The following is a 57,671-nucleotide window of genomic DNA, read 5'->3' on the forward strand; positions in this document are numbered from 1 at the left end:
CTGCAGGGGGGACCCTGTGGGAGAGTAGGACGCCGCCGAACAAATATTGCGAAAACCCCCGTACCGTTAATTCGGTACGGGGGTTTTCTGCGTTTAGGTGCCCTGCTTTGCAAGCAGGGCACCTTTCCTACAGGCGTCCCGCACTCTTGAGCGCCAGATAGGCATCCGCCAATGCCGGAGCGAGATCGTCCGGTGTCGCGTCGACGATGGTGACGCCATGCCGGCGGAGCTTTTCCGCGGTGCGGTCGCGCTCGGTCTGGGCGCGCGCCGCGGCTGCCGCCTCGTAGACCGCCTCCGTGTTTCCGCGTGCCGTGGCCATGCGGGCGATGTGTGGATCTGCCACGGAAGCCACCAGAACCGTATGGCGCTGAGTGAGTTGGGAGAGCACGGGAAGCAGGCCTTCTTCGACCGGGGCCGCGTCGAGGCTTGTCAGTAGGACGATCAGGGAGCGGCGCGGGGCTGTCCGGATCGCGGTGGCTGCAAGGCCTCGGGCGTCTGTTTCGACGAGTTCCGGTTCGAGTGTCGCCATCGCGTTGACCAGGGACGGGAGTACGTCACGTGCCGTGCGTCCTTGGACGAGGGCGCGGACCCGGCGGTCGTAGGCGAGAAGGTCCACGCGGTCGCCGGCGCGGGAGGCGAGGGCTGCCAGGAGCAGGGCGGCGTCCATGGAGGCGTCGAGGCGTGGGGCGTCGCCGACACGGCCTGCCGCGGTGCGGCCGGTGTCGAGGACCAGGAGGATGTGGCGATCGCGTTCGGGGCGCCAGGTGCGTACCGCGACCGTCGTTTGGCGGGCTGTGGCGCGCCAGTCGATGGAGCGGGTGTCGTCGCCGGGGACGTATTCGCGCAGGCTGTCGAATTCTGTGCCCTCGCCGCGGGTGAGCACGCTGGTGCGGCCGTCGAGTTCGCGCAGGCGGGCGAGCTTCGACGGGAGGTGCTTGCGGCTGGTGAAGGGCGGCAGGACGCGTACTGCCCAGGGGGCCACGTGGGTGCCCTGGCGGGTGAGGAGGCCGAGGGGGCCGTAGGAACGGATGGTCACCCGGTCTGTGTGGCGGTCGCCGCGGCGGGTGGGGCGTAGGCGGGTGGTGAGGCGGCGGCGTTCGCCGGGTGGGACTGTCAGGCGGTGGCGGGATGCGGCGAACTCCGTGCCGGGCAGCCAGCTACTGGGGGGCCAGGCGTCGCGGATGTGGGCTCGAAGCAGGCGGCGGGACGGGTTGGTGACGGTCAGCGTGACGTCGGCGGATTCGCCGAGGCGTACGGACGTGTCGCCGGAGCGGGACAGGCTCAGGCGGCGTACGGGAGCGGCCAGGGCGAAGTCGCAGGCGCAGGCCACCGCCAAAGGTGCGGTGACGGCCAGGATGCCTGTCCAACTCGGTTCCCAGATGCCTACGGGGAGGGAGCCCAGGGCTGCGAGGAGGGCGGCGCGGCCGGTGAGGGCCATCAGCGGGGGACCGGGACGTGGGCGAGGATCGCGTTGATGACGGAGTCCGCCGTCACGCCCTCCATCTCGGCCTCGGGGCGCAGTTGTACGCGGTGGCGGAGGGTGGGGAGCGCCAGGGCCTTCACGTCGTCGGGGATGACGTAGTCGCGGCCCGTGAGCCAGGCCCACGCGCGCGAGGTCGCGAGGAGGGCGGTGGCGCCGCGCGGGGACACGCCGAGGGTGAGGGACGGTGATTCGCGGGTGGCGCGGCAGATGTCGACCACGTAGGCGGTGATCTCGGGGGAGATCGTCGTCTTGGCGACCGCGGCGCGGGCTGCTTCGAGGTCGGCCGGGCCCGCTACGGGGCGTAGGCCGGCGGCGTGCAGGTCGCGTGGGTTGAAGCCCTCGGAGTGGCGGGTGAGGACGTCGATCTCGTCCTGGCGGGAGGGGAGGGGGATCGTCAGTTTGAGGAGAAAGCGGTCGAGCTGGGCCTCGGGGAGGGGGTACGTGCCTTCGTACTCGACGGGGTTCTGCGTCGCGGCGACCAGGAAGGGGTCGGGGAGCGGGCGTGCGGTGCCGTCGACCGTGACCTGGCGTTCCTCCATCGCTTCGAGGAGGGAGGACTGGGTCTTCGGAGGGGTGCGGTTGATCTCGTCCGCGAGGAGGAGGTTGGTGAAGACCGGGCCGGGCTGGAAGCGGAACTCGGCGGAGCGGGTGTCGTAGACCAGGGAGCCGGTGACGTCGCTCGGCATCAGGTCGGGGGTGAACTGGATGCGCTTGGTGTCGAGTTCGAGGGCGGATGCGAGGGCGCGGACGAGCAACGTTTTGGCGACTCCAGGGACTCCTTCTAGGAGAACGTGTCCGCGGCAGAGGAGGGCGACGACGAGGCCGGTCACGGCGGGGTCCTGGCCGACCACGGCTTTGGCGATCTCGGCTCGCAGGGATTCGAGGGAGGCTCGGGCGGTGCCCGGATTCCCCGTGTACCCGGCGTTGTCAGTGGTCGGGTCCATCATGAACGGCGTACCTCTCTTTCGAGGGCGTCGAGTTGGTCGGCAAGTGCGATGAGGGCCGCGTCGTCGCTGGGCGGCGGGCCGAAGAGGAGGGGGCGCAGGGTCTGTCCGTCGCCGTGGAGGTGGGCGGAGAGCGCGGGGAGCAGGGCTTCGGGCGCGTGCGCCTGGGAGACGGGGACGCCTACGAGGGGGGCGAGGCGAGTGCGGGTGGTGGAGCGCAGGGCGTTGGCCGCGCGGTCGCGGGCGTTGGCCTTGCGGTAGAGGCGGGCGCGGCCTTCGACGGTTTCGGAGGCACGGATCGCCACGGGGAGGTTTTCGGGCACCAGGGGGCCGAGTCGGCGTGCCCGCCACAGGGCGGCCAGGGCTGCTGCGATGAACAGTTGCAGGGTGCCCCAGAGCCAGCCCGAGGGGAGCAGGTCGAAGAAGCTCTGGCCGCCGGAGTCGGTGGCCGAGATGTCGGACAGCGAGGGGAGGTACCAGACCAGATGGGGGCGCGAGCCGAGGAGTTGGAGGGCGAGCGAGGCGTTGCCCTGCTTGTCGAGACGCTTGTTGAAGAAGATGTCGGGCGAGCCGATGACGACGGTGTCGCCGCCCCCGGACGTGTCCGGGAGCCGGAGCAGGGTCGGCCTGCCGTCGCTGAGGTAGCACTTGTCGGCGTCGGGGGCTGTGGTCCTGTACCGGTAGTCGCCGGTCTCCGCGTCGCCCGCGCGCTGGGCCGCGGGCAGGGAGCAGTCGGGGGAGAGCAGCGAGTCGACGCTGCCTCCGGCGTCCGCGGTGACCTCGGGGGCGAGCCGGTCCAGGGACGGGGTGCCGGGGGCGACGAGGACCGTACGGCCACCGGAGTCCGCGAACGCCGAGTGCAGGCTGGACTGTTGACGCTTGGTCAGCAGGTCGGGGACGGCGACCAGGAGGGTGGTGTCCGGGCCGGTCGCCGCGCGGGCCTGGGCCAGGGTCGAGACCACGCGCGTGGACACGCCCCGGTCGCCGAGGAGTTCGGCTACGGCGCGGCTGCCGTAGGGGTCGGCGGAGCGCGGGTCAAGGTCGCCGTGCCGGGCGTCGGAGCGGATCGCGGCGATCGCCACGGCGGCCGCCAGGAGGATCACGAGCGCGAGAACGATGCCACGCGCGCGGGTCCACACCTGGCGGGCGGTCGGCGAGGCCGAGGTGGCGGGAAGCGTCGCCTCCGCGGTCATTCGGCGGCCCCCTGGCTGGTGTGGTGGGCCGTGCTGTGGGCGCTTCTCGTAAGGACGGGCCTGGTTCGCTCCAGGTCGCGGTCGAGTTCTGCGATGCGGTGGTACGACTGCTCGCTCGCGTCGCGTCCGCCGTACGTCACGTCGTCGAAGTGCCCGGCGGCGGCGCGCAGTTCGTCCGTGTGGGACGGGAGTGCGCGGCCGGCTTCGGCGACCGCCTCGTCGGCTGTGCGGCCGGGGCGGGCGTCGAGCAGGGCACGTTCCTCCAGGGCGCGGACGATGGCGCGCATGCGTTCCTGCACGGCGGGGTTCCAGTGTCCCTGGGCGGCGTGTGCCTCGGCGGCCGAGCGGTGTTCGGCGGCGCTTCGGGGGCCGTCCTCGAACAGGGGGGCGGCGGAGGCGGGTTGGCGGCGCGGGGTGCCGAGGCGCCACCACAGGGCGGCCCCGACCGCGAGGACGGCCAGGACGACGACGAGCAGGCCGACGGCGCCGCCGGGCGTCGCCCCCGACGCGGAGTCGAACAACTTCCCGATCCAGCGCCAGACGGCGTCCAGGGCCCGCTGCACCAGGCTGGGGTCGTTCTCGTGGTACATCTGCTTGGACAGTTCACGCCGGGCCGCCTCCCGCGCGGGGTCGCGCGGGATCGTCACCGGCGGTTCGTCCCCCGAGAGGGCCGACGACCGTACGGCTGTGAGCACTCCCCCCGCCAGGTTCACCGCATCAGCTCCCCGGGGTGGGGCCGTGCGCGGCGGTGCCGTAGTCCTGGACGCCGGCGGCGCGGGCCAGGTCGAGGTCGAGGGCCTCGCGGCGGATGCGCTGGTCGATGTACAGGAGCACGGTGACGCCCGCCGTGATCGGGAACGCGATCATGCGGCCGATCACCGAGCCGAGGCCGCTGATGATGAGGAACGTCCAGCCGACCTCGCCGGTGCCGTCGACGAGGCCACCGAGGCCGTCGCCGCTCAACAGCCCGGCGATGAAGGCGAACGGGATCACGAGGATGGACGACAGGATGCTCGCGATGATCTGGGCGAGCAGTTGGATGCCGAAGATTCGCCACCAGGAGCCGCGTACCAGCTTCGCGGAGCGGCTCATCGACTTCACGATGCCCTGCTTCTCCAGCATCAGCGCGGGCGAGGCGAGCGAGAAGCGAATCGCCAGCCAGAGGGTGACGACGCAGCCGGCGAGGCCGCCGAGGACGGCGAGCGCGATGCCCGCGTCCTGGGATCCCGTGGCGGCCACGATGATGCCGGGCACGGTGGGGACGCCGATCAGGACGAGAGCCATGAGGATCAACAGGCAGATCAGGCCGAACAGCTTGATGACCTGGGGCCGGGCGTCGCGCCAGGCTTCTCCGGCGGTCACCGGCTTGCCGAGCACGGCGCGGCTGGTGACCGTCGTGAGCAGGGCGGTGGCGACGACGGTGCCGATGAGGACGACCAGGTAGACGACGCCGGTGCTGAGGAAGGCCTCGCTCATCGCGCGGGTCACTTCGGAAGTGCTGGCGTTGGGGTCGTCCAGGGCCTGGGTGCTGGCGAGGTCGTTGAAGGCGAAGCCCTGGACGAGGACGACGATGGTCTGCATGACGACCGCGACGGTGAGGGAGACGCCCAGGACCGTGCGCCAGTACGTGCGCATGGTGGAGACGGCGCCGTCGAGGATCTCGCCCACTCCGAGCGGGCGGAGCGGGATGACTCCGGGCTTGGCCGCGGGCGGGGGGCCGCCCCAGCCGGCTCCCCAGCCGGGGGTGCCGTAACCGCCGGGTCCGCCGTAGCCTCCGTAGCCCCCAGGGCCGCCTGGGCCCGGCGGGCCGCCGGGGTGGCCGCCGCCCCAGCCCGGGCCTGGCGGCGGGGGAGGCGGTGCCTGGCCCTGGGTGCCGGTTGGCGCGGACCACTGGCCGGGTGGCGGCTGCTCCTTGGACCATTGCGGGCCGGGGCCCGACGGGTCTGCGCCCGGCTGGTCCGCGGGCTCGGCGGGACCGGACGCGCCGGGCTCGGGCCCGTCGGGCGGGGCGGATCCGGGCGAGGCCCAGCCCGGAGTGTCGTTCATCGTCGCTCCTTCACGGTGCCCGTCCGCGGGCGCGGCGGCAGGTTGGCAGCCATCGTGCCATGGGGTGGTCGAGCGGTGACCGGCCGCGGTATCCGCTGCGCACCTTCAATTGTCCGCCGGATACGGGGCAGACTGACCGCATGGCTGATCAGTACGCGCAATCCGGCGAGGACGGCCGGCCGCCCGAGATACCCGCGATCCGTTGGGACGAGCCCCCCGAGGGCCCTGTGCTCGTCCTTCTCGACCAGACCAGGCTGCCGACCGAGGAGGTCGAGCTGGTGTGCACGGACGCCTCCGCGTTGGTGGAAGCGATCCGTTCGTTGGCGGTGCGCGGGGCGCCGCTGCTTGGCATCGCCGGGGCGTACGGCGTCGCGCTCGCCGCCGCGCGGGGCTTCGACGTGGACGAGGCCGCGCTCGCGCTGGCGGGTGCCCGCCCCACGGCGGTGAACCTGTCCGTCGGCGTGCGCCGGGCCCAGGCCGCGCACCGTGACGCGGTGGCCAAGGGAGGCGGCCCCGAGCAGGCGGCCGCGGCCGCGCTGGCCGCCGCGCGACGGCTTCACCAGGAGGACGCCGAGGCCAGCACGCGGATGGCCGCGCATGGACTGGCCCTGCTGGACGAGCTGTTGCCCGGTGGCGGGCACCGGATTCTGACGCACTGCAACACCGGGGCGCTGGTGTCCGGCGGCGAGGGTACGGCGTTCGCAGTGGCGCTCGCGGCGCATCGGGAGGGGCGGCTGAGGCGGCTGTGGGTGGACGAAACGCGTCCATTGCTGCAAGGTGCTCGCCTGACGGCGTATGAGGCGGCGCGCAACGGTATGGCGTACACCTTGCTCACGGACAACGCGGCGGGCTCATTGTTCGCGGCCGGGGAGGTGGACGCGGTACTGATCGGGGCGGACCGGATCGCCGCCGACGGTTCGGTGGCGAACAAGGTGGGGAGCTATCCGCTCGCCGTGCTCGCGCGGTACCACCACGTGCCGTTCATCGTGGTGGCGCCGGTGACGACGGTGGATCCGGACACGGCGGACGGGGCCTCCATCGAGGTGGAGCAGCGTCCCGGATTCGAAGTGACGGAGGTCACATCACCCCAGGTGACGATGTCGGGAGTGGGAGGCGGGATTCCGGTGGCACCCCTGGGGACCCAGGCGTACAACCCGGCGTTCGACGTGACGCCTCCCGAGCTGGTGACGGCGATCGTCACCGAAGAAGGCGTTGTTTCGCCCGTGACGGCGGAGGCGCTGGCAGAGCTGTGTGACAGGTCACGACAGGTAACGATTTAGTTAATGGGATGATGTCGTTTATGAAGGGACGAGTCCTTGTCGTCGATGACGACACCGCACTGGCCGAGATGCTCGGCATTGTGTTGCGTGGTGAAGGTTTTGAGCCGTCTTTCGTAGCCGACGGCGACAAGGCGCTGGCCGCTTTCCGTGAGAGCAAGCCCGACCTGGTGCTCCTGGACCTGATGCTGCCCGGACGGGACGGTATCGAGGTGTGCCGCCTGATCAGGGCGGAGTCCGGGGTACCGATCGTGATGCTCACCGCGAAGAGCGACACCGTCGATGTCGTGGTGGGCCTGGAGTCGGGCGCTGACGACTACATCGTGAAGCCGTTCAAGCCGAAGGAGCTGGTCGCCCGGATCCGGGCGCGGCTGCGGCGGTCCGAGGAGCCGGCGCCCGAGCAGCTCGCCATAGGCGATCTGGTCATCGATGTGGCCGGTCACTCCGTGAAGCGGGACGGGCAGTCGATCGCCCTGACACCGCTGGAGTTCGACCTGCTGGTCGCGCTGGCCCGCAAGCCGTGGCAGGTGTTCACGCGTGAGGTGCTTCTGGAGCAGGTCTGGGGATACCGGCACGCCGCGGACACCCGGCTGGTCAACGTGCATGTCCAGCGGCTGCGTTCCAAGGTCGAGAAGGACCCGGAGCGGCCGGAGATCGTGGTGACCGTCCGCGGGGTCGGTTACAAGGCGGGACCGAGCTGACATGTCCAGGGACAGTGCCGCTTCGGCGCCCGGGGGGTCCGGGGCCCGCGCGGGGCGGCCTGTCGGCCGGAAGGCGGCGGGCTCCCGCTGGGGGCGCCTGCTGGAGGGCGGGCTGCTGCAGGGCGGGGTCCAGGGCAGCCCGGTCCTGCGTCTGTTCATGCGCTGGGTGCGCCGGCCGCTGCTGCCGGTCATGCGGCTGTGGCGGCGCAACATCCAGCTCAAGGTCGTCGCCACCACCCTGCTGATGTCGCTGGGCGTCGTCCTGCTGCTGGGCTTCGTCGTCATCGGCCAGGTGCGCAACGGCCTGCTGGACGCCAAGGTGAAGGCCTCCCAGAGCCAGGCCACGGGCGGGTTCGCCGTGGCCAAGCAGAAGGCCGATGAGGCGGGCAGCGGGACCGCCGCCGACGGTTCCGCGACCGACGGCGGCCCCTCGCAGAACGTCATCTCATGGATGAGCGACCTCGTGTCGTCGCTGTCCAGCGGCGGTCAGGGCGCCTTCGACGTGGTGACGCTGCCGGCGGGCTCGGACAGCGGCGGCGGACGCAGTCCGCGCGGTTCCGGGTACGTCGATCCCTCCGCGAGCGTGCCGGAAGACCTGCGCGCGCGGGTCAACGACCGTACGACGGCGGCCCAGAGCTACACCCGCATCATCTACAGCAACGGCAAGGAGTCCCAGCCGGCGCTGGTCGTGGGCAAGCAGGTCAACGACCCGAACGGCGATCCGTACCAGTTGTACTACCTCTTCCCGCTCACCCAGGAGGAGAAGTCCCTCAGCCTGGTCAAGGGCACCCTCGCCACGGCCGGGCTCTTCGTCGTCGTACTCCTCGGGGCCATCGCCTGGCTCGTGGTGCGGCAGGTCGTCACGCCGGTGCGGATGGCCGCAGGGATCGCCGAGCGGCTCTCCGCCGGGCGCCTCCAGGAGCGGATGAAGGTCACCGGCGAGGACGACATCGCGCGGCTCGGCGAGGCCTTCAACAAGATGGCGCAGAACCTCCAGTTGAAGATCCAGCAGTTGGAGGACCTGTCGCGGATGCAGCGGCGGTTCGTGTCGGACGTGTCGCACGAGCTGCGGACGCCGCTGACGACCGTACGGATGGCGGCCGATGTCATCCATGACGCGCGCGTGGACTTCGATCCGATGACCGCGCGGTCGGCCGAATTGCTGGCCGACCAGTTGGACCGGTTCGAGACGCTGCTCGCGGACCTGCTGGAGATCAGCCGGTTCGACGCGGGCGCGGCGGCCCTGGAGGCCGAGCCGATAGACCTCAGGGAGGTCGTACGGCGGGTTCTCAGCGGCGCCGAGCCGCTGGCCGAGCGCAAGGGCACACGGATACGGGTGGTCGGCGACCAGCAGCCCGTGGTCGCCGAGGCCGATGCCCGGCGGGTGGAGCGGGTGCTGCGCAATCTCGTCGTCAACGCCGTGGAGCATGGCGACGGCAAGGACGTCATAGTCAAGCTCGCCACCGCGGGCGGGGCTGTCGCCATCGCGGTGCGCGACTACGGAGTGGGGCTCAAGCCCGGTGAGGCGACCAGGGTGTTCAGCCGCTTCTGGCGGGCGGACCCGGCACGCGCGCGTACCACCGGTGGTACGGGGCTGGGGCTGTCCATCGCCCTGGAGGACGCGCGGCTGCACGGCGGCTGGTTGCAGGCGTGGGGTGAGCCGGGCGGCGGTTCGCAGTTCCGGCTGACGCTGCCGAGGACCGCGGACGAACCGCTGCGGGGCTCGCCGATACCCCTGGAGCCCAAGGACTCACGCCGTAATCGTGGACTTAATGACGCGGGGTTGCCGAGCGGGGGCGGGGACAAGCGCGCGACGGTACCGGTGCAGTCGATGGGTGACCAGGTGCCGCCGATACCGAGGCTGACCGGCGCTACGCCCACCGCGGACCCGACGGCGCTGCCCGGCAACGGCTCACGCGTGGTGCCCCGGCCGACCGGCGGCACACGGCGGCAGGAGGACCGGCCTCCGGAGGACACACCTCGTGGTGACAGCGCGAGCGGTGCCGACCCGGCCGCCGCCCCGGAGGAATCGACCAGGCAAGGGGAGGCATCTCGTGGGCGCTGACCGCGTGGGGGGCGCCCGGCGGAAGTCGGCACGCGCGGTGGCGTACATCGCGTGTGGCGTCGTAGTGCTGGCGGGATGTGCCTCGATGCCCGACAGCGGGGACCTCCGCGGTGTCGAGTCGACGCCGCGACAGGACACCCAGGTGCGGGTCTTCGCGATGCCGCCCCAGGAGGACGCGTCCCAGGCGGAGATCGTGCAGGGCTTCCTGGAGGCGCTGACCAGCGACGATCCGAACTTCAAGACGGCACGCATGTATCTGACCGCCAAGGCGGCGCGGAACTGGCAGCCGGAGCTGTCCACCACGGTGCTCGCCGACGGCCCGAGCACGGAGGCCGTCCGTGCCCCCGGCGGCCAGGAGGACACCGACACCTTCACCTACACCTTGACCGGCGATCAGGTCGCCACGGTGGACGCGCGGCAGGCGTACGCGCCGGCGGACGGGCGGTACAGCCGGCGGGTGCATCTGACGAAGGACGCCAAGAGCGGGCAGTGGCGCATCGACGCGCTGCCGCAGGGCGTCGTCATGGGCAGCTCGGACTTCCAGCGCAACTACATGTCGGTCAACAAGTACTACTTCGCGTCGAACACCTCGGCCGGGTCGACCTCGGAGCCGATCGCCGTGGCGGACCCCGTGTTCGTACGGCGACGGGTGGACCCCATGACCCAGATGGTGCGTTCGCTCCTCAACGGGCCCACGAGCTGGCTCGGGCCCGTGGTCAGGTCGAGCTTCCCCACCGGGACGGCGCTGCGGAAGGGCGTCACCTCGCTGACGCCCGACGACCAGAACAAACTGACGGTCCCGTTGAACCAGAGGGCCTCGCGGGTGGGGCTGGTCCGGTGCAACGAGATGGCCACGCAGATCCTCTACACGCTCCAGACCATGACGCCCACCGTGGACAAGGTCGAGCTGCAGGCGTCCAACGGCGCGCAGTTGTGCGTGCTCCGCGAGAGCGACGCGAAGGACCTTGCGGCACACGGCCCCATAAGGCACCCCGGGTACCTGTACTTCCTCGACGACAAGCACCGGCTGGTGCGGATCTCCAGCGAAGGCAGGGGCACGCACGCCGATCCGGTGCCGGGCGCGCTGGGCACGGGCGACAAGCAGCTACGGTCCGTGGCGGTGTCACGCGACGAGGAGACCGCGGCCGGGGTCGGCCTCGACGGGAAGTCGCTCTACGTCGGGTCGCTGGTGTCGGGCGCGTCGCTCGGGGACCCCGTGCTCACCAGCCAGGGCAAGACCGAGGACGACCGGCTGACGGCTCCGAGCTGGGACGCGCAGGGCGACCTGTGGGTGGCCGACCGGGACCCGAAGAACCCCCGACTGCTCCTGCTGCAGAAGGGCGCGGGCCAGCCGGTCCCGGTGGAGACGCTCGGGCTGGACGGCCGTATCGAGTCGGTGCGGGTGGCCGCCGACGGGGTGCGGATCGCGCTCGTCGTGGAGAAGAACGGCAAGCGGTCCCTGTTCATCGGGCGGATCCAGCGGAGTGGGGCGACCGGTGAGCAGCCGGTGGTGTCGGTCCTCGAACTGCGTTCCGCGACCCCGGATCTGGAGGAGATCACGGCCATGTCGTGGGCCGGGGACAGCCGGCTCGTGGTGGTGGGGCGCGAGCAGGAGGGCGTACTCCAGATGCGGTACGTCCAGGTCGACGGCTCCACACCGGAGGGCCCGGCGCCCGCGGCCCTGACCGGGGTGAAGGAGATCGCCGCGTCCGAGGACGACAAGCTGCCGCTGGTGGCCTACTCGGAGGACGGGATCGTCCGGCTGCCCACGGGGGCGCAGTGGCAGAAGGTCGTCAAGACGGGGTCGGCGCCGGTCTATCCGGGGTGAGGCGCTCAGGTGGCGCGTTGAGGTGAGGGATGCACAAGCGGCCGTCTCCGGCCGGGCCGAGGCCTGGTGGAGGCGGCCGTTCGCGTGTTCCGGGACGGTCGTCCACTCGTGTGGGGGACGCGGGCGGACGGTGGCGTCGCGTTGTCCACAGGCGGTTGTCCACAGGGGTGGCCGGTCGACGAGGGCGTTGGCACAGTGGTGGGCATGCGGGGCTGGTTGCGGGACCTCACGGATCTGGTGTTGCCGGCCGACTGCGGGGGCTGCGGGAGGCCGCGCACGGTGCTCTGCCCACAGTGCCGTGCCGCCCTGGACGGGGCCGTACCTAGCCGGGTGCGGCCGATGCCCGAGCCGTCCGGGCTGCCGGCGACGTATGCGGCGGCTCCCTACGCGGACGAGGTGCGCGCGATGCTCCTCGCCCACAAGGAACGAGGCGCACTGGCCCTCGCAGGGCCACTGGGCGCGGCTCTGGCGGGCGCTGTGCGGGCGGGGCTCCGGGAGTGCCGGGCAGACGGGCTCGGGGCTGTGGCGGGGCCGGGTGGGGGCTTGACGGGTGTGGCTGGGGCTCTGGCTGGGGCGGGCGGGGACTTGGAGTCGGGACTTCGGGAACTGGGAGAGCTGGGTGAGGAGGGTGACGGGGGTATCGGGGGTGACGGGCGTGGTTCGGCCGGGGGTGCTGCAGTGCCTTGGGAGCGGGGTGCGGAAGACGCCTGGGCAGATGGTGAGGGGGTTGGGTGGTCAGGGGGTGCCCTGCCTGATGGCGGGATGGGCGGGTGGTCGGCGGCCGAGGGAGCCGGTGCGGTGCCGGACCGGGCCGCATGGGGTGGGCGGCAGCCGCAGGGTGACTGGCGTCAGCCGGATCCGGCGGCAGCCGAGGGGCTCGCTGCGATGCGGGAGCGGTCGGCGCAGGCCCGGCGACAGCCGCCGGGCGACTGGTGTCGGCCGGAACGAGCGCAGGCCGGACAGGCGCGGCAGCGTCAAGCAGTTCGAGTTCAGGCGGGGCGGCAGGAGTACGTAGGGCAGGGGCGACCCCAGAGTGGCGGTGCGGCGCCGGTGCTGCTCGTTCCCGTGCCCTCCGCTCGTGGTGCCGTGCGGGCCCGGGGGCACGATCCGGCGCGCCGGATCGCTTTGGCGGCGGCGGGGGAGTTGCGGCGGACCGGGACGCCGGCCCGAGTGGTGGCCGTGTTGCGGCAGCGGCGGTGGGTGGCCGATCAGTCGGGGCTCAACTCCCGGGAGCGGCTGGACAATCTCGCGGGTGCGCTGGAGGTGGTGGCGGGCGGTGTCCGGTTGCTCGGCGGTGGCCCGGTGGTGCTCGTCGACGACCTGATGACGACCGGGGCTTCCTTGACGGAGGCGGCACGTGCTGTGCGTGCGGCGATCACAAGCGGTGGCAAGGACAGAACAGTTGGAGCGGCTCCGGCTGTGTACCCGCGCGTGTCCCGGGAAGGCAGAGGGGAACACAGAGAGAGATCAATGGGGAGCGGGAGGAACATGGCACTCAGTGCACCGCGAATCGTGGATGTGAACAGCCCGGGTGACCTGATCTGCGCCGCAGTGATCGGGGCGTCGCCGGATTCCTTCGAAATAAACCGGAACTGACCGCAAACTTGCGTCGTTGCAGGTAGTCAGAGGGGCAATTCACCTGAACGGAGGTACGCCGCAGTAGAGGGTGACGACATCCGTCCGGGCGAGATATGTTCGGTTGTGAGAGAAAGGCGCAGGCCGCACCTCTCCTATCCGAATGCCGTGCCGCGGGTTTTCTGCAATCACCCGCTGCCATGGGGTGGAGATCTTGCCCATGGGGGAGGAGGAGGTGGAAGTCACCGAGTCCGAGGTTCCGGGGTGACCGGAGCCTGGTGCGAAAGGGAGACGCTCCGCGGCGAAGCGGAGCGATCCGGGAACGGAGTTCTGCGTGGACATCGTCGTCAAGGGCCGCAAGACCGAGGTGCCCGAGCGGTTCCGCAAGCACGTGGCCGAGAAGCTGAAGCTGGAGAAGATCCAGAAGCTCGACGGCAAGGTGATCAGCCTGGACGTCGAGGTGTCCAAGGAGCCCAACCCCCGACAGGCCGACCGTTGCGACCGAGTGGAGATCACGCTCCGCTCCCGCGGTCCGGTGATCCGGGCGGAGGCATCGGCCAACGATCCGTACGCGGCGCTCGACCTCGCGGCGGAGAAGCTGGATGCCCGGCTGCGCAAGGAGCACGACAAGCGTCACACGCGCCGCGGCGTCCGCCGGCTCACGGCCGCCGAGGTCCCGGACCACGTCCCGGGCGCGGCGACGCTCAACGGCAACGGCCACGCCGTCCAGGACGAGCAGTCGGACGGTGTGCCCACCAAGAAGATCGGCTCGCTGGAAGTAAAGGGCGAAGGCCCGCTCATCGTCCGCGAGAAGACCCACGTCGCCTCTCCGATGTCCCTCGACCAGGCCCTCTACGAGATGGAACTGGTCGGACACGACTTCTACTTGTTCGTCGACTCCGAGACCAAGGAACCGAGCGTCGTCTACCGACGGCACGCCTACGACTACGGCGTCATCCACCTCAGCACGGACCCCATGGTCACGGGGGCGCAACCGCCCGCGGCAGGCGGCACGTTGGGCGGCTGACCCGCCCGGCCGACAGGTGAGCAGGTGCCCCTGGAGCGCGTGTGCGCCCCCAGGGGCACCGGTGTGCGACCACTTCGCGCCCCGCTCCGTGACCGCACGGCCGTCCGGGCATGGAATCATGGCCGTACAGGGCCCAACCGGTGGGCCGCTGCCTTGGGTTGGCGATGGCGCAGGACCACGGGCCACAGCCTTCAGGGGGAGGAACGATGGCGGACAGCTTCGGACCGATGCATGTCGGGGATGCCGACGGCGGCGTCGTCGGCATGGGCCCGGAAGCGGGCTCGACACGCAAGGAGCCGATCAGAGTCCTTGTCGTGGACGACCACGCCCTCTTCCGCCGAGGCCTGGAGATCGTGCTCGCGGCCGAGGAGGACATCCAGGTCGTCGGGGAGGCGGGGGACGGCGCCGAGGCTGTGGACAAGGCCGCGGATCTGCTGCCGGACATCGTCCTGATGGACGTACGGATGCCGAAGCGGGGCGGTATCGAGGCGTGCACCTCCATCAAGGAGGTGGCGCCCAGCGCGAAGATCATCATGCTGACGATCAGCGATGAGGAGGCCGATCTCTACGACGCCATCAAGGCGGGCGCGACGGGATATCTCCTCAAGGAGATCTCGACCGACGAGGTGGCCACCGCCATTCGCGCCGTGGCCGATGGACAGTCGCAGATCAGCCCTTCGATGGCGTCGAAACTGCTCACCGAGTTCAAGTCGATGATCCAGCGCACCGACGAGCGCCGGCTGGTGCCCGCCCCCCGGCTCACCGACCGTGAGCTGGAGGTGCTCAAACTCGTCGCCACCGGCATGAACAACCGTGATATCGCCAAGCAGTTGTTCATCTCCGAGAACACCGTGAAGAACCACGTCCGCAACATCCTGGAGAAGCTGCAACTGCACTCCAGGATGGAAGCGGTGGTCTACGCGATGCGGGAGAAGATCCTGGAGATCCGCTGACCCTCACGCCAGGAGACGGACGAGTTCCCTGGCGAGAGGCGCGCGCAGCTCGGGGGCGTCCATCCGCTCCACGCGGACGTCCGTGCAGTCCACCCAGCTCGCGGCCTCGACCAGGGCCTGCGCCACGGACGGGACGGCCTTCGCGCCGTCCAGGGTGACCTGCTTGGCGACCAGGGTGCTGCCTTCACGGGCCGGGTCGACGCGGCCGACCAGTCGGCCGCCGGCGAGGACCGGCATCGCGAAGTAGCCGTGGATCCGCTTCGGTTTGGGGACGTAGGCCTCCAGGCGGTGGGTGAAACCGAAGATGCGCTCCGTGCGTGCGCGCTCCCAGATCAGGGAGTCGAACGGGGACAGGAGCGTGGTGCGGTGACGGCCGCGCGGAGGTGTCTCCAGCGCCGCCGGGTCGGCCCAGGCCGGCTTGCCCCAGCCCTCGACCGTGACCGGGACCAGACCCGAGTCGGCGATCACCGCGTCGACCTGCTCGCCCTTGAGCCGGTGGTAGTCGGCGATGTCCGCGCGCGTGCCGACGCCCAGCGAACGGCCCGCCAGGCCGACCAGACGGCGAAGGCACTCCGTGTCATCCAACTCGTCGTGCAGCAGCGTGTCCGGGATCGCGCGCTCGGCGAGGTCGTACACCCGCTTCCAGCCGCGCCGCTCCACGCACACCACCTCGCCGTACATCAGCGCGCGCTCCACGGCGACCTTGGCGCCGGACCAGTCCCACCACTCGCTGGTGCGCTTGGCGCCGCCCAACTCCGTGGAGGTGAGGGGGCCTTCGGCGCGGAGCTGCTTGACGACCTGGTCGTAGGTGCCGTCCGGGAGGTCGTGGTTCCAGTGCGGGCGGGCTCGGTAGGCGCGGCGGCGGAAGGCGAAGTGGGGCCACTCCTCCACGGGGAGGATGCAGGCGGCGTGGGACCAGTACTCGAAGGCGTGGGTCTGGGTCCAGTACGCGTCCTCGACCGTCCTGCGGGGGAGGGCGCCGAGGCGGGCGTACGGGATGAGTTCGTGCGAGCGGGCGAGGACCGAGATGGTGTCGAGCTGGACCGCGCCGAGATGGCGGAGCACCCCGCGCACGCCCCCGCGGCGGTCGGGAACGCCGAGGAAACCCTGTGCGCGCAGGGCGATGCGGCGGGCGTCGTCTGCCGACAGATCGGTCGTGGGGCGCGGGGCACTCGTCATGTCTCCGCACGATAGAGGGTGCCACTGACAACGCGGGCCGAGCTGCGGATTCGCCGATCTAGCGCGGGGCCGGCAGGTACGGCGCCGTCGACGGCAGGCCCAGGTCGGACGGGAGCAGGGAGGCGACCCAGCAGTCCCGTCGTACGCCCTTGTTGTTGATCGCGGAGCGGAGCGTGCCCTCGATGGTGAAACCGGCGTGTTCGGCCACCGCGCGGGAGCCCTCGTTGCCGACCTCCGCGCGCCATTCCACACGGTCGATCGACACATGGGTGAAGGCCCAGCGGGCGACGGCGACGGTGGCCTCGGTGATGTAGCCGTTGCCCCGGTGCTCCTTGGTGGCCCAGAAGCCGACCTCGCCGACGCCCAGGGAGCGCATCGTGACGGCGAGCATGCCCACCAGGTCCCCTTCGGGGAGAAAGACGCCGAAGGTGAACATCGAACCGTTCTCCCAGCCCTCGGGCGCCAGTTGCTCGGTGAAGTTCCGCGCGTGCTCCAGGAGGTAGGGCGAGGGGATCGTCGTCCAGCGCTGGATCTCGGGGTCCTGGGCCGCGGAATACACGACATCGGTGTCCTGCGGGCCGACGCCGCGCAGGAGCAGACGGTCGGTCGTGAGCGTGACGGGTTCCATCGGCCGATTCTGCTCGGGGGCGCACCAGGACGCCATACTTTTGCGCTGCGTGAGCGGGTGATCACATTTCGCGCATTTCCTCGGAGGGACGCGGCACCATCGGCGACTCCCGGCCGTTGTCCCCTTTGAAGCAGTTTTGAAGCAGTTTTGAAGTAGTGGACGGTCGGCGTCCCCGGCAGGCTCCCGGCGTGGCGGGGTCCTCGCATACGATGGCCGTTGCTCAGTCATGTCATTGGAAACCGACCGTCCCAGGCCCGACCGGCAAGGAGACCAACCCCCGTGTCCGTCCTCTCGAAGATCATGCGTGCAGGCGAAGGCAAGATCCTGCGCAAGCTGCACCGCATCGCGGACCAGGTCAACTCCATCGAAGAGGACTTCGTCGACCTCTCCGACGCCGAGCTGAAGGCCCTCACCGAGGAGTACAAGCAGCGCTACGCCGATGGTGAGACCCTGGACGACCTGCTGCCCGAGGCTTTCGCCACCGTACGCGAGGCTGCCAAGCGCGTCCTCGGCCAGCGCCACTACGACGTGCAGTTGATGGGCGGGGCCGCCCTGCACCTCGGTTATGTAGCCGAGATGAAGACCGGCGAGGGCAAGACCCTGGTCGGCACCCTGCCCGCGTATCTGAACGCCCTCTCCGGGGACGGCGTCCACATCATCACGGTCAACGACTACCTGGCCGAGCGCGACTCCGAGATGATGGGTCGCATCCACAAGTTCCTGGGCCTCGAGGTCGGCTGCATCCTCGCCAACATGACCCCGGCCCAGCGGCGCGAGCAGTACGCGTGCGACATCACCTACGGCACGAACAACGAGTTCGGCTTCGACTACCTGCGCGACAACATGGCGTGGTCGCAGGACGAACTGGTGCAGCGCGGCCACAACTTCGCGATCGTCGACGAGGTCGACTCCATCCTCATCGACGAGGCCCGTACGCCGCTGATCATCTCCGGCCCGGCCGACCAGGCCACCAAGTGGTACGGCGACTTCGCCAAGTTGGTCACCCGCCTGAAGAAGGGCGAGGCGGGCAACACACTCAAGGGCCTGGAGGAGACGGGCGACTACGACGTCGACGAGAAGAAGCGCACGGTCGCCATCCACGAGGGCGGTGTCACCAAGGTCGAGGACTGGCTGGGCATCGACAACCTCTATGAGTCGGTGAACACCCCGCTGGTGGGCTACCTGAACAACGCCATCAAGGCCAAGGAGCTCTTCAAGAAGGACAAGGACTACGTCGTCATCGACGGCGAGGTCATGATCGTCGACGAGCACACCGGGCGTATCCTCGCCGGCCGCCGCTACAACGAGGGCATGCACCAGGCGATCGAGGCGAAGGAAGGGGTGGACATCAAGGACGAGAACCAGACGCTCGCGACCATCACCCTGCAGAACTTCTTCCGCCTCTACAGCAACCTCTCGGGCATGACCGGTACGGCGATGACCGAGGCCGCCGAGTTCCACCAGATCTACAAGCTCGGCGTCGTCCCGATCCCGACCAACCGGCCCATGGTCCGCAAGGACCAGTCCGACCTGATCTACCGCACCGAGGTCGCGAAGTTCGAGGCGGTCGTCGACGACATCGCCGAGAAGCACGAGAAGGGCCAGCCGATCCTCGTCGGTACGACGTCGGTCGAGAAGTCCGAGTACCTCTCGCAGCAGCTCGCCAAGCGAGGCATCCAGCACGAGGTGCTGAACGCGAAGCAGCACGACCGTGAGGCGCCGATCATCGCCCAGGCCGGCCGCAAGGGCGCCGTGACGGTCGCCACCAACATGGCCGGCCGCGGTACGGACATCAAGCTCGGCGGCAACCCCGACGACCTCGCCGAGGCGGAGCTGCGCCAGCAGGGCCTCGACCCCGAGGAGCACATCGAGGAGTGGGCGCAGGCCCTGCCCGCCGCCCTGGAGAAGGCCGAGCAGGCGGTCAAGGACGAGTTCGAAGAGGTCAAGGAGCTCGGCGGCCTCTACGTCCTCGGTACCGAGCGCCACGAGTCGCGCCGTATCGACAACCAGTTGCGCGGTCGCTCCGGCCGCCAGGGCGACCCCGGCGAGTCCCGCTTCTACCTCTCCCTCGGTGACGACCTGATGCGGCTGTTCAAGGCCCAGATGGTCGAGCGCGTGATGTCCATGGCGAACGTCCCGGACGACGTGCCGATCGAGAACAAGATGGTCACGCGCGCGATCGCGTCCGCCCAGTCGCAGGTCGAGCAGCAGAACTTCGAGACCCGTAAGAACGTCCTCAAGTACGACGAGGTCCTCAACCGGCAGCGCGAGGTCATCTACGGCGAGCGCCGCCGCGTCCTGGAGGGCGAGGACCTCCAGGAGCAGGTCGTGCACTTCATGGACGACACGATCGACGCGTACATCACCGCGGAGACCGCCGAGGGCTTCCCGGAGGACTGGGACCTCGACCGGCTGTGGGGCGCGTTCAAGCAGCTCTACCCGGTGAAGGTCACTGTGGAGGAGCTGGAGGAGGCGGCCGGGGACCGGGCCGGTCTGACTGCCGAGTTCATCTCCGAGTCCATCAAGGACGACATCCACGAGCAGTACGAGCAGCGCGAGGAGCAGCTCGGCTCCGAGATCATGCGTGAGCTGGAGCGCCGGGTGGTGCTGTCGGTCCTGGACCGCAAGTGGCGCGAGCACCTCTACGAGATGGACTACCTCCAGGAGGGCATCGGCCTGCGCGCGATGGCCCAGAAGGACCCGCTGGTCGAGTACCAGCGCGAGGGCTTCGACATGTTCACCGCCATGATGGACGGCATCAAGGAGGAGTCCGCCGGCTACCTGTTCAACCTGGAGGTCCAGGTCGAGCAGCAGGTCGAGGAGGTCCCGGTCGAGGACGAAAAGCCGTCGCTCGACAAGGAGGACACGGTGCCCGCGCAGGCGAGCGCCCGTCCCGAGATCCGCGCCAAGGGGCTCGACGCACCGCAGCGGCCGGACCGGCTGCACTTCTCGGCGCCGAGCGTGGACGGCGAGGGTGGTGTCATCGAGGGCGACTTCGCCAGCGACGACGAGCCCGTGCGCTCCGAGGCGGACGGCCTCACGCGCGCGGAGCGCCGCAAGCAGGGGCGTGGCGGGCGCCGCCGTAAGAAGTGACGGTCGCTCCGCGTGGGTCGGCGCGAGCTGTGACGGGCTGAGTCTGTCGGTGCCGCTCCCCGCGAAGAGACCTTGAAGGGCCGGGCATCGTGAAGGTGCCCGGCCCTTCGGCATGCGTGCCCGGGGCGCCGTCAGTCGTCGTCCGCGTGCGGCGCGCGGGAGCCGTCCAGCTCCACCGCCGTGCAGCGCCAGCGCAGGTCCGCGCCCCGCTCCAGCCGGAACGCCATGGCCCGTACCTGGTCACCGGCCCCGATCCGGGCGAAGGCCTCCACGGCGCCCGGGCGCGGGACGTAGTAGCCGATGTCGCGGACCACCGGGCGGGTGCCCCGGGTGGCGCGCAGGGGGCCGTGTTCGGCGAGCCGGATCAGTTCGTCGTAGGCGCGGCCTGCGGTGTGCCGGAGCATCCAGTGGACGGGCCGCTGACCGCTCAGCACGGCGAGGAGGCGGTCGGCGAAGAGGTCGGTGGGGCGCGGCTGGGGAACGCGGCCGGGTGCGGCCTGGGCGGGCACGGCGGAGGTTGCGGCGCGGTGTGCGACTCGGGCCGGCACGGGAGTTGAGGTCGCCGGGGCTGTGCTCCCGTGGCCCGGCGTCGGCGCGAGAGCGGCGGAGACCGCACCGCGGCCTGCGGCGGCTGGTGGGCGTCCGCCTCCCGGGACCGTACGGCCGCCGGCGCGCTCCGCCGTGGCCGAGGGGGCGGCTGCGCCCGGCGCCGGGGGCGGGAGGTCGGTCGAGTCGGTTCCGGGGGCGGCCAGGAGCGAGCCCCCGACACCGTGCGGCATGCCCGGCAGGGCCTCGCCGGCCGTCGTACGGGACATACCCCCGCCTTGTCCGCGCGGCGAACCCGTGCCGGGCCGGCGGGGGTCGCGGCGGGTCGGGGGGCGGGTCGGGGTGTGCTGGGCGGTCCTGGTCATGACCTTGTGCATGGGGGTCCCCGTTGGGTCGGCCCGGGATGTACCGGGAAGTAACTTGGTGGTTGGGGATCTTGTACGGGGCCGCGGGCGATGGGGGCAAGGAGGTGGCGGGCCGGGTCGGAGGGGCCGGAACGTTCACCTATCCGAGTGATCCGCGGGCCCTCGAACCCGTCACCGCAAGGGCGTTCCGGGTGAATCTCCGGCGTCGGGTGGACGCCTCCACGGGTCCGGGCGGGGACCCGATAGGGGACCCGCACACGTATCCTGAAGGCCCTCTCCGACTACGAAAGCGACCAGCCATGCGCGTCTACGTCCCCCTGACCCTCTCCGGTCTCGCCGAGGCGTACAAGACGGGCGAGCTGGGGACGGGACCCTTCGTCGCGTACGCCGTCACGCCCGCGCTGCGCGAGTGGTATCTCTCCGACGACATCGAGGAGTTGGAGTACGCGGCGCTGAATCGGGCCGCGCTCGCCTCGCTGCGGCTGCTCGCGGCCGACGCCGACGCGCCGCGGCGACGGGTCGTGGTCGCCGTCGACGTACCCGACGGCGCAGCGCACGGCGACCCCGACCGCGGACTCGACCCGGCGGCGCTCGGCGAGGTGCGGGTGACGGGAACCGTGGCGCTGGCCAAGGCGGCGGCCGTCCATGTGGACATGGGTGACGCGGAGGGCGATGTCGGCGCCGCCGCCGACGCGCTCGCGGCGGCGGACCGCGGGGACGACGACGCGCAGTTCGTCGTGGACGGGGCCGAGGACCACGAGCTGCTCTGGTACGCGACGCAGGAGATCCCGAACCTCGTCGGGCTGGACGACTGAGCCTGTTCGGCGACGGTCAGACGGCCGAAGATGCTCGTTGACCTGCGGTTCTCTTGATTGTCAGTGGCGGCGGGTACGTTTTTGGGCATGGGGATGCAAGCAAACGCGCACATCGTCTGGGACTGGAACGGCACGCTGTTCCACGACAATGACGCGATCATCGGGGCGACGAACGCGGCCTTCGCCGAGCTGGGGCTCAAGGCGATCACGATGGAGGAGTACCGGGCGCTGTACTGCGTGCCGGTGCCGAAGTTCTACGAGCGGCTGCTGGGGCGGCTGCCCACCGACGCCGAGTGGGAGGTCATGGACGCGACCTTCCATCGCTACTACGCCGAGCACCGCGTCGTCTGCGGGCTCACCGAAGGTGTGGTCGAGCTGCTCACGGGGTGGCGGACCGGGGGGCGCAGCCAGTCGATCCTCAGCATGTACGTCCATGACGAACTCGTCCCGCTGGTGCGGGAGTTCGGGATAGAGCCGCACTTCATACGGGTCGACGGGCGCACCGGACCCTCCGGCGGCAGCAAGGCCGAGCACATGGTGCGTCACCTCTCGGCGCTGACCGGCGTGGACCCCGCGCGCACCGTGGTGATCGGTGACGCAGCCGACGACGCGGTGGCCGCCCTGCATGTGGGCGCGCGGGCGGTGCTCTACACGGGCGGTTCGCACAGCCGGGCCAGCCTCGAAGTCGTCGGCGTGCCCGTGGTGGACTCGCTGGCCGAGGCCGTCGCGGAGGCGGAGCGGTTGGCGGCGTGACCTAGGGCCTGTCGTTTGGATCATGCCGGCGTCGCGGGGCGTGGCACGCACATCTGCCGCGTTGTCGTCACTCGCCGACGCTCCGCGTCACCTCCCTCCTCCGCCTTGCATCTGCACGCACCACGCCCCGCTCGGGTGGGCCGACAAGGCACCGTCAGTCGGGCCGGCCTGATCCAAACGACAGGCCCTAGGCCCGACAGAGCCTGGTGCGGGGGTGCGGCGCCTCAGGAGACGCCGCACCGCGGTCTCACGTCACCGGCGCCTTCGCCCGCAGCACCGTGAGGAACTCCCGCATCCAGCGGGAGTGATCCGGCCACGCGCGGGCGGAGACCAGGGTGCCGTCGACCACCGTCTCGGTGTCCTGGAAGGTCGCTCCGGCGGACTGCATGTCGAGTTCGAGCGCCGGATAGGCCGTGACGCGTCGGCCGCGCAGGCCGTCGATCGCGGCGGTGAGCAGGGGGCCGTGGCAGATCTGGGCCACGGGCTTGTCCGTGTCGAAGAAGGACTTGAGGATCTTGCGGAGTTCGGGATCGTTGCGGAGGTACTCGGGGGCCCGCCCACCGGGGATGACAAGAGCCGCGTACTGGCCGGGATCGACCTCGGAGAAGGCGAGATCGGCGGGCCAGGTGTAGCCGGGCTTCTCGGTATAGGTGTCGAAGCCGGGTTCGAAGTCATGGACGACGAACCGGAGCTTCTTGCGCTCGGGGGCCGCGATGTGCACCTCGTAGCCCTCCTCGCGCAGGCGCTGGTAGGGGTAGAGGACTTCCAGCGACTCCGCTGCGTCGCCGGTGACGATGAGGATCTTCGCTGTCATGTCGGTGCGCTCCTCGGTGGCCGTGGCATGCGTCTTGGCCGGGCGCCATGGGCTCGTGGGTCAGGGGCTCATGGGCTCATGGGCAACGTGCCGCGCGCCGGGGCGCTTGCCAAGGGGCCGCGCGGCGCGGACCCCGGCACCGTCCCGACTGCCCGTGAATACGACGATTTCACTCTCCGCGCCCCTGTGCATAACGTCAAAGTTCCACCCTCTGTTTTGTACACAACCGGCTCATGACGAGCCCCCGGTGAGGAGCGATAGCCTTGTGGCGTGATCAGCGCGATATTTCGCGGGGGCATCGTCGCCCCTGCTCCGCGCCCGGCGAGCACGGACGACATCCGTGACCGGGCGGCGGTCGCTGGTCTCAGGGTCTGTCCGACAGACCCTCGCGGGCGGGACGGAGTTCACAGGGCTCCCAGGACGCCGCGCACACCCCGGGTACCGGCGCCGCAGAGATCAGCGTCACATCCTTCGGGCGTGCCGAAAATGGCCGATAACCCACCGCTCATCTCACCCTGCGGCATAGCGTCTGAGCAGACCGGACACCCCGGGCCGTGGCGTCGAGCCGCAGGGGAAGACACCGAACTTCCTTCTACGTCACGCAACGGCGCGCGACAGGAGCCAGAGGACAATGCAGACCAAGCTGGACGAAGCCAAGGCCGAGCTGCTCGAACGGGCTGCCCGGGTAGCTGAGAACAGCCCGGTCGGGGGGCATCTACCGACCGGGACGACGGACGAGGGCACCCCTGACCGGGAGACCGTGCTCGCGTTCCTCCAGCGCTACTACCTGCACACCGCCCCGGAGGACCTCGCCGACCGCGACCCGGTCGACGTCTTCGGCGCAGCCTTCTCCCACTACCGACTGGCCGAGACCCGACCCCAGGGCACGGCCAACGTACGGGTGCACACCCCGACGGTCGAGGAGAACGGCTGGACGTGCAGCCACACCGTCGTCGAGGTCGTCACCGACGACATGCCCTTCCTCGTCGACTCGGTGACCAACGAACTGACCCGCCAGGGCCGGGGCATCCACGTCGTCATCCACCCGCAGGTCGTCGTCCGCCGCGACCTCACCGGCAAGCTCATCGAGGTGCTCACCACCCCGCCGACCGACCAGCTGCCGCACGACGCGCACACCGAGTCCTGGATCCACGTCCAGATCGACCGCGAGACCGACCGCGCCGACCTCAAGCAGATCACCGCCGACCTGCTGCGCGTCCTGTCCGACGTCCGCGAGGCCGTCGAGGACTGGGAGAAGATGCGGGACGCGGCCCTGCGGATGGCCGACGAGCTGCCCGCCGAGCCGACCGCCTCCGACCTGCCCTCCACCGAGGTCGGCGAGGCCCGCGAGCTGCTGCGCTGGCTGGCCGCCGACCACTTCACCTTCCTCGGCTACCGCGAATACCAGCTCCGCGAGGACGACTCCCTGGCCGCCGTTCCCGGCACTGGCCTCGGCATCCTGCGCTCCGACCCGCAGCACGCCGGCGAGGACAGCCACCCGGTGAGCCCGTCCTTCGAGCGGCTTCCCGCCGACGCCCGCGCCAAGGCGCGCGAGCACAAGCTCCTCGTCCTGACGAAGGCCAACAGCCGGTCCACGGTGCACCGCCCGTCGTACCTCGACTACGTGGGCGTGAAGAAGTTCGACGACAAGGGCGAGGTCGTCGGCGAGCGCCGCTTCCTGGGCCTGTTCTCCTCCGCCGCCTACACCGAGTCCGTCCGCCGGGTCCCGGTGATCCGGCGCACGGTCGACGAGGTGCTGGAGGGCGCCGGCTTCTCGCCCAACAGCCACGACGGCCGCGACCTGCTCCAGATCCTGGAGACGTACCCGCGCGACGAGCTGTTCCAGACCCCGGTCGACGAACTCCGCTCGATCGTCACCTCTGTGCTCTACCTCCAGGAACGCCGGCGGCTGCGCCTCTACCTCCGCCAGGACGAGTACGGCCGCTACTACTCGGCCCTCGTCTACCTCCCGCGCGACCGCTACACCACCGGCGTGCGCCTGAGGATCATCGACATCCTGAAGGAGGAACTCGACGGCACCAGCGTCGACTTCACCGCCTGGAACACCGAGTCGATCCTCTCCCGACTGCACTTCGTGGTCCGCGTCCCGCAGGGCACCGAACTGCCCGAGCTGTCCGACAACGACAAGGACCGCATCGAGGCCCGCCTGGTCGAGGCCGCCCGCTCCTGGGCCGACGGTTTCAGCGAGGCGCTGAACGCCGAGTGCGGCGAGGAGCGCGCGGCCGAACTCGTCCGCCGCTACGGCAACGCCTTCCCCGAGGGCTACAAGGCGGACCACAACCCGCGCGCCGCCGTCGCCGACCTGGTCCACCTGGAACAGCTCACCGAGGAACAGGCCTTCGCGCTCAGCCTCTACGAGCCGGTGGGCGCCGCCCCCGAAGAGCGCCGTTTCAAGATCTACCGCAAGGGCGGCTCGGTCTCCCTCTCCGCCGTGCTGCCGGTCCTCAGCCGCCTCGGCGTCGAGGTCGTGGACGAGCGGCCGTACGAACTGCGCTGCTCGGACCGTACGACCGCGTGGATCTACGACTTCGGGCTGCGCATGCCCAAGTCGCAGAGCGGCAACGGGGACTATCTCGGCGACGACGGCCGCGAGCGGTTCCAGGAGGCGTTCGCCGCCACCTGGACCGGGCAGGCCGAGAACGACGGGTTCAACGCGCTGGTGCTGAGCGCCGGGATCGACTGGCGGCAGGCGATGGTGCTGCGGGCGTACGCCAAGTACCTGCGGCAGGCCGGTTCCACCTTCAGCCAGGACTACATGGAGGACACCCTCCGCAACAATGTCCACACCACCCGGCTGCTCGTCTCCCTGTTCGAGGCGCGGATGTCGCCGGACCGGCAGCGCGCCGGGCACGAGATCGTCGACGCTCTCCTGGAGGAGCTCGACGCGGCCCTCGACCAGGTGGCGAGCCTCGACGAGGACCGGATCCTGCGGTCCTTCCTGACCGTCATCAAGGCGACGCTGCGCACGAACTTCTTCCAGGAGGCGGTCGGCGGCAAGCCGCACGCGTACGTGTCGATGAAGTTCGACCCGCAGGCCATCCCGGATCTGCCCGCGCCGCGGCCGGCGTACGAGATCTGGGTGTACTCGCCGCGCGTGGAGGGCGTGCACCTGCGGTTCGGCAAGGTCGCGCGCGGCGGTCTGCGCTGGTCGGACCGGCGCGAGGACTTCCGTACCGAGATCCTCGGGCTGGTCAAGGCGCAGATGGTGAAGAACACCGTCATCGTGCCGGTCGGCGCCAAGGGCGGCTTCGTCGCCAAGCAGCTGCCCGACCCGAGCGTGGACCGGGACGCGTGGCTGGCCGAGGGCATCGCCAGCTACAAGATGTTCATCTCGGCCCTGCTCGACATCACCGACAACCTGGTGGCCGGCGAGGTCGTGCCCCCGGCGGACGTCGTCCGGCACGACGAGGACGACACCTACCTGGTGGTCGCCGCCGACAAGGGCACCGCGACGTTCTCCGACATCGCCAACGGGGTGGCCGAGAGCTACAACTTCTGGCTCGGTGACGCCTTCGCCTCCGGCGGCAGCGCCGGGTACGACCACAAGAAGATGGGCATCACCGCGCGCGGTGCCTGGGAGTCCGTCAAGCGGCACTTCCGGGAACTCGGCGTCGACACCCAGAGCGAGGACTTCACGGTCGTCGGCGTCGGCGACATGTCCGGTGACGTGTTCGGCAACGGCATGCTGCTCAGCGAGCACATCCGCCTGGTCGCCGCCTTCGACCACCGGCACATCTTCATCGACCCGACCCCGGACGCGGCCGTCTCGTACGCCGAGCGGCGCCGCATGTTCGAGCTCCCGCGCTCCAGTTGGGCCGACTACAACACGGAGCTGCTGTCGGCCGGCGGCGGCGTCTTCCCCCGCACGGCCAAGGCGATCCCCGTCAACGGACACATCCGCGAGGCCCTCGGCATCGAGGACAAGGTCACCAAGATGACGCCGGCCGACCTGATGAAGGCGATCCTCAAGTCGCCGGTCGACCTGCTGTGGAACGGCGGCATCGGCACCTACGTCAAGGCGAGCACCGAGTCCCACGCGGACGTCGGCGACAAGGCCAACGACGCGATCCGCGTCGACGGCGCCGACCTGCGCGTCAAGGTCGTCGGCGAGGGCGGCAACCTGGGCCTGACCCAGCTCGGCCGGATCGAGTTCGCCCAGCGGGGCGGCAAGATCAACACGGACGCGATCGACAACAGCGCGGGCGTGGACACCTCCGACCACGAGGTGAACATCAAGATCCTGCTCAACGGCCTGGTCACCGACGGCGACATGACCGTCAAGCAGCGCAACAAGATCCTCGCCGAGATGACCGACGAGGTCGGCGCTCTCGTCCTGCGCAACAACTACGCGCAGAACACCGCGATCGCCAACGCGCTCGCCCAGTCCAAGGACATGCTCCACGCCCAGCAGCGCTTCATGCGCACGCTGGTCCGCGAGGGCCACCTCGACCGGGCGCTGGAGTTCCTGCCCACCGACCGCCAGATCCGCGAACGCCTCGCCCAGGGACAGGGCCTGACCGGTCCCGAGACGGCCGTCCTGCTGGCGTACACGAAGATCACGGTCTCCGACGAGCTGCTGCACACCTCGCTGCCCGACGACCCGTATCTGCGCACCCTGCTGCACGCCTACTTCCCGAGCGCGCTGCGCGAGAAGTTCGCCGAGCAGATCGACACCCATCCGCTGCACCGCGAGATCGTCACCACGGTCCTCGTCAACGACACGGTCAACACCGGCGGTACGAGCTTCCTGCACCGCCTCCGCGAGGAGACCGGGGCCTCCCTGGAGGAGATCGTCCGGGCGCAGACCGCGGCCCGCGCGATCTTCGACGCGGCCGAGGTGTGGGACGGCGTCGAGGCGCTCGACAACATCGTCGAGGCACCCGTCCAGACCCGCATCCGCCTGCACTCGCGCCGCCTGTGCGAGCGCGGCACCCGCTGGCTGCTCAACAACCGGCCGCAGCCGCTCCAACTCGCCGAGACCATCGAGTTCTTCGGCGACCGCGTCGAACAGGTGTGGTCCCAGCTCCCCAAGCTGCTGCGCGGCGCGGACCTGGAGTGGTACCAGCAGATCTACGACGAGCTGTCCGCGGCCGGCGTCCCCGCCGAACTCGCCACCCGCGTGGCCGGGTTCTCCTCCGCCTTCCCGGCGCTCGACATCGTCTCGGTGGCCGACCGCACGGGCAAGGACCCGATGGACGTCGCCGAGGTCTACTACGACCTCGCCGACCGCCTCCACATCACCCAACTCATGGACCGCATCATCGAGTTGCCCCGCGCCGACCGCTGGCAGTCCATGGCCCGCGCCTCCATCCGCGAGGACCTGTACGCGGCCCACGCGGCCCTGACCGCCGACATCCTCGCGGCGGGCAACGGCACCTCGACCCCCGCCCAGCGCTTCAAGGCCTGGGAGGAGAAGAACGCGGCGATCCTGGGCCGGGCCCGCACGACCCTGGACGAGATCCAGGGCTCGGAGATGTTCGACCTGGCGAACCTGTCGGTGGCGATGCGCACGATGAGGACACTGCTGCGGACACATTCGTAGTCCCTGAGACCGTCCGTCCGTAGTCCTACGACGACGAGGGCGCCCCGGGCCGTGATGGCTCGGGGCGCCCTCATTCTGCTGACGAGTAGCTCTAGCTGGGCTTGGGCTTGTCGGCGCCGCCCGTGAAGGCCTCGTACGCCTCCAGGACCTCTTCCGTCGGCCCGTCCATCCGCAGTTCGCCGCGCTCCAGCCACAGCACGCGGTCGCAGGTGTCGCGGATCGACTTGTTGTTGTGGCTGACGAGGAAGACCGTGCCCGCGTGCTTCCGCAGCTCGCGGATCCGCTCCTCGGAACGCCGCTGGAACGACCGGTCGCCCGTCGCCAGCGCCTCGTCGATCAGGAGTACGTCGTGGTCCTTGGCGGCGGCGATGGAGAAACGCAGCCGGGCGCCCATGCCGGAGGAGTACGTCCGCATGGGGAGGGTGATGAAGTCACCCTTCTCGTTGATGCCGGAGAAGTCGACGATGTCCTGGTAGCGCTCCTTGATCTGCTCCCGGGACATGCCCATGGCCAGGCCGCCGAGATAGACGTTGCGCTCGCCGGTCAGGTCGCCCATCAGGGCCGCGTTGACGCCGAGGAGGGAGGGCTGGCCGTGGGTGTAGATGCGGCCGTTCTCCACCGGGAGCAGGCCCGCGACCGCCTTGAGCAGCGTGGACTTGCCGGAGCCGTTGGTGCCGATCAGTCCGACCGCCTCGCCCTTGTAGGCGACGAAGGACACCTTCTTGACCGCGTGCACGGTGCGCACGCCCGAGGCCTTCTCGCTCTGCTTGCGGCGCATCATGCGGTTGAGGGCGGCGGTCGCGGTGCCGCGTCCGGCGCCGGTTCCGTTGACCCGGTAGATGATGTCGACGCCGTCGCAGACGACGGTGGGGATCGTACTGTCCGCGGCCACGCGGGTCCGCTCGGTGGTGTACTCGATGGTCTGCTCAGCCACGGCCGTACGTCTCCTCAGCCTTCCAGAAGTAGATGAAGCCGCCGACGCCGGCGATCAGCGCCCAGCCGGTCGCGGCCGGCCACACGTGCGGGGGGAGCTGGCTGGAGTGGAAGCTGTCGATCAGCGCGTACCGCATGAGGTCGATGTAGACGGCCGCCGGGTTGGTCTCCAGGGCGAGCGTCACGAAGTGCGGCAGGTGGTCCTTGCTGGTCAGCTTGTCGATGCTCCACATGACGCCGGAGACGTACATCCAGGTGCGCAGGATGAACGGCATCAGCTGTGCGATGTCCGGCGTCTTCGCCCCCATCCGGGCCATGATCATCGAGACGCCCGCGTTGAACGTGAACTGCAGCACCAGTACCGGGATCGCCAGCACCCAGGAGAAGCTGATCGGTACACCGAAGCAGAGCAGGATCACGACCAGGGCGGCCATCGAGAACAACAGCTGCTGGAGCTGCTGCAACGCGAACGAGATCGGCAGCGCGGCCCGCGGGAAGTGCAGGGCCCGTACGAGGCCGAGGTTGCCGGAGATCGCCCGGGTGCCCGCCATGATCGAGCTCTGCGTGAACGTCCAGATGAACACGCCCGTCACCAGGAACGGGATGTAGTCCGGCACGCCGCGCTTGGTGCCCAGCAGAATGCCGAAGATGAAGTAGTACACCGCCGCGTTCAACAGCGGTGTCATCACCTGCCAGATCTGGCCCAGCTTCGCCTGGCTGTACTGCGCGGTCAGCTTGGCGGTGGCGAACGCGGTGATGAAGTGGCGTCGCTCCCACAACTGGCGGACGTACTCGGCCAGGGAGGGGCGGGCGCCACTGACCGTGAGGCCGTGGCGTGCGGCGAGCGCCGCGAGGTCGTCTTCGTCGGCCGGGGCCGGCGAATGGGGCGGTGTGTGGAGGACCTGGCTCACATCCGCTGCTTTCGCTCGGGGGGAGGGGGTGCGTGCGTCCGGCTGCCGTGTTCCGTTGCCCGGCGTTTCCTTACGCTTCTCTTTACGTTCTCTTACGTCGGGACGGGACCGTATCGTCGCAACGTGAGCGTAGGCCGATTCGGCGTCGGAACGCAACCGTTTCGTCGTGACGGATGTGATGGGGCCGTTAGGTTTGGGTCGGGACGGGGCTGTTGCGTCGTTACGCTCTGGGGCTCTGGGGCTCTGGGGCTCTGGGTGGGGGTGGCGTGTGGACGAGGCGGGCGTGTCGTGGGGGTGGCGCCGTTGTGTTGTTGGGCGGTGCGGGGGCGTCGCGGCGGCGGGGCCGGTGCGTAGTGCGGACGGGGCGGGTTCGTCGCGCGTACGGAACCCGTCCGTGGCGAGGGCGAAACCGGTGTGTCCCGACGGCGGAATCGGTGCGTAGCGAGGGAGGAGCCGGTGCGTCGCGAGGACGGAACCGGTCCGTCGCGGCGACGAGCCAGTTGCGACGCGACGTGCCGCCCCCGCCTGCGCTACGACGAAACCGTTTCGTCGCAACGGGTCCGCCGCGCTCTGCGCCTCCGCGCCCCGCGCGCCCGCGTCCGCCACGCGCACCCTTCGTCGGAACGCAACCGTTTCGTCGCAACGCCCTATGCTTGGGCTATGACGACGAACGCCGACGAGCCCCAGACACGTCAGCGCCGCCGCACCCCCGCCGGGGCGGCCGTACTCCGCGAGGATGTGACCGAAGCCATTCGGGGAGCGGTCTTCGAGGAGTTGGCGGCGGTCGGGTATGCCCGGATGTCGATCGAGGGGATCGCGCGTCGCGCCGGGGTGGGCAAGACGGCGGTGTACCGCCGGTGGCGTTCGAAGCTGCACCTGGTGCTGGACGTGGTGTCGGCGATCGCGGTGATGGGGCTGCCGACGCCGGACACCGGTTCGCTGGAGGGTGACCTCCGGATGCTGTACGAGGTGACGTCACGGGCGCTGCGTCACCCCGTGGCCTCGCAGATCATCCCGGACCTCCAGGCCGAGGCGGCCCGCAATCCGGAGATCGCCGAGGCCATGCAGAAGGCGTTGCGCGAGGGCCAGGAGGGTGTCGCCAGCAAGATCCTGGCGGCGGCGGAACGGCGTGGGGAGGTCCGCCCCGGCATGGACGAGGACCTGGCCCTGGACCTGATCTCCGGCCCCCTGTACTGGCGTGCCGTGGTGATCCGCAGCCCGAAGCTGCCGAAGGGATACCTCGGGGCGCTCGCCCGGGCGACCACGGAGGGGCTCAAGGCGCTGTAGGTCTGGGGCCTGTTCGGCGGATCATGCCGCACCGCGCGGCGCCCCTGGCGCACACATCTGCGGCGTTGTCGTCGGCCGTAGGCGCTCCACCTCGTCCCCGCCTCGCAGTCGCACGCCTCGCGCCGCGCTCACCGGGCTGATCCGGCGCCACCGCTTCCCCGCGACCTGATCCGCCGCACATTCTCTAGCCCCGCACTTGGTCCAACCCCCGCGCCAGCGACCCGAGTTCAGCAGCCCGCAGCCCCCGCCGCGCAGCCGCACGCCCCACGCCCCGCTCACCGGCGCCGATCAGGCCCGCCCCTTCCCCGCGCCCCGATCCGCCACACAGTCCCTAATCCCGCCCCTGCTCCAACCCCCGCGCCAGCCCCCCGAGTTCAACAGCCCCCAACACCCGCCCACCAAACCCCGGCAGCGGTACATGCAGGGCCTGGACCCAGCGTTCGGGTATCGCCGCGCTGCCATACACCGCCCCCGCGAGGCCGCCCGTCACCGCGGCGACCGTGTCTGTGTCGCCGCCGAGGTCGATGGCGGCGCGCAGGGCGTTCTCGTAGGAGGACGTGGTTCGTAGGGCCCAGAGGGCGGAGCCGAGGCAGGGCCAGACCGCGCCGTTGAACTCCGTCGCAAGGTCGGGGTGCCAGTCCGGGGAGAGGACGACGGCGTAGCGCTCGCGGTGGTCGGGGTGGATGGACCGGAGTGTCTTCTCGACGGCGTCGAGCGGGTCGTCTCCGGTCAGGGCGATGCGCGTCAACTCGTGGAAGACGGCGGTGCCTTCCCATGCGGCGCGGTCTCCGTGGGTGAGCGCGGCGATGCGGCGGGCGGCGTCCATCGTGGCGTCGCGTCCCTCGTGCGCGAAGTACACGGCGGAGGGGGCCGCCCGCATCAACGAGCCGTTCCCGGCGCCTCGTTGGCTCGTCTGGAAGTGCAGGGCGGCGGCCAGGTCCCATGGCTCGCCGCTGGTCAGCACGGCCTCGGTCTGCAGGCCGATGTCCTTCGGTTCGGAGGTCGCCCACTGCCTGAACCGCCGGAACATGTCGGGGAGTTGGAGGCCCCCGCATTCCAGCAGCGACTCCGCGACCAGTACCGCCATCTGCGTGTCGTCGGTGGCCTCGCCCGGGTCCCAGCCGCCGCCCCCGCACATCTCGCCGCCGTGACCGGGCGCCGGAAACCGGGCGGAGAAGGCGCCTTCGGGCCCGAACTCGAAGGGCGCACCGAGCGCGTCGCCGATGGCTGAGCCGAGGACGGCGCCCACGGCGCGTTCCACTCTTGAGCAACTGCCCATCAGATCCCGGCCCTTCAGGATCGTGCGGCCCCCGGGTGCAACCGCACCCAGCCCTCCCACGCCGACGAGATCATGTCCTGGACGTCGAGCTTGGCCTTCCAGCCCAGTTCGGTGGCGATGCGGTCGGCGGAGGCGACGACGCGGGCCGGGTCGCCGGGGCGACGGGGGTGGACGGTCGGGGGGCGGTCGTAGCCGGTGATCGCGTTGATGTGGTCGATCAGCTCGCGGACCGAAACGCCTTCCCCGCGGCCGATGTTGAGGGTGAGCGCGCGGCCGGGGGAGGCCTGGAGGGCGCGGGCCGCGGCGACGTGGGCGTCGGCCAGGTCCACGACGTGGATGTAGTCGCGGACGCAGGTGCCGTCCGGGGTGGCGTAGTCGTCGCCGAAGATGCGCGGCGGCGCGTTCTCGGTGAGCTTCTCGAAGACCATGGGGACGATGTTGAAGACGCCGACGTCGGCGAGTTCGGGGGCGGCGGCCCCGGCCACGTTGAAGTAGCGCAGGGAGGCCGTGGAGAGGCCGGTCGCCCGGCCCGTCGCGCGGACCAGCCACTCACCGGCGAGCTTTGTCTCGCCGTACGGCGACATGGGCAGGCACGGCGTCTCCTCGGTCACCAGGTCCACGTCCGGCATGCCGTAGACGGCCGCCGAGGACGAGAACACGAAGGACGGGACGCCGGCCGCGGTGACCGCCTCCAGGAGGACGCGCAGGCCCTCGACGTTCTGCCGGTAGTAGTGCAACGGCAGGTCCACCGACTCGCCGACCTGCTTCTTCGCCGCCAGATGGACGACTCCGGTGACGTCCTGGTCGGCGAGGGTGCGGGCCACCCGTTCCGCGTCCAGGGTCGAACCCACCACCAGGGGCACACCGTCGGGCACGCGCTCGGCGATGCCGGTGGACAGGTCGTCGTAGACGACCGCCTGTTCGCCCGCCTCGGTCATCGCCCTCACGACGTGCGCCCCGATGTAGCCGGCGCCGCCGGTGATCAGCCAGGTCATGTGCGGCCGTCCCCTCCCTCACTGGATGTCACGCGCTTGCGTCCTCAGTCAATCAGGCGCCGGAGTGTGCCGCGGACAACTGCTCGGACTCCCCGTACGGGGAGGAGGGCCGCACGCGCGCGTGCGTCGTCGCGGGGAGCGGCCTCGACGACCGCCACAGGCGGACGAGGGCGAGGACGGCCGCGGCGGCCAGCAGGCCGTTGCGTACGGCCATCAGGGCGCAGCCCGTCCAGGTGCTGTGGATGACGTCGTCGTACAGCATCGGGAACTCGACGGTGCTGACCGCAGTGGCCGCCGCGATCAGCCAGGCCACCGGGCGCTGTGTGGTGTGCCGTGAGGTCAGGCAGACGGCGGCCAGGCCGAGCAGCCAGATCATGTACTGGGGACTGATCACCCGGCTGGTCACGGTGAACAGCAGGACGGCGCTCAGCGCGGCGTCGTACGGCGTCGCGTCGGTCCAGCGGCGGGTCCGGATCCGCCACAGGAGCAGCAGCCCGAAGGCGACCGCCGTGAGCGCGAGGGAGGCGTCTGCGACGGCGGAGACGTACGGTCCCGTGAACTCCATCGCGCCGTACTGGTAGCGCACCCGGCCCGGCCAGCCGACGTGGGTCGCCAGACCGAGGGCCGTGCCGCCGAGTGACTCGATCTGTACGCCCCGGGCGCCCTGTTGACGCAAGAAGGCGAAAGGATTGTTGAACAAGACCACGAGCATCATGAGCGACAAGACCCCCGTCCCCACCGCCCACGACCACACCGACCGCGTCGTCCGCCCCCTCGGCATCCCCAGCAGCACCAGCCCCGGCCACACCTTCACCAGCGCGCCCAACGCCGCGAACGCGCCGCACGCGCGCGTGGAGCGCGACAACGTCAACAGGGAGATGACGGCGAACGCCGTGACCTGCACGTCGTAGCGGACGAACGGGATGTGGAGGAGGAGGGGGAGGCCGCAGATCCAGTACGCGGCGCCGCGCAGGCCGTGCCCGGGACGGGCGCCCGCGCGGACCAGGGTCAGGGTGATCAGGGCGTCGGTGGCGACGGTGAGGGCGACAAACGCCTGGAAGTACGTCAGGCCCGGCAGCAGCGCCGGGGCCAGCAGGACGGGGCCGGCGCCCGGCGGGTACTGCCACATGGGGTCGTGCGCCGGGAACGCGCCGTGCGACAGGACGCCGTACCACTGGTGGTACAGCTTCCACACCTCACGCCCGACGTCGCCCCCGCCGAGCAGCGGGCGGCCGTCGAGGGCGAGGAGGAGCAACATGCCCGCGCGGGTGGCGAGCCAGGCGAGGACGAGGGCGAGGTGGCGGTGTCCGCGGACGGCGTTCATCATCGCGGATCGTAAGCCGGGTGAATGCCGCAGGAATGCCAATACACCGTCAATCGTCGGTAAGAGCTTGCCAGCAGTACAAAATCAGCCGGGTGGACAGCCAAAGTGAGGGTGAGTACGGGCGCGCGCGACGGACGCGCGCGGAGGTCGTGGCCGTGGCCGTGCCGGTGGCCGTCATGCTCGCGCTGGGGCTGTGGGGCCTCGACCGCGGCGGCATGTGGGGCGACGAGGCCGTCACCTTACTGGTCGGGCGGCGCACGGTGCCGCAGATCTGGCGGCTGCTGCACGGCGTGGACGCGGTGCACGGCCTCTACTACCTCCTCATGCACGCCGTCCTCGCCGTCCACCCCGGCGAGGTGGCCCTCCGGCTGCCGTCCGTCTGCGGAGCCGCCGCGGCGGCGGGCCTGGTCGCGGCCCTCGGAGTACGTCTGGCCCGCCCCCGCGTCGGCCTCTGGGCCGGCCTGCTCTACGCGATCACCCCGCTGATCGGCCACTACGCCCAGGAGGGCCGGTCCTACGCCCTCGTCGCGGCCGGTGTGGCGGGCGCGACGCTGCTCCTGGTGCGGGCGCTGGACGGGCGGTCGTGGTGGCCGTACGGCGCTGTCCTCGCCGTGACCTTTCTGCTGCACGAGTTCGCGGTCCTCGTTCTCTGCGCGCACGCGCTGACGCTGGCGGCTGCGCGGGTGCCCAGGGCGGTGTGGGCCGGCTGGGCCCGCGCGGCGGGGGTGGCGGTGGTCGTCCTGCTGCCCCTGGCCTGGGTGTCCCAACGCCAGTCAGGGCAGGTGGCCTGGCTGAGAGTGCCGGACCGGGACACGACGGAGCGGCTGGCCCGCGAGTTCCTCGCCGTCACCCCGACCGGGGTCGTCCTGTGGACCTCGGTCCTGCTGATCCTGGCGGGACTCGGCACGGGACGGCTCGCGTCGGTCGCCCTGCCGTTGCTGGTGGTGCCACCGGCGATCCTGCTGACGGTGTCGCAGTTCCGGCCGCTGTTCCACGAGCGGTATGTGCTGTACGCGCTCGCGGGGGCGCCACTGCTGGTGGCGGCGGGGGCGGACCGGCTGCTGGAGCTGGCGGACCGGCTGCGAGCCGGCGCTCTCCCACGGCCGGAAGCCGACCCTGCGCGGGCCCGAGCGGTCGAGGCGGCCGGAGCCGAGAGTCGCCCCCAGTTGGTCGGCGCGCAGGCCTCCGGCGGTCACCGCCTCGGAACCGGAGGCTCAAGTCACGTACAGCCGACCGGAGTTGACCGTGAGCCCGAATCACCACTGGACGCTCGCTCCACCCCTGCAACCCGCAGCCACCGCACCCCCCGCACCTCCCTCATCACTCTCGCCGGGGTCCTCGCCGTAGCCGTCCCCTTCCTCCACGGTCTCCCCGCCTACCGGAGCGACCGTGACGCGGACCGCCGTCCCGAGAACCTCGCCGTCATCTCCGCGCTCGCCGGTCGTGAGCTGCGGCCCGGTGATCCCGTGCTGTTCCTGCCGTCGTCCTGGCGGGTGACGGCGTCCGCGTACCCGGGACCGTTCGTCGGTGCGCGGGACCTGGCGCTGGCGGAGTCGGGGGCCAGGTCAGGGACGCTGAGCGGGCGCGAGGTGGCGCCGGGGCAGCTGCGGGCGCGGCTCGCCGGGGTGGACCGGGTGTGGATCGTCGCGCAGTCGAATCTGCTGCCGTCCCGCTGGGTGCCCGGGGACCCCACCGACCGGGTCAAACTCGACGTGGTGGACGGGGAGTTCGCGCGTGGGCGGGAGTATGTGAGCGGGCGTGTGAAGCTCGCCCTCTACATCCGCCGGATGCCACCGCGGTCGCTGGACCCGGTGGTGGCTACGACTGCTCCAGTGTCGCCGCGTCCAGCGCGCCGGTGAGTTCGTCGAGGCGTTCGCGCAGGGCGCGGATCTCCTCGACGTCGAAGCCGGTCGCGCCCACGATGCGCCGCGGTACCTCAAGGGCGCGCTCGCGCAGGGCGACGCCCTCATCGGTGAGCCGTACCTCCACCGAGCGCTCGTCGCGGGCGCTGCGCTCACGCCGTACCAGACCGGCCGTCTCCAGCCGCTTGAGCAGCGGGGACAGAGTGCCGGAGTCCAGTCGCAGGTGTTCGCCGAGCTTCTTGACGGGTAGCTCGCCGTGCTCCCACAGCACCAGCATCACCAGGTACTGCGGGTAGGTGAGTCCGAGATCCTTGAGGATCACGCGGTAGACACCGCCGAACGCGCGGGACGCGGCGTTCAGGGAGAAGCAGATCTGCTGGTCGAGGCGGAGCCAGTCGGTGGTGGGAGTGGTGGTCATGGTTCCAGGATAGCGCCAGCGAGCCATTTAGTTGTGTGCAATTGAATTGTGTGCTCTAATTATCGCCGTGAGGCGGTCCGGGCACCCGGGCCGGGCACCTCCGTCAAGACTTCCGAAGTTTCGAAAGTTCCGTAAGTTCCGAGAGGGATGGTTTCCATGGACGCGATCTACACCGCCGTAGCCACCGCCACCCACGGCCGTGACGGCCGCGCGGTCAGCAACGACGGCAAGATCGACCTTCAGCTCGGCATTCCGGTGGAGATGGGCGGCAACGGCCAGGGCACCAACCCCGAGCAGCTCTTCGCCGCCGGTTACGCCGCCTGTTTCGGCAGCGCCCTCGGCCTCGTCGGCCGGCAGGCGAAGGTCGACGTCACCGACGCCGCCGTGACCGCCGAGGTCGGCATCGGCAAGCAGGGCGAGGGCTTCGGCCTCAAGGTGACCCTGCGCGTCGAGCTGCCCGACACCCTGGACGAGGCGACCGGCCGCAAGCTGGTCGAGACCGCCCACCAGGTCTGCCCCTACTCGAACGCGACCCGCGGCAACATAGAGGTCGACCTCGTCATCGAGTAGTCGCCTCACCGCATCGAGTGGGCCTGCCCGTCGAGCCCCTGCCCTTGCGCCTGGACCGGCACCGGCACGACCGCCTTCCCGCGGACGACGGTCTCCAGGAGCAACGGCACCCCGACCGCCGGCAGCAGCCACACCAGCACGATCAACCGCCCACCCCACACACTGATGTCGGGGTGGGCGGCCTGCGTGAGAATCCCGGTGAACGCGGCCCCGATCAGGAACACCCCGAACACCGGCCGCCGCAGCGCACCCCACGCCCCGGCGCCCAGCGCCGCCACGAGCATCGGCTGCCACAACTGCTGCCGCGTCCACTCCAGCCAGAAGTTCGCCTCCAGATGCAGGAATTCGGGCCACAGCCGGGTGCGGTCGGGGTAGGCGTAGTGATCGGTGAGCAGGTCCTGGAGGCTGTCGGTCTGCGACGGATAGCGCAGAAGACTCGCCAGCAACAGCGTTCCCACTGCGGCCGCCCCGCCGAGCGCGGCGACCGCCCACCACGCCCGCCGACGCCGTCGTACGGCGACCAGGGCGCCCGCACCGGCCAGGCACAGCCCGAGGAACAGGGCCTGCGAGTGCTTGACCGTGAAGAGCAGGAGCAAGGAGCCGCCGATCAGGGCGAGTCCGGCGCGCGTACGGCGCCCCTGTGACACCAGCGCGCAGCCCCACACCGCCGCCAGGGTCAGGGCCATCATCAGGCCCTCGGTCATGGGGCGCATCGCGGTCGTGCCGCACGGCAGGACGTAGTAGAGGGCCTGCCCGGTCAGCGCGAGCGGGACCGACACGGACAGGGTGCGCAGGATCAGGAACGCGAGGATGCCGCCCGCGACGGTGAGGACGACACTCGCCGACCACAGCCCCCAGACCGGGCCGAGCAGCGTGACGAACGGCACCAGGAACACCGGGTATCCGGGCCGCACCTCGAAGATCCGCATGAACCGCTCGGACATGAACGGCGTGATGAACCCGCCCTTGTTCCCGGCCCGTTGCTGCGCGTCCACCACCCGCCACTGGGCGGCCCGGCACTTCTTCGCGACCCGCGCCGCCGGGTCCTTGCCGTGGAAGTTCCGCACGTTCACGGACTGGTCGCGCCGCGCGGTCGCCCCCTTGCTCGCGCAGTAGTAGTCGATGGTGACGGCCGCCGCCTCGCGCTTGCTCTCCCCGCGCAGACTCAGCGCGTACGACAGGTAGTTCTTGGTGTCGGGGGTGTCCCGCCCGGTGACGTTGGCGAGTTGGAGCACCGCGAACACGGCGGCCAGCAGCAGCACCCAGGTGCGGGGCCTCATGAGGACGCCAACTGGTCGTGACCGGCGGCGGGGGAGGGAACCCGTGCGGCGGATCCGGGATCCGGCCGCCAGTCGTCCTCGCCGAGCAGCAGTGTGCGTACGACCCTCTCGGCGGCCCTCCCGTCGTCGAACTCGCAGTAGCGCGACCGGAATTCGGCCCGCAGCCGTGCCGCGTCCTCGTCCCGCCAGGCGCCCGACGCGAACAGCCACGCCAACTCCCGGTAGGAACCGGACACATGACCCGGTGGCGCGGAGGTGACGTCGAAGTAGGTGCCTCTGCTGGCTTCGTACGCCTCTCGGTCGTCGGCGTGGATGACGATCGGCCGGTCGAGGTTGGCGTAGTCGAACATCAGGGCCGAGTAGTCGGTGACCAGCGCGTCCGAGGCCAACATGACGTCCTCGACGGACGGTTCGTCGGTCGCGTCGACCAGGACACCGCGCCGGTGCAGGTCCGCGAGGCCGAGACCGCGCGCGGGACCGGTGGCGAGGGTGGGGTGGAGGCGTACGACGAGGGTGTGCTCCGGGCCGAGGTCCTCGGCGAACCGGGCCAGGTCGAGACGGTCGACGTGTCCGCCCCGGCTGTACTCGCGGCGGGTCGGCGCGTACAGCACGACCGTGTGGTCGGCGGGGATACCGAGCCGGTCGCGAACGGCCGCGCCTGCCTCGGGTGGTGCCCCGACCAGGACGTCGTTGCGCGGGCTGCCCGTCCGCGCCGACGTGAAGTGACAGGGGTACGCCCGCTCCCACACCAGTTCCGAGTGCCGGTTGGCGACCAGGCTGTGGTCCCAGCGGTCGGCGCGGCGCAGCATCTGCGGGACGTCGACGCCGTACCGGGCGCCGGGCTTGTCCAGCAGGTCGACCGCCATGTACTTGAGCGGGGTGCCCTGGTGGGTGTGGATGTGGACGCTGCCGGGGCGCTTGACGAGGGTGCCGGGCCAGTTGACGTTGTTGACGAAGTACTTGGCGCGCGCGGTGAGTTGGCGGTAGCGCAGGGTTTCGAGGAGGACGTGTTCGACGTCCGGCGGGAGCAGCGCGGCCTGTTCGGCGTCGCGGACCACCCACACGCCCCTCAGATGCGGGGCGATCTCCTTCGCCTTGTGGTAGACGGCGGCCGGGTCGCCGAGGACCCCGAGATGCGAAAAGGCCGAGTAGACAACGAGGTTGGGGTCGAGCGACCGGCGGGCGTGCAGCGCGGCCCAGCCGCCCTTGACCCGTGCGGCCACCGACTTGCGTGCTTGCAGCGCCCGTCCTTCGAGCAGTCGGCCTGCCCGGCCCGCCTGCCGCCTGACCCGGTACAGCGCGTAACTGCCCTCCAGGACACGGACTTCGGTGTCCACCGGCACGCCCGCGGGCTTGTGCTTGGCGAACAGTTCGGCCGTACGGCGGAAGAACTCGGCCTTGTCGGAGGGGGGCAGCCGGTCCGGCTTGCCGAGGATGTCGAGACAGTGCTCGCCCATCTTGCGGTGCAGGTAGGGGCGCCAACTCGCGAGTTCGGGGCGGGAGTCGACGAACGCGAAGACCCGCTCGTACTGGTCGTGGATGTCGAAGTGCTTGCGACTGGTGGTGGAGAGGATGTTGCCCTGCCGCCGCTGCCGGTAGTTCAGGCAGATCCGGTCGAGGGTGGCGATCCGCTCGGCGCTGAGCAGCACCGGGAACGTCCAGGGTGTGTCCTCGTAGTAGCCCGGCGGGAACTCGAAGGCGTGCTTGTGCACGAACTCGCGGCGGTACACCTTGTTCCACACGACCATCAACAGGTCCAGGATCTCCGGGTGTTCGGCGACCGTGAAGGTGCCGTCGACCTCGGTGAGGACGTGCGCGAGGACGTTGCGCCGGGTGCCGCCCCACCAGTAGGTGCGCGCGTAGTCGAAGACCAGGACGTCCGGGTCGCCGGTCGCGTCGAGCCGGTCGGCCATCGCGCGCAGGGCGCCCGGGGTGAGGGTGTCGTCGCTGTCGAGGAAGAACAGGAAGTCGCCGGTGGCCAGCGGCAGTCCGGCGTTGCGGGCGCGGCCGAGACCGACGTTCTCCGGCAGGTGCAACACGCTCACGCGCGGGTCGCGGGCCGCGTACTCGTCGAGGATCGCGCCGCAGCCGTCCGGCGACCGGTCGTCAACGGCGATCACCTCGATGTCCCGGTAGGACTGCTCCAGGACCGAGTCGAGGCACTCGCGCAGAAAGCCCTGCACCTTGAAGACGGGGACGATGACGCTGAAGCGGGGCACTTCGGGTTCAGCTCCTTACGAGAGTGGCGGCGGGAGCCGGGACGCGCTCCGCGAGCGGGATCACGCGCGGGATCGCCTCCGGCGGCTCACCGAGGAACACCCGGCGTACGACCCGCTCGGCGGCCATTCCGTCGTCGAACTCGCAGAAACGGGACCGGAATTCGGCCCGCAGCGCGGCGGCTGCGGCTCCCGCGTACGAGCCGTCGCGGAACACCTGGGCCAGTTCCTCGGGCGTGCGGGCGACCGGGCCGGGCGGGGCCGCCATGAGGTCGAAGTAGACGCCCCGCGTCTCCCGGTAGACCTCCCAGTCGTCGGCGTACACGACGATCGGCCGGTCGAGGTTGGCGTAGTCGAACATGATCGACGAGTAGTCCGTGACCAGCGCGTCGGCGGCCAGGCACACGTCCTCGGAGGACCGGTGCCCGGTCACGTCGATGATCCGGCCGCTGCTCTTCGCCCGGCCCTGGTCGTAGAAGTAGTGGGCGCGCAGCAGCACCACCACGTCATCGCCTACCGCCGCGCAGAAGGCCTCCAGGTCGAGACCGGTGTCGAAACCGGTTTGGTAGTCGCGGTGGGTGGGCGCGTACAGGACGGCCGTCTTGCCCTCCGGGACGCCCAACTCGCGCCGGATGCGGGCGACTTCGTCGGCGGTCGCCGTGTAGTAGACGTCGTTGCGCGGATAGCCGTACTCCAACGTCTCGTACTGGCCAGGGAAGGCGCGCTCCCACATCTGGGTGGAGTGCCGGTTCGAGGAGATGTTGTAGTCCCAACGGTCCACTCTGCCCAGCAACTTGGCGAAGCTGCCGGTCGCCGCGGCCACCACCGGGTACGTCGACTGGTCGACGCCCATCTTCTTCAGCGGGGTCCCGTGCTGGGTCTGGACATGCACGCTGCCGGGCCGTTTGACGACGCCCTCCGCGAAGTTGGCGTTGTTCACCAGGTACTTGGCCCGAGCCAGCACCTCCCAGTACTTCCGGTTGCCGATGACGGCGTGCTCGACGCCCTTCGGTACGGCGTCCACCGCGTCCGGCTCGACCAGGAACACCGAGCGGATGTGCGGGGCGAGCTCGTTGGCCTTGGCGTGGATCGCGGCCGGGCTGCATGCGTACCCCCGGCCCCAATAGGCGCAGTAGACAGCCAGGTTGGGGTCGAGCGGGCGGCGCAGATCGCGGGCGTAGCGCAGCCGGGTGCGGAGCATCCGGGGGCGGGGGACCCGCTCGGCCGCTTCCGAGGCCGACCGGTTGGCGCCGCGCAGGGCCCGGAACGCCGAGTACGCCCCCGACGCCAGCAGCCGGTGCTGCACTCCCAGACTCCCGCCCGGCGTACGGAAACCGGCGGGCCGGTGACTCCGGTACAGCCGTCCGGCCCGCCGGAAGAAGGCGCGGTGCCCGGACGGCAGGCGTTCGGGACGGGACGCCGTCTTCAGCACCACCGCGAAGACCTGCTCGAACAGCGCGTGCGACCGCTCGGGAGCCAGCTCCCGCGCCGCCGTGAGCACCAGGTCGACCTGGTCGAGGAGTTGGTGATGGTGCGCGCCCGGCAGGTTGAGCCGGCTGCCCTGCCTGCGCAGCAGATGCCGTACGACCACCGAGCGCAGCACCGCGACCCGCTCGGCGGCGACGGCGACCAGGCCGCCCCAGCCGAGGTCCGTGAACGGGCCATCAGGGAAGGCGAGTTGGTGCTCGGTGAGAAAGGCGCGGCGGTAGGCCGCGCTCCACGCCGGGAGCTGACTGCCCGTCAACTGCGGTGCCTGTGCGGGAGAGAAGGCACCTGGCGGGGTCTTCGCCAGCAGCGGAGCGGCCGGGTTGGTGGGCTCGCCCTCCCACCAAGGGGTCCGCTCGTGCTCGAAGTACAGGACGTCGATGTCCTGAGGGTCCCCGGTCTCCGTCAGCCGGGCGTCCAGCGCGGCCAGCGCTCCCGGGGCGAGGGTGTCGTCGCCGTCCAGGAACAGGACGTGGGTGCCGGTCGCCGCTCGCAGGCCGGTGTTGCGGGCCCCGCTCAGGCCGGCGGGCGGTGGTGAGTGCACCGGGGCCACCCGGGAGTCCCGCCCGGCGTGAGCGGCGGCGACGTCGGCGGCGGGGGAGCCGGGGGCGTCGCAGACCGGGATCAGCTCGAAGTCGCCGTAGGACTGCGCGAGGACCGAGTCCAGGGCCTGGGACAGTCGGCCGGCCACTCCGTGGGACGGGACGATGATGCTGAAGCGGGGCATTCTGCTCTTTCTCCAGTGGTCCGGATCGACTCCGGTTCAGGTCCGGGTCAGTGCGCGCGACGGCCGGGCCGCCCGTCCGGGCGCCAGGTGGACGGCCGGGTCGGTGTCGGCCGCGAGGGGCTGGAAGGCATGCGGACTCCCCGGTGTGGGAACGGCGTTCAGAGGCGGTCGGTGATGGGCAGGGACGCCGTGGGCTGCGGCACGGTGGCGATGGGGGAGCGGGTGAGGCTCGCGGCGGCCGACGGCACCGGGTGCCGGTCGGCGAGCGGGACGATCGGTGGGAGGTCCGTCTCGCCCAACACCACATGGCGTACGACTCGTTCGGCGGCGCGGCCGTCGTCGTAGGGGCAGAAGCGCTCGCGGAACGCGGCGCGGAGCTGGGCCGAGCGGGAGCCGCGCCAGTGGTCGGTGGCGAAGATGTCGATCAGTTCGTCCTCGCTGCGCGCGACCGCGCCCGGCGGGAAGGCCCGCAGGTCGAAGTAGGTGCCGCGGGCCGCCTCGTAGGCCTCCCAGTCGTCGGCGTGGATGACGATCGGCCGGTCGAGGTTGGCGTAGTCGAACATCAGGGACGAGTAGTCGGTGACCAGCGCGTCCGAGGCCAGGCACAGCGACTCGACGCTCGGGTGGTCGGTGACGTCGATGATCCGGCCGGAGGCGAGGACCTTCTCGACGGGCCCCAGCGGGCCCCCGTGCCAGTAGTGGGCGCGGGCCAGCACCACGAAGCGCGGGCCGAGGCGGCGCAGGACGCGGTCGAGGTCGAGGTGGGCGCGTTGGGTCCGGCGGTAGTCGCGGTGGGTCGGGGCGTAGAGGAGGGCGATCGTGTCGGGCGGGATGCCGAGGGACTCGCGCAGCCGGGCCACATCGGCCGAAGTCGCCTGCAGGAACACGTCGTTGCGGGGATAGCCGTAGGCGAGCGTGGTGTAGCTGCCGGGGTAGACCCGCTCCCAGGTCAGGGTGGTGTGGCGATTGGGGGACAGGACGTGGTCCCACTTGTCGACGCCTTTGAGGAGTTCGCCGAAGTCCATGTCCCTTGCGGCTGCCGGGCGTTCCTGTAGGTCGAGGCCCATGTGCTTGAGCGGGGTGCCGTGTTGGGTCTGGATCAGGGTCTGGCCGGGGCGCTTGACCAGTCGGCGGTCGAAGTTGACGTTGTTGACGAGGTACTTGGAGCGGGCCAGCGCCGTCCAGTAGGCGGCGGTGTTCGGGCGCAGCCGGCGGGTGGGGGCCGGGATCGTGTGGTGGTGCTCGGGGCGGGCGATCCATGCGGTGCGGATGTGCGGGGCGTGGGTGCGGAACGCGGTCTCCAGCGCACCCGGGTTGCAACTGTGGCCGCGTCCCCAGTAGGCGGCGAACACCGCGCGATCCCGTAGCGGGAGCCTGAGTTGGACCCGGTAGTGCAGTTGCAGGACCGCCGCCCTGAGGGTGCGCAGGAGTTTGGCGGTGAGCTTGACCGCTCTGCGCCGCCAGGTCATCGCCCGCTGCACGGCCCGGAATGTGCGGTGCACGCCGAAGTGCACGAACGTGTGCCGCAGCCGGGTGCGCAGCGGGACCGCCGTGCCGGGGATGCGGTAACGCCGGTAGTGGGCACGGGCCTTGCGCAGGAACTCGGCGCGGGTACCGCGCGGCAGCCGGTCGGGTTTGGTGAACACCGTCGCCAGATGGTCGACCATGCGGCGGAACAACACCGGCCGCCATTGGGCGAGTTCGGGGCGCGCGTCGAGGAACGCGAAAACCCGGTCGTACTGGTCGAAGACGTCGAAGTGCCGACGGCTGGTGGTGCCGAGGATGTTGCCCTGGCGGCGCTGGCGGTAGTGGACGCAGACCCGGTCGAGGGTCGCGATCGTCTCCGCCGCCATCAGCACCGGGTAGGTCCACGGGGTGTCCTCGTAGTAGCCGGACGGGAAGGCGAAGCCCTCGCGCTCGACGAACTCCCGCCGGTAGGCCTTGTTCCAGGCCACCATGATGACCCGGAGCAGGCCGGGTCGGTCCTCCAGCCGGAAGGGGGCCGGGCCCTGTTCGGTCAACTGGGCGGCCACCTTGTTGCGTTGGACCTCCCCCGACCAGTAGGTGCGGGCGTAGTCGAAGACCAGGACATCCGGCTCGCCGGTCTCCTTGACGCGGTCGGCGATCGAGCGCAGCGCGTCGGGCGTGAGCGTGTCGTCGCTGTCGAGGAAGATCAGGTAGTCGCCGGTCGCCTGTTCCAGACCGGCGTTGCGCGCGCGTCCGAGGCCCTGGTTCTCGGAGAGGTGGACGGCCCGCACGCGGGAGTCCCGGGCCGCGAACTCGTCGATGATCGCGCCGCAGCCGTCCGGCGAGCAGTCGTCGACCGCGATCAGCTCCAGATCGGGATACGACTGGGAGAGCACCGATTCCAGGCACTCGTGCAGGTACGCCTGGACCATGTACGCGGGGACAATGACACTGAACCTGGGCAAGGGACATCCATGGGTCGGTCGGCGCGGGCGTTCTGCCCGGGAACGGCCGATGGAGTGACTTGGTTACGGCGCGTACGGCATACGGGGGACGCACGGTGAACAGAGAGGGGCGGGCCGGTGACGGGCCCACCCCTCGAACTGCTTGCGCTTTATGCCTATTTGACCGCGCCCGCCATCACTCCGGAGACGAACTGCCGCTGGAAGGCGAAGAACACGGCCAGCGGGATCACCATGGAGATGAACGCACCGGGCGCCAGTACGTCGATGTTGTTGCCGAACTGACGTACCTGGGTCTGCAGTGCGACCGTGATCGGCTGGGTGCTCGATTTGGTGAACACCAGCGCGACCAGCATGTCGTTCCACACCCACAGGAACTGGAAGATGCCCAGGCTCGCGATCGCGGGCCCGCCGAGCGGCATCACGACGCGGGCGAACAGGCGCAGTTCACCGGCTCCGTCGAGGCGGGCCGCCTCCAGAAGTTCGCGGGGGATCTCCGCGAAGAAGTTCCGCAGCAGGAACACCGCGAACGGCAGTCCGTAGCCGACATGGAACAGGATCACCCCGAAGATGGTCCCGAACAGGCCGATCTTTCCGAAGAGTTCGGCGATCGGGATCAGCGCGACCTGCACCGGCACGACCAGCAGACTGACCACGCCCAGGAACCACCAGTCGCGGCCCGGGAACTCCATCCACGCGAACGCGTAGCCCGCGAGCGCGCCGATCACCACGACCAGGACCGTCGCCGGGACCGTGATCAGGACGGTGTTCCACAGCGAGTTGGTGATGTCGCTGTTCTCCAGGAGCGTCCTGTAGCTGTGGAAGGTGAGTTGGGAGGGCTGGCTGAAGACCTTCCACCAGCCGCTCGCGTTCATGTCCTCCGGCGAGCGCAGCGAGGACAGCAGCAGTCCGATCGTCGGCACCAGCCAGAACAGGCCGACGACGATCAGGAACACCCGGACCAGGCCCCCGCTCGCCAGCCCCGCGAGCCTGGCACCGAGCGACTCCCGCGCCTTGACGACCTCAACCGGCCCTGTCTGCCCGGGACTTCCGGCATGCGTCGTCATCGCCGTACCTCCCGCCGTAGCCGCCGCACATTGAAGAGCATCACCGGAATCACCAGCAGCAGCAGGAACACCGAGATCGCGCTGGCGATACCGGGCTGGTCCTCCGAGAAGCCCTTCCGGTACAGCTCCAGGGCCAGCACGTTGGCGTCGTCCTGCGAGGAGCCGGGGGCGATGATGAAGACCAGGTCGAAGATCTTCAGCACATTGATCATCAGTGTGACGACGACGACCGCGAGCACCGGCGCCAGCAGCGGCACCGTGACCCTGCGGAACACCTGCCACTCGTTGGCACCGTCGACCCGCGCCGCCTCCAGCAGCTCACGCGGCACCCCCGCGAGCCCGGCCGCGATCAGCACCATCGCGAACCCGGCCCACATCCACACGTACGACCCGATGATGGCCGGCGTCACCAGCGACGGGCCCAGCCACTCCACACCGTTGTATGGCTGCTTGAAGTTGCCTGCGGGGAGCCGGAGTTGGGCCCCGTCGGCCTTGGCGGGCAGCGTGAAGGTGCCGTCGCCCGCGGCCTTCGTCGAGGCGACCACCTTGCCCCCCTTGACCGCCTCGATCCTCATGCCGCCGTAGCCCAGCTCGGACGGGTCGACCCCGCCGAGTTTGCCGACGCCCTTGCCACGGGTGAAGTCCTGCCAGGTGGTGCCGGTGATCTTTCCCGGTTCCGCCTTCGCCGCCACGGCCTTCTTCGCGCTGTCGGGCATCTGGTCGGGGGCGACCCCGACCAGCGGGAGCGTGATGGTCTGGCCGGTGTGGACCGTCGTACTGGTGATGAAGCCGCCGTGGTCCGCCTTGAGCGGCGAATCGCGGCCCGGGTGGGCGTTGGGGAACGCCGACGACGAGGCGAAGGTGTCGTGGATGCCGACCCAGACCGCGTTGGCGACCCCCTTGTGCGGGTCCTGGTCGTAGACGAGGCGGAAGATGATGCCGGCGGCCAGCATGGAGATCGCCATCGGCATGAAGACGACCAGCTTGAACGCCGTTCCCCAGCGCACCCGTTCGGTCAGCACCGCGAAGATCAGACCGAGGGCGGTGGCGACCGTGGGAGCGAAGATCACCCAGATGACGTTGTTCTTCAGGGCGGTGCGGATGCCGTCGTCGGTGAACAGGGCCTTGTAGTTGTCGAATCCGGCGAAGCCGTCGCCGGCCTGGTTGCCGAAGCTGCGCACCAGCGAGTACCCGATCGGGTAGACCACGAGCGCGCCGAGCAGCACCAGGGCGGGCAGCAGGAACAGCACTGCCACGGTCCTGCGGGTGCCGGTCACGCTCTTGCGCGGGCGGGGAGGGACGGAGGCCCCGGGGGCCTCCGCCGCTGCCGATGCCATGTCGGGCTCAGCTCCCGCTCGCGTACGCCGCCGCCGCGTCCTTCTCCAACTGCGCCTGCGTACCCGCGATGTCCGTCGGGTTCTTCAGGAAGTCCTGGAGGTCCTTCCACTCGCCCTTGCCGGGGGTGCCGCCGAACGCCTGCGGGGCCTGGTCCGACATGTCGAAGCGGAAGTCGTCGCCGGAGGCGATCAGGGACTTGGCGATCTTCTGCTGCACCGCGTTCGGATACGCCGAGTCCGGCACGTTCTTGTTGGGGGAGAGATAACCGCCGAGCTTCGCCTGGATCGTCGCCGCGTCCGGCGAGGCCAGGAACGTGGCCAGCGCCTGGGACGCCTTGGAGTCCTTCAGGATGACGGCCGCGTCACCGCCGGAGACCACGGGCGCGCTGGAACCCACCGCGGGGAACGGGAACACCTTCGCGTCGGTGCCCACCTTCGCCTTGGTCTCACCGATGTTGACCTGCACGAAGTCGCCTTCGTAGACCATCGCGGCCTTCGGCTGGTCGCCGCCGGTGAACGTCTGCGTCACGGACGCGGGGAACTCCGTCTGCAGCGCGCCGTTCGCACCGCCCGCGACATAGCCCTTCTTGCCCCAGATCTGGGCGAGCGTGGTGAGGGCCTCCTTCACGGAGGGATCCGTCCACTTGATCTTGTGCTGGGCGAGCTGGTCGTACTTCTCCGGGCCCGCCTGCGACAGATACACGTTCTCGAACCAGTCGGTGAGCGGCCAGCCGTCCGCGCCCGCGACCGAGAACGGGGTGACCCCGGAGTCGTAGACCGTCTGCGCGGTGGACAGCAGGTCCTGCCAGGTCTTGGGTTCCTTGGCGCCCGCGTTCTCGAAGACCTTGGCGTTGTACCAGATCAGCGACTTGTTGGCGGCCTTGTAGTACACGCCGTACTGCTTGCCGCCGACCTTGCCGATGTCCTGCCAGCCCTGCGAGTAGTTCTTCTGGAGTTCCTTGATCGCGTCGGCGCCGAGGGGCTTGGCCCACTTCTTGTCGACGGCCTGCTTGATGGCGCCGGGCTGCGGCAGCATCGCGATGTCCGGCGGCTGGCCGCCCGCGACCTTCGAGCCGAGGAAGTTGATGATCGGGTCCTGGGCGGGCACGAAGGTGACCTTGGCGCCCGTGCGCTTCTCGAACTCCGCGAGAACCGCCTTGAAGTTCTTCTGCTCGGCACCCGTCCACACGGCGGCCACTTCGAGGGTCTCGCCGTTCAGCTTGGGGAGGGTGACCGTGCCGGCGGTCTGCGAGGGACTGCTGGATGTGCTGTCGTCACTCTTGTTGTCGCTGCCTCCACAGGCGGTGAGCGAGAGCGTCAGTGCCCCCGCGGCGACGACCGCCGCTGTGCGTACGGTGGTGCGTGTCCGGTGTGTGCTGCTCGTGCTGCGCATCACTGCCCCGTTCTTCGTTCCTCGTCGAACGCTCGAACGCTTCCGTGCGCACTGGTCTACGCCCGGTACCTGCACGCGGCAAGATGGCGTCCGCTGTCAAGACATCGATCGTAATTGGGTCGTGACGTGGGGTTGTGGAGCAACGTGCGAACGATCAGAGGAGCGAGGGGACCTCCGCCGCCGACACCGAACGCGTGGCCCTTTCCAGCGCGCTGGCCAGGAGGGCCAGGTCGGTCGGTCCGTTGCCCAGCTCGCGGACCGGGCGGCGGGCAGGGGGGTCGCCCATGCGGTGCCACTCCAGCGGGACGACCGTGGGGCGCAGCGTCGCCGTGCGGGGGATACGGCCCGTGACGCGACCGCCCTGGAAGGGGGTCGTCCGGCCGCCCGGGAGGGCCAAGTGACCGCGCCCCGGGGCCGGTTCGTCCGGACCCTGGGTCACCGGGTCGAGAGTGACGCGGAGCGTGGCGTGCCGGGCGGGTTCCGCTTCGGCGGTACGGGCCTCGGCGGCGGCCGCCGCCACCAGGTGCACGCCGAGCCGCTCGCCCTCGCGGGCCACCGCCTCCAGCGCGCGTATCACCGAACCCGCGGCGGGCCGGCCCGGGGAGCCCAGCGGGGGTTTCACCAGCGCGTCCAGGTCGTCGACCACCACGACCAGCCGGGGCAACGGCGGTGCCGCCTCGGTCTGTTGACGAGCCGCCGCCGAGGGGCGCAGCCGGATCGTCGAACTGGGTGGGCTCTCCAGATCACCGGCGCCGGACGCGCCGCGCTGGGCGATGATCCGGCCCGACACCTCGTGCCGCGAGTGCCACTCGGCGAAGCCGACCCGGCCCAGCAACTCGGCCCGCCGCTTCAGCTCCGCGCTCAGGGACTGCGCGAACTCCCGCATGCGCACGGGGTCGTTGGCGGTGAGATGGGTGGTGACATGCGGAACGTCGGTGCAGACCCGCAGGCCCTCGCCGTGGCCGCCGCTCGCGCCGACACTGTCCCGGCCGTCGATCAGCACGATGCCGAGCCGGTCGGGGCGCTCGGCGGCGGCGAGCGAGGCGACCACGGCCCGCAGCAGCTCCGTACGGCCGCTGCCCGGCGGCCCTTCGATCAGCAGATGGGGTCCCTCGGTGGCGAGGTCCGCGTGGACCGGCCCGCGCGGTCCGGCCCCGAGCACCGCCCAGGCCCGCCCGCCGAGCGCCTCCTTGTCGTCACCCGCGTCCGCCCAGCGCGCCAGCAGGGATGCCGGGGTGGCCCGGGCCAGCCCCAACTCGTCCAGCAGGCGCGCGGATTGGGGCAGCGGTGCCGACACGCGCGTGTGCCGCTCGCCGCCGGGACCGTCCGCCCTGAGCGGCGCCAGGGCCCGCGCGAACCGCTCGGCCCACGCGAGCGAGACGGCGTCCACCGCGGCGACGGTGCCATGGCCGACGGGCCCCGGACCCCCGGAGTCGCGGGCGACCCGCAGCAGCCGCAGCGCCGTGGCGACATCACCGCTGAGCAGGGCGACCGCCCCGCACTCCCGGAACGTCGGCGCCGCCGTGCACGCCGCCTCGTAGGTCTCCGTCACCGGCGAAGCGGGTGAGGCCGGCTCCGTCTCGGCGAGACACAGGACATGGATACCGGCCCGGGGCCCGTCCTGCGCCAGCCGCGCCACCGCCTCGCGCACATCGGCCCCACCGGGATCACCGTCCACCACGAGCACGGTGTACGGCCCCACGAAACCGTCCCCCGAGCCGTCACCGTCGTCGGCGCGGGCCCAGGAAGGGCGGTGGGCGGAGCCGCGGACCGCATCGGCGGCCTCGGTGTCGGACGGGCGCTGCCGGGCGGCATCCGACAAGTCCGGGGTGCCGGACCGGTGATGGTGGGCTTCGTCGCTGGTGCTGTACCTGGTGGTGGCACCTGACACGGCGCGCCGGTGTCGCTCCTCGGCCGCCTGTGGTGCGGAGTCGGTCCCCAACCGGCCGTCCGCCGAGCCGTGTTGGGCGAGGACGGGCGAGGGGGTCCCCGAATGCCCCTCCGCGGACCCGCGTTGCGCGCCGATGCCCGGTGTGCGGCGGCCGGGGGTGAAGGCGGTGCCGGGGACGAGGCCCGGGCGGCCCGCGCCGCGTGTGTCCATGGCGTGGTCCTCCAGACGGCGGAGGAGCTCGTCGGTGCGGGCTGTGGCCTGCTCGCGGTCGTAGGCCAGGAGGAGACGGCAGTCCTGGCCGTGCCCGGGGCGCAGATGCGGCAGCCAGCCGAGCCAGGACCACTCGGCGGTGCGCTCGGCCACGGACCGCGCCCGGTCCGTGCTGATCAGCACGATCTCCAGGGCGTCGGGCGAGTGCAGGGCGGCGAGCTGGGCCAGCACCGCGCGGGCCAGCCCCGAGAGCCGCGCGCGCGGACCGGCCAGGCCCAGCGCGCCGACCTCGCGCAGCCCGGAGGTCACCGGCACCGCGGGCAGCAGCGCCGAGCCGTCCGGGGTCGCCCGGTCCGCTGTACCGAGCCGCACGGTGAGCGCCTCCGGATGACCGGGGGCGCGCTCCCACAGACGGGGCCCCGGGCCCAGGGCCGTCAGCAGGAGGGCCGCCGGGTCGGGCCAGGTGTCCGCTTGCTGGAGGGCGACGGGCGGGGGCGGCACGCTCTCGTCGGCGCCCTCCTCGTCGTACGCCTCGTAAGGGGCCTCGGTGTCCTCGGCCGTCGGCTCGTCGCGGCCGCCCGTCAGGCGGCGCGCCCACTTGCCGATCCCGCCGCGCCTGCGCACACCCGGTGGCACATCGGTGCCCCGGAGCGGTGTGCCCTTGCGTCCGCCGTGGTCGCCGGAGTCGGCTTCGGTGGGGATGCGGGTGGTCGTCGTAGGAGCGGCGAACCGCTCTTCGGGGCTCTGGTCCCCGGAGGTCTCGCCGAAGATCCCGAAGCGTCCGGCGTGGGTGTCCCCGCCGTCCTGGACGACGCGGTGCTCGATGCTCGGGGCGCTGCCCTGGACGGGCACCACGAGGGGTTCGCCGCGTGACGCCGCGGGGGCGCCGGGGGACACGCGCACGTGCCCCTCGCCGTCGGGGGCCGTCTCGGCGCGCGCTCCCGGGCCGCCGGACGGGGTCAGCCGCAGGGCCGACTCGCCGATGCGCAGCAGCGCCCCCGGGGCGAAGCGCACGGGGCGGGTGCCCACGCGCGTGCCCGCCAGTGTCGTGCCGTTCGTCGAGCCCAGGTCGGCCACCGAGACACGGCCGCCGGGGTCGACCGTCACCGCGCAGTGCAGTCGCGAGACGTCCGGGTCGTCCAGCGGGACGTCGGCGTCGGCGGAGCGGCCGATGTGGATCTGCCCGCCGTGCAGCAGGTGCACCCCGCCCGCGTCCGGACCGGCGACCACATGGAGCTGGGTCGGGGCGTCGTCCAGCTCGGGATGGGCCTCGGGCTCGGCGGGGGCACCCAGGGAGAGCACCGCGCCGTCCGTCAACGGGGGCTCGCCGAGTGTGCAGCGCTGGGTGTCCAGGCGCTCCACGCCCGCGTACAGCACGATCGGGCCGCCGGGCTCGCGGCTCCGCTCGGGCTGGGCGGCGGCCGCGTCGGCGGAGACCGCCGAGGCCAGCGCCGAGGCCACCGCGGCCAGGGCCGTGCCGGCGGGCGCGGTGACCAGCACATCGCAGCTCGCGGAGCGGCCCCGCGGCTGCGCGGGCGGCCCCAGCGGGTCTACGACGGTCAGCCGGATCTGCATCGCCGTCAGCGGTCCCTTCTGCCCGGGCACGGATTTCTCCCCGCCCCCACACGAGCACATCGGCCAGTACTGCACGCATCCTCGCACCTGCCACTGACAACGCGCCCGGGGCCCGGCAGCAAGTGATCTTGATTGGTCAGCTCTGTCCCCAAAAGTGCCTGACCAGTGCCGCACCGGTGATCGAGTGAGACCGGTCATGTCCGGCTTCGGCAACCAGGAGACCGGGGTAAGCGTCTTTCCTTCGAACATGTAAGGCGAGCATGCCGAACATGTACGCCGATGCTTACGTAGATAGCCCCAAGAGGGGCGGCACTACAGTGGACCGGAACACAGGCAAGCAGCAGGGAGCGCAGTCGTGCGGCCGGTAGGCAGCAAATACTTGCTTGAGGAGCCGATCGGACGCGGCGCCACGGGCACCGTGTGGCGGGCCCGCCAGCGCGAGACCGCGGGTGCCGAGGCGGCCGTCCAGGGCCAGCCCGGCGAGACCGTCGCGATCAAGGTCCTGAAGGAAGAGCTCGCGAACGATCCCGACATCGTGATGCGGTTCCTGCGCGAGCGGTCGGTGCTGCTGCGCCTGACCCACCCGAACATCGTCCGGGTCCGCGACCTGGTCGTCGAGGGCGATCTGCTGGCGCTTGTCATGGACCTCGTCGAGGGCCCCGACCTGCACCACTACCTGCGCGAGAACGGCCCCTTCAGCCCGGTCGGCGCCGCCCTGCTCACCGCCCAGGTCGCCGACGCGCTGGCCGCCAGCCACGCCGACGGCGTCGTGCACCGCGACCTGAAGCCGGCGAACGTCCTGCTCAAGCAGGGCGGCGGCCAGATGCACCCGCTGCTCACCGACTTCGGCATCGCCCGCCTCGCCGACTCCCCGGGGCTGACCCGCACCCAGGAGTTCGTCGGCACGCCCGCGTACATCGCGCCCGAGTCCGCCGAGGGCCGCCCGCAGACCTCCGCCGTGGACATCTACGGCGCCGGCATCCTGATGTACGAGCTGGTCACCGGCCACCCGCCGTTCTCCGGCGGCTCCGCCCTCGAAGTCCTCCACCAGCACCTCAGCGCCGAACCGCGCCGCCCCTCGACGGTCCCCGACCCCCTGTGGACAGTCATCGAGCGCTGCCTGCGCAAGAACCCGGAGGAACGGCCCAGCGCCCAGAACCTCGCCCGGGGCCTGCGCGTCGTCGCCGAGGGCGTCGGTGTGCACGCGAACTCCGCGCAGATCGCCGCCGCCGAGAGCGTCGGGATGCTCCTCGCCCCCGACCCCGCGCCCGCCGCCGTACCGGGCGTGCCCGGCGCGGCGGACCCGACGCAGGTCCTCTCGCACGGCGCGGGCGCGTACGACCCGAACGCGGCGACCAGCGTGCTCCCGCACACCGGAGGCCCGGCGGGCGCCGCCGACCCCACCACCGTGATGCCCAACCGCGGCGCGGCCGACCCGACCACGGTCATGCCGCAGAACCCGTACGGCCAGCAGGGACAACAGGGCGGGCAGAACCAGTCCGGCGGCGGCCCCGAGCAGCCGCACCCCTGGCAGAACCAGCTCCGCGCGGCCCGTGACCGCAACGAACAGACGCAGTACCAGCCCTACCTCGACCCGGGCGAGGACCCGCTGCGCCGCCGCCCCCAGCGCCAGGTCTCGCGCCCCCAGCAGCAACAGCAGCAGCCCCGCCAGGCCTCCCCGCAGCGCCCGCAGCAGCGGCCCTCGCAGCGCCCGCAACAGCAGGGCTACGGCCATCCGCAGCAGCACCAGCCGCAGCAGTACGCCCCGCCGCGGCAGCCCCAGCAGCGGCCGCAGGAGCCGGCGCGCGAGCCCCGCCAGCCCCGGCAGCGCAGCGCCAACCCGATGAAGATCCCCGGACTCGGCTGCCTGAAGGGCTGCCTGTTCACGATCGTCCTGCTCTTCGTCGCGGGCTGGCTGGTCTGGGAGCTGACCCCGTTGCAGGACTGGCTCCACACGACCAGGGGTTACTGGCAGCAGTTGACCCACATGTACGACACCGTGAGCGGGTGGATCGGGAAGCTGAGTAGCGGCAACTGAGCGGCGAGCTTGGTGATTTGTCGACACCCAGTGGGTGATTTCCGTCGCCGCGGTGAAGGTTGGCCCATCCGACGCGTAGTTTTAACGACAACACGCGCGTCTGGTAGGAGCAGTCTTGGCACGGAAGATCGGCAGCCGGTACACCGCCAACCAGATTCTGGGGCGGGGCAGCGCCGGCACGGTGTGGCTGGGTGAGGGTCCCGAGGGGCCCGTCGCCGTCAAGCTGCTGCGCGAGGACCTCGCGTCCGACCAGGAGCTGGTCGGCCGCTTCGTCCAGGAGCGCACCGCCCTGCTCGGCCTGGAGCACCCGAACATCGTGTCCGTACGGGACATGGTCGTCGACGGCAACGACCTCGCCCTCGTCATGGACCTCGTCCGCGGCACCGACCTGCGCACCCGTCTCGACCGGGAACGCCGGCTCGCCCCCGAGGCGGCGGTGGCGATCGTCGCCGACATCGCGGACGGACTGGCCGCCGCCCACGCGGCCGGGGTCGTGCACCGGGACGTCAAGCCGGAGAACGTGCTCCTCGACATGCAGGGACCGCTCGGCCCCGGCGGCGCGCACCCCGCGCTGCTGACGGACTTCGGGGTCGCCAAACTCATCGACTCCCCGCGCCGCACCCGTGCCACGAAGATCATCGGCACCCCCGACTACCTCGCCCCCGAGATCGTCGAGGGCCTGCCCCCGCGCGCGGCCGTCGACATCTACGCCCTCGCGACCGTGCTGTACGAACTCCTCGCCGGCTTCACCCCCTTCGGCGGCGGCCACCCCGGCGCGGTGCTGCGCCGCCATGTGACCGAGACCGTCGTACCGCTGCCCGGGATCCCCGACGAACTCTGGCAGCTCATGGTGCAGTGCCTCGCGAAGGCCCCGGCCTCCCGGCTGCGGGCCTCCGAACTCGCCGCCCGGCTGCGCGAACAGCTCCCCATACTGACCGGGATGCCCCCGCTGGACGTGGACGAGCCGGACACCGAGGAGGAGCAGGCGGAACCGGAGGAGGACCCGGTGGCCACCCCCGCGCGCGGGGAACGCGTACGGCGCGGAGCCGTACCGCTGGTGCCGGGCGCCAAGCCCGCCGACTCCAACCGGGACACCCACACCTCGATGCGGGTCCCCGCACCGGACGAGCTGACAGGCGGCCCGCGCGGGACGGCACGGGCACCCCGCCCGGCCGGCGCCCCGCGCCCCGGCTCGGCCCGGCACCGGGCGGCGACCCGGCGCAGGCGGCTGACGCTGGGGGCGGCGGCGGTGGCCCTGATCGCGGCGGTCGGGGTCGGCACCTGGGCGGCCACGTCGGGCGACGACTCCGGCGCGAACTCCCCGGACACCAATAACTCGGCACCGGCCTCGCCCTGACCTCGCTCTACAACCACGCGCACACCCCGCTTGGCGGAGCCGTTACGCTGGGGGCGTGGCAGTCGTCGATGTATCCGAAGAGCTGAAGTCCCTCTCCTCGACCATGGAGTCGATCGAGGCCGTCCTGGACCTGGACAAGCTGAGGGCAGATGTCGTCGTCCTTGAGGAGCAGGCGGCAGCGCCCTCCCTGTGGGACGACCCGGAAGCGGCGCAGAAGGTCACCAGCAAGCTGAGCCACC

General features: G+C 70.9%; 41 protein-coding genes and 1 pseudogene (1 of these 42 running past the window's edge). 18 read left to right on the forward strand and 24 right to left on the reverse strand.

The annotated features are described in order from the left end of the window. Positions 1-127: 127 nt before the first annotated feature. From ABZT04_RS28645 to ABZT04_RS28665, 5 genes are read right to left on the reverse strand one after another with little or no spacing between them, the layout of a single operon-like run. Complete coding sequence (locus ABZT04_RS28645; RefSeq protein WP_356059872.1) at positions 128-1,438, reverse strand: DUF58 domain-containing protein; 1,311 nt, start codon at positions 1,436-1,438, stop codon at positions 128-130. After that, the gene (locus ABZT04_RS28650) at positions 1,438-2,427 is read right to left on the reverse strand and encodes a MoxR family ATPase (RefSeq protein WP_356059952.1); all 990 of its coding nucleotides are present in this window, start codon (positions 2,425-2,427) and stop codon (positions 1,438-1,440) included. The genes ABZT04_RS28645 and ABZT04_RS28650 overlap by 1 nt, the downstream gene beginning before the upstream one ends. Next, complete coding sequence (locus tag ABZT04_RS28655) at positions 2,427-3,620, reverse strand: DUF4350 domain-containing protein (protein WP_356059873.1); 1,194 nt, start codon at positions 3,618-3,620, stop codon at positions 2,427-2,429. The genes ABZT04_RS28650 and ABZT04_RS28655 overlap by 1 nt, the downstream gene beginning before the upstream one ends. Next, positions 3,617-4,333 carry a DUF4129 domain-containing protein gene (locus ABZT04_RS28660; protein ID WP_356059874.1) on the reverse strand — a complete coding sequence of 239 codons (717 nt, stop codon included), beginning with the start codon at positions 4,331-4,333 and terminating at the stop codon, positions 3,617-3,619. Before ABZT04_RS28660 ends, ABZT04_RS28655 begins: the two co-directional genes overlap by 4 nt. 4 nt (positions 4,334-4,337) lie before the next feature. Continuing rightward, positions 4,338-5,666, reverse strand: coding sequence for a hypothetical protein (locus ABZT04_RS28665; RefSeq protein ID WP_356059875.1), 1,329 nt, complete (start codon positions 5,664-5,666; stop codon positions 4,338-4,340). Between the two features lie 140 nt (positions 5,667-5,806). Between ABZT04_RS28665 and mtnA the strand changes: the two genes are divergently transcribed. From mtnA to ABZT04_RS28690, 5 genes and pseudogenes are all read left to right on the forward strand, one after another. Next, a complete protein-coding gene (mtnA, locus tag ABZT04_RS28670; RefSeq protein WP_356059876.1) occupies positions 5,807-6,946 on the forward strand; it encodes an S-methyl-5-thioribose-1-phosphate isomerase in 1,140 nt (379 codons plus the stop codon). A gap of 8 nt (positions 6,947-6,954) precedes the next feature. Then, entirely contained in the window at positions 6,955-7,644 is a 690-nt protein-coding gene (gene mtrA / locus ABZT04_RS28675) for a two-component system response regulator MtrA (RefSeq protein WP_187284748.1), read from the forward strand. Between the two features lies 1 nt (position 7,645). Further along, a complete protein-coding gene (gene mtrB / locus ABZT04_RS28680) occupies positions 7,646-9,709 on the forward strand; it encodes an MtrAB system histidine kinase MtrB (protein ID WP_356059877.1) in 2,064 nt (687 codons plus the stop codon). Continuing rightward, positions 9,699-11,537, forward strand: a complete 1,839-nt coding sequence (locus ABZT04_RS28685; RefSeq protein WP_356059878.1) for an LpqB family beta-propeller domain-containing protein — start codon at positions 9,699-9,701, stop codon at positions 11,535-11,537. Before mtrB ends, ABZT04_RS28685 begins: the two co-directional genes overlap by 11 nt. 204 nt (positions 11,538-11,741) lie before the next feature. After that, positions 11,742-12,032: pseudogene (locus ABZT04_RS28690) on the forward strand (ComF family protein); the annotation flags it as partial. Positions 12,033-12,272: 240 nt separating this feature from the next. Here the strand turns inward: ABZT04_RS28690 and ABZT04_RS28695 are convergent. Further along, on the reverse strand, positions 12,273-12,515 hold the full coding sequence (locus ABZT04_RS28695; RefSeq protein WP_356059960.1) for a hypothetical protein: 243 nt from the start codon (positions 12,513-12,515) through the stop codon (positions 12,273-12,275). On the opposite strand from ABZT04_RS28695, the gene ABZT04_RS28700 reads away from it, so the two are divergent. The 3 genes from ABZT04_RS28700 to ABZT04_RS28710 all read left to right on the forward strand — a co-directional run bounded on the left by ABZT04_RS28700 (position 12,423) and on the right by ABZT04_RS28710 (position 15,092). Continuing rightward, positions 12,423-13,133 carry a hypothetical protein gene (locus ABZT04_RS28700; RefSeq protein WP_356059953.1) on the forward strand — a complete coding sequence of 237 codons (711 nt, stop codon included), beginning with the start codon at positions 12,423-12,425 and terminating at the stop codon, positions 13,131-13,133. The two genes, ABZT04_RS28695 and ABZT04_RS28700, sit on opposite strands and share 93 nt — an antisense overlap. A 313-nt stretch (positions 13,134-13,446) precedes the next feature. Further along, the gene (raiA, locus tag ABZT04_RS28705) at positions 13,447-14,139 is read left to right on the forward strand and encodes a ribosome-associated translation inhibitor RaiA (RefSeq protein WP_355920411.1); all 693 of its coding nucleotides are present in this window, start codon (positions 13,447-13,449) and stop codon (positions 14,137-14,139) included. Positions 14,140-14,345: 206 nt separating this feature from the next. Further along, positions 14,346-15,092 carry a response regulator transcription factor gene (locus ABZT04_RS28710; RefSeq protein WP_033287181.1) on the forward strand — a complete coding sequence of 249 codons (747 nt, stop codon included), beginning with the start codon at positions 14,346-14,348 and terminating at the stop codon, positions 15,090-15,092. 3 nt (positions 15,093-15,095) lie between these two features. Here ABZT04_RS28710 and ABZT04_RS28715 read toward each other — a convergent pair whose 3' ends face one another. Then, a complete protein-coding gene (locus ABZT04_RS28715; RefSeq protein ID WP_356059879.1) occupies positions 15,096-16,271 on the reverse strand; it encodes a crosslink repair DNA glycosylase YcaQ family protein in 1,176 nt (391 codons plus the stop codon). Between the two features lie 58 nt (positions 16,272-16,329). Beyond that, complete coding sequence (locus tag ABZT04_RS28720) at positions 16,330-16,899, reverse strand: GNAT family N-acetyltransferase (RefSeq protein ID WP_356059880.1); 570 nt, start codon at positions 16,897-16,899, stop codon at positions 16,330-16,332. Positions 16,900-17,178: 279 nt separating this feature from the next. Here ABZT04_RS28720 and secA point away from each other — a divergent pair, with 279 nt between their 5' ends. Beyond that, the gene (gene secA / locus ABZT04_RS28725; RefSeq protein ID WP_356059881.1) at positions 17,179-19,992 is read left to right on the forward strand and encodes a preprotein translocase subunit SecA; all 2,814 of its coding nucleotides are present in this window, start codon (positions 17,179-17,181) and stop codon (positions 19,990-19,992) included. A 131-nt stretch (positions 19,993-20,123) separates the two neighbouring features. Here the strand turns inward: secA and ABZT04_RS28730 are convergent, their stop codons facing one another. Then, positions 20,124-20,903 carry an Rv3235 family protein gene (locus ABZT04_RS28730; protein ID WP_356059882.1) on the reverse strand — a complete coding sequence of 260 codons (780 nt, stop codon included), beginning with the start codon at positions 20,901-20,903 and terminating at the stop codon, positions 20,124-20,126. Between the two features lie 299 nt (positions 20,904-21,202). Here ABZT04_RS28730 and ABZT04_RS28735 point away from each other — a divergent pair, with 299 nt between their 5' ends. Continuing rightward, positions 21,203-21,718: a hypothetical protein gene (locus tag ABZT04_RS28735; protein ID WP_356059883.1), complete on the forward strand. Its 516-nt coding sequence runs from the start codon at positions 21,203-21,205 to the stop codon at positions 21,716-21,718. Between the two features lie 87 nt (positions 21,719-21,805). Beyond that, positions 21,806-22,471: an HAD hydrolase-like protein gene (locus ABZT04_RS28740; protein WP_356059884.1), complete on the forward strand. Its 666-nt coding sequence runs from the start codon at positions 21,806-21,808 to the stop codon at positions 22,469-22,471. A 247-nt stretch (positions 22,472-22,718) separates the two neighbouring features. Here the strand turns inward: ABZT04_RS28740 and ABZT04_RS28745 are convergent, their stop codons facing one another. Then, positions 22,719-23,285: a DJ-1/PfpI family protein gene (locus ABZT04_RS28745; RefSeq protein ID WP_356059885.1), complete on the reverse strand. Its 567-nt coding sequence runs from the start codon at positions 23,283-23,285 to the stop codon at positions 22,719-22,721. A 631-nt stretch (positions 23,286-23,916) separates the two neighbouring features. Between ABZT04_RS28745 and ABZT04_RS28750 the strand changes: the two genes are divergently transcribed. Beyond that, a complete protein-coding gene (locus ABZT04_RS28750) occupies positions 23,917-28,848 on the forward strand; it encodes an NAD-glutamate dehydrogenase (RefSeq protein WP_356059886.1) in 4,932 nt (1,643 codons plus the stop codon). A gap of 91 nt (positions 28,849-28,939) precedes the next feature. Here the strand turns inward: ABZT04_RS28750 and ABZT04_RS28755 are convergent, their stop codons facing one another. Both ABZT04_RS28755 and ABZT04_RS28760 read right to left on the reverse strand, forming a co-directional pair. Next, positions 28,940-29,782, reverse strand: a complete 843-nt coding sequence (locus ABZT04_RS28755) for an ABC transporter ATP-binding protein (protein ID WP_356059887.1) — start codon at positions 29,780-29,782, stop codon at positions 28,940-28,942. Beyond that, positions 29,775-30,692 (reverse strand): ABC transporter permease, encoded by a 918-nt coding sequence (locus ABZT04_RS28760; RefSeq protein ID WP_355920380.1) that lies wholly within the window; start codon positions 30,690-30,692, stop codon positions 29,775-29,777. The genes ABZT04_RS28755 and ABZT04_RS28760 overlap by 8 nt, the downstream gene beginning before the upstream one ends. A 660-nt stretch (positions 30,693-31,352) precedes the next feature. Here ABZT04_RS28760 and ABZT04_RS28765 point away from each other — a divergent pair. Further along, on the forward strand, positions 31,353-31,979 hold the full coding sequence (locus ABZT04_RS28765) for a TetR/AcrR family transcriptional regulator (RefSeq protein WP_356059888.1): 627 nt from the start codon (positions 31,353-31,355) through the stop codon (positions 31,977-31,979). A gap of 331 nt (positions 31,980-32,310) precedes the next feature. On the opposite strand, the gene ABZT04_RS28770 is transcribed toward ABZT04_RS28765, so the two are convergent. The 3 genes from ABZT04_RS28770 to ABZT04_RS28780 are packed head-to-tail and all read right to left on the reverse strand — an operon-like array spanning position 32,311 to position 35,577. Next, positions 32,311-33,258: an ADP-ribosylglycohydrolase family protein gene (locus tag ABZT04_RS28770; protein WP_356059889.1), complete on the reverse strand. Its 948-nt coding sequence runs from the start codon at positions 33,256-33,258 to the stop codon at positions 32,311-32,313. A gap of 14 nt (positions 33,259-33,272) precedes the next feature. Continuing rightward, a complete protein-coding gene (gene galE, locus ABZT04_RS28775) occupies positions 33,273-34,253 on the reverse strand; it encodes a UDP-glucose 4-epimerase GalE (RefSeq protein ID WP_356059890.1) in 981 nt (326 codons plus the stop codon). Positions 34,254-34,305: 52 nt separating this feature from the next. Further along, on the reverse strand, positions 34,306-35,577 hold the full coding sequence (locus ABZT04_RS28780) for a glycosyltransferase family 87 protein (protein ID WP_356059954.1): 1,272 nt from the start codon (positions 35,575-35,577) through the stop codon (positions 34,306-34,308). A 176-nt stretch (positions 35,578-35,753) separates the two neighbouring features. Here ABZT04_RS28780 and ABZT04_RS28785 point away from each other — a divergent pair, with 176 nt between their 5' ends. After that, entirely contained in the window at positions 35,754-37,436 is a 1,683-nt protein-coding gene (locus ABZT04_RS28785) for a glycosyltransferase family 39 protein (protein ID WP_356059955.1), read from the forward strand. On the opposite strand, the gene ABZT04_RS28790 is transcribed toward ABZT04_RS28785, so the two are convergent. After that, the gene (locus tag ABZT04_RS28790) at positions 37,396-37,857 is read right to left on the reverse strand and encodes a MarR family transcriptional regulator (protein ID WP_356059891.1); all 462 of its coding nucleotides are present in this window, start codon (positions 37,855-37,857) and stop codon (positions 37,396-37,398) included. The two genes, ABZT04_RS28785 and ABZT04_RS28790, sit on opposite strands and share 41 nt — an antisense overlap. A 156-nt stretch (positions 37,858-38,013) precedes the next feature. Here ABZT04_RS28790 and ABZT04_RS28795 point away from each other — a divergent pair, with 156 nt between their 5' ends. Continuing rightward, positions 38,014-38,427, forward strand: a complete 414-nt coding sequence (locus tag ABZT04_RS28795; RefSeq protein WP_355920364.1) for an organic hydroperoxide resistance protein — start codon at positions 38,014-38,016, stop codon at positions 38,425-38,427. A 5-nt stretch (positions 38,428-38,432) separates the two neighbouring features. Here the strand turns inward: ABZT04_RS28795 and ABZT04_RS28800 are convergent, their stop codons facing one another. The 8 genes from ABZT04_RS28800 to ABZT04_RS28835 form a co-directional block, all read right to left on the reverse strand. Next, a complete protein-coding gene (locus ABZT04_RS28800; RefSeq protein ID WP_356059892.1) occupies positions 38,433-39,707 on the reverse strand; it encodes a hypothetical protein in 1,275 nt (424 codons plus the stop codon). Next, positions 39,704-41,926 (reverse strand): CDP-glycerol glycerophosphotransferase family protein, encoded by a 2,223-nt coding sequence (locus tag ABZT04_RS28805; protein ID WP_356059893.1) that lies wholly within the window; start codon positions 41,924-41,926, stop codon positions 39,704-39,706. The genes ABZT04_RS28800 and ABZT04_RS28805 overlap by 4 nt, the downstream gene beginning before the upstream one ends. Before the next feature lie 7 nt (positions 41,927-41,933). Continuing rightward, positions 41,934-44,135, reverse strand: coding sequence for a bifunctional glycosyltransferase family 2 protein/CDP-glycerol:glycerophosphate glycerophosphotransferase (locus ABZT04_RS28810; protein WP_356059894.1), 2,202 nt, complete (start codon positions 44,133-44,135; stop codon positions 41,934-41,936). A gap of 158 nt (positions 44,136-44,293) precedes the next feature. Then, positions 44,294-46,567: a bifunctional glycosyltransferase family 2 protein/CDP-glycerol:glycerophosphate glycerophosphotransferase gene (locus ABZT04_RS28815; RefSeq protein WP_356059895.1), complete on the reverse strand. Its 2,274-nt coding sequence runs from the start codon at positions 46,565-46,567 to the stop codon at positions 44,294-44,296. Between the two features lie 155 nt (positions 46,568-46,722). Beyond that, complete coding sequence (locus ABZT04_RS28820; protein ID WP_356059896.1) at positions 46,723-47,631, reverse strand: carbohydrate ABC transporter permease; 909 nt, start codon at positions 47,629-47,631, stop codon at positions 46,723-46,725. Continuing rightward, positions 47,628-48,968, reverse strand: coding sequence for a sugar ABC transporter permease (locus tag ABZT04_RS28825; RefSeq protein ID WP_356059897.1), 1,341 nt, complete (start codon positions 48,966-48,968; stop codon positions 47,628-47,630). Before ABZT04_RS28825 ends, ABZT04_RS28820 begins: the two co-directional genes overlap by 4 nt. Before the next feature lie 7 nt (positions 48,969-48,975). After that, positions 48,976-50,361, reverse strand: coding sequence for a carbohydrate ABC transporter substrate-binding protein (locus ABZT04_RS28830; protein ID WP_356059898.1), 1,386 nt, complete (start codon positions 50,359-50,361; stop codon positions 48,976-48,978). A 154-nt stretch (positions 50,362-50,515) separates the two neighbouring features. Continuing rightward, positions 50,516-54,037, reverse strand: coding sequence for an FtsK/SpoIIIE domain-containing protein (locus tag ABZT04_RS28835; protein ID WP_356059956.1), 3,522 nt, complete (start codon positions 54,035-54,037; stop codon positions 50,516-50,518). Between the two features lie 355 nt (positions 54,038-54,392). Here ABZT04_RS28835 and ABZT04_RS28840 point away from each other — a divergent pair, with 355 nt between their 5' ends. The 3 genes from ABZT04_RS28840 to prfB all read left to right on the forward strand — a co-directional run. After that, entirely contained in the window at positions 54,393-56,075 is a 1,683-nt protein-coding gene (locus tag ABZT04_RS28840; protein WP_356059899.1) for a serine/threonine-protein kinase, read from the forward strand. A 115-nt stretch (positions 56,076-56,190) separates the two neighbouring features. Next, positions 56,191-57,432, forward strand: coding sequence for a serine/threonine-protein kinase (locus tag ABZT04_RS28845; RefSeq protein ID WP_356059900.1), 1,242 nt, complete (start codon positions 56,191-56,193; stop codon positions 57,430-57,432). A 55-nt stretch (positions 57,433-57,487) separates the two neighbouring features. Further along, positions 57,488-57,671 carry the 5' end (the start) of a peptide chain release factor 2 gene (gene prfB, locus ABZT04_RS28850; protein ID WP_356059901.1) on the forward strand. It continues 923 nt past the right edge of the window, so only the first 184 of its 1,107 coding nucleotides appear in the window; the start codon lies at positions 57,488-57,490; its stop codon lies beyond the right edge, outside the window.

Source organism: Streptomyces sp. NPDC005492 (assembly GCF_040605995.1).
Lineage (GTDB): Bacteria > Actinomycetota > Actinomycetes > Streptomycetales > Streptomycetaceae > Streptomyces.

Coding starts and splice junctions, on each gene's coding strand:
- ABZT04_RS28745 (WP_356059885.1), bottom strand. CDS start 23,285: ATGACAGCGAAGATCCTCATCGTCACCGGCGACGCAGCGGAGTCGCTG.
- ABZT04_RS28730 (WP_356059882.1), bottom strand. CDS start 20,903: ATGACCAGGACCGCCCAGCACACCCCGACCCGCCCCCCGACCCGCCGC.
- ABZT04_RS28780 (WP_356059954.1), bottom strand. CDS start 35,577: ATGAACGCCGTCCGCGGACACCGCCACCTCGCCCTCGTCCTCGCCTGG.
- ABZT04_RS28825 (WP_356059897.1), bottom strand. CDS start 48,968: ATGGCATCGGCAGCGGCGGAGGCCCCCGGGGCCTCCGTCCCTCCCCGC.
- ABZT04_RS28770 (WP_356059889.1), bottom strand. CDS start 33,258: ATGGGCAGTTGCTCAAGAGTGGAACGCGCCGTGGGCGCCGTCCTCGGC.
- ABZT04_RS28765 (WP_356059888.1), top strand. CDS start 31,353: ATGACGACGAACGCCGACGAGCCCCAGACACGTCAGCGCCGCCGCACC.
- ABZT04_RS28710 (WP_033287181.1), top strand. CDS start 14,346: ATGGCGGACAGCTTCGGACCGATGCATGTCGGGGATGCCGACGGCGGC.
- ABZT04_RS28795 (WP_355920364.1), top strand. CDS start 38,014: ATGGACGCGATCTACACCGCCGTAGCCACCGCCACCCACGGCCGTGAC.
- ABZT04_RS28790 (WP_356059891.1), bottom strand. CDS start 37,857: ATGACCACCACTCCCACCACCGACTGGCTCCGCCTCGACCAGCAGATC.
- ABZT04_RS28655 (WP_356059873.1), bottom strand. CDS start 3,620: ATGACCGCGGAGGCGACGCTTCCCGCCACCTCGGCCTCGCCGACCGCC.
- ABZT04_RS28700 (WP_356059953.1), top strand. CDS start 12,423: ATGCGGGAGCGGTCGGCGCAGGCCCGGCGACAGCCGCCGGGCGACTGG.
- ABZT04_RS28750 (WP_356059886.1), top strand. CDS start 23,917: ATGCAGACCAAGCTGGACGAAGCCAAGGCCGAGCTGCTCGAACGGGCT.
- mtnA (WP_356059876.1), top strand. CDS start 5,807: ATGGCTGATCAGTACGCGCAATCCGGCGAGGACGGCCGGCCGCCCGAG.
- ABZT04_RS28735 (WP_356059883.1), top strand. CDS start 21,203: ATGCGCGTCTACGTCCCCCTGACCCTCTCCGGTCTCGCCGAGGCGTAC.
- ABZT04_RS28665 (WP_356059875.1), bottom strand. CDS start 5,666: ATGAACGACACTCCGGGCTGGGCCTCGCCCGGATCCGCCCCGCCCGAC.
- galE (WP_356059890.1), bottom strand. CDS start 34,253: ATGACCTGGCTGATCACCGGCGGCGCCGGCTACATCGGGGCGCACGTC.
- mtrB (WP_356059877.1), top strand. CDS start 7,646: ATGTCCAGGGACAGTGCCGCTTCGGCGCCCGGGGGGTCCGGGGCCCGC.
- ABZT04_RS28830 (WP_356059898.1), bottom strand. CDS start 50,361: ATGCGCAGCACGAGCAGCACACACCGGACACGCACCACCGTACGCACA.
- mtrA (WP_187284748.1), top strand. CDS start 6,955: ATGATGTCGTTTATGAAGGGACGAGTCCTTGTCGTCGATGACGACACC.
- ABZT04_RS28740 (WP_356059884.1), top strand. CDS start 21,806: ATGGGGATGCAAGCAAACGCGCACATCGTCTGGGACTGGAACGGCACG.
- ABZT04_RS28810 (WP_356059894.1), bottom strand. CDS start 44,135: ATGCCCCGCTTCAGCATCATCGTCCCGTCCCACGGAGTGGCCGGCCGA.
- ABZT04_RS28835 (WP_356059956.1), bottom strand. CDS start 54,037: ATGCAGATCCGGCTGACCGTCGTAGACCCGCTGGGGCCGCCCGCGCAG.
- ABZT04_RS28645 (WP_356059872.1), bottom strand. CDS start 1,438: ATGGCCCTCACCGGCCGCGCCGCCCTCCTCGCAGCCCTGGGCTCCCTC.
- ABZT04_RS28800 (WP_356059892.1), bottom strand. CDS start 39,707: ATGAGGCCCCGCACCTGGGTGCTGCTGCTGGCCGCCGTGTTCGCGGTG.
- ABZT04_RS28650 (WP_356059952.1), bottom strand. CDS start 2,427: ATGGACCCGACCACTGACAACGCCGGGTACACGGGGAATCCGGGCACC.
- ABZT04_RS28820 (WP_356059896.1), bottom strand. CDS start 47,631: ATGACGACGCATGCCGGAAGTCCCGGGCAGACAGGGCCGGTTGAGGTC.
- ABZT04_RS28715 (WP_356059879.1), bottom strand. CDS start 16,271: ATGACGAGTGCCCCGCGCCCCACGACCGATCTGTCGGCAGACGACGCC.
- ABZT04_RS28720 (WP_356059880.1), bottom strand. CDS start 16,899: ATGGAACCCGTCACGCTCACGACCGACCGTCTGCTCCTGCGCGGCGTC.
- ABZT04_RS28785 (WP_356059955.1), top strand. CDS start 35,754: ATGCTCGCGCTGGGGCTGTGGGGCCTCGACCGCGGCGGCATGTGGGGC.